The sequence below is a fragment of the Bradyrhizobium sp. WSM1253 genome (assembly GCF_000244935.1).
GTDB lineage: Bacteria > Pseudomonadota > Alphaproteobacteria > Rhizobiales > Xanthobacteraceae > Bradyrhizobium > Bradyrhizobium canariense.
This window is the reverse complement of sequence record NZ_JH600073.1, coordinates 7,703,146-7,747,981: the sequence shown is the minus strand read 5'-3', so window position 1 is coordinate 7,747,981 and position 44,836 is coordinate 7,703,146. Positions and strand designations below refer to the sequence as shown.

At 64.4% G+C, this 44,836-nt stretch carries 52 protein-coding genes, 2 tRNA genes and 1 pseudogene (1 of these 55 cut by a window edge); 14 read left to right on the top strand and 41 right to left on the bottom strand.

The features are described from left to right. The first annotated feature begins 1,881 nt into the window (after positions 1-1,881). Positions 1,882-2,610 (top strand): site-specific integrase, encoded by a 729-nt coding sequence (locus tag BRA1253DRAFT_RS37475; RefSeq protein WP_035994696.1) that lies wholly within the window; start codon positions 1,882-1,884, stop codon positions 2,608-2,610. 73 nt (positions 2,611-2,683) lie between these two features. Here the strand turns inward: BRA1253DRAFT_RS37475 and BRA1253DRAFT_RS37470 are convergent. After that, positions 2,684-2,759: transfer RNA gene (locus tag BRA1253DRAFT_RS37470), tRNA-Trp, on the bottom strand. Between the two features lie 150 nt (positions 2,760-2,909). On the opposite strand from BRA1253DRAFT_RS37470, the pseudogene BRA1253DRAFT_RS37465 reads away from it, so the two are divergent. Then, positions 2,910-4,161 (top strand): annotated as a pseudogene (locus tag BRA1253DRAFT_RS37465) (serine hydrolase domain-containing protein). A gap of 164 nt (positions 4,162-4,325) precedes the next feature. Here BRA1253DRAFT_RS37465 and BRA1253DRAFT_RS37460 read toward each other — a convergent pair. Both BRA1253DRAFT_RS37460 and BRA1253DRAFT_RS37455 read right to left on the bottom strand, forming a co-directional pair. Then, positions 4,326-5,093, bottom strand: a complete 768-nt coding sequence (locus BRA1253DRAFT_RS37460) for an SDR family NAD(P)-dependent oxidoreductase (RefSeq protein ID WP_007602936.1) — start codon at positions 5,091-5,093, stop codon at positions 4,326-4,328. Between the two features lie 75 nt (positions 5,094-5,168). After that, positions 5,169-5,867, bottom strand: a complete 699-nt coding sequence (locus BRA1253DRAFT_RS37455) for a histidine phosphatase family protein (RefSeq protein ID WP_007602935.1) — start codon at positions 5,865-5,867, stop codon at positions 5,169-5,171. A gap of 134 nt (positions 5,868-6,001) precedes the next feature. On the opposite strand from BRA1253DRAFT_RS37455, the gene BRA1253DRAFT_RS37450 reads away from it, so the two are divergent. Both BRA1253DRAFT_RS37450 and argE read left to right on the top strand, forming a co-directional pair. Then, positions 6,002-6,787 (top strand): SDR family NAD(P)-dependent oxidoreductase, encoded by a 786-nt coding sequence (locus BRA1253DRAFT_RS37450; RefSeq protein WP_007602934.1) that lies wholly within the window; start codon positions 6,002-6,004, stop codon positions 6,785-6,787. 377 nt (positions 6,788-7,164) lie between these two features. Then, a complete protein-coding gene (gene argE / locus BRA1253DRAFT_RS37445) occupies positions 7,165-8,337 on the top strand; it encodes an acetylornithine deacetylase (RefSeq protein WP_007602933.1) in 1,173 nt (390 codons plus the stop codon). 140 nt (positions 8,338-8,477) lie between these two features. Here the strand turns inward: argE and BRA1253DRAFT_RS37440 are convergent, their stop codons facing one another. The 3 genes from BRA1253DRAFT_RS37440 to BRA1253DRAFT_RS37430 all read right to left on the bottom strand — a co-directional run bounded on the left by BRA1253DRAFT_RS37440 (position 8,478) and on the right by BRA1253DRAFT_RS37430 (position 11,623). Then, a complete protein-coding gene (locus BRA1253DRAFT_RS37440; RefSeq protein WP_007602932.1) occupies positions 8,478-9,104 on the bottom strand; it encodes a LysE family translocator in 627 nt (208 codons plus the stop codon). Positions 9,105-9,196: 92 nt separating this feature from the next. After that, a complete protein-coding gene (locus BRA1253DRAFT_RS37435; RefSeq protein WP_007602931.1) occupies positions 9,197-10,255 on the bottom strand; it encodes a phosphotransferase family protein in 1,059 nt (352 codons plus the stop codon). 132 nt (positions 10,256-10,387) lie between these two features. Next, the gene (locus BRA1253DRAFT_RS37430; protein WP_007602930.1) at positions 10,388-11,623 is read right to left on the bottom strand and encodes an acyl-CoA dehydrogenase family protein; all 1,236 of its coding nucleotides are present in this window, start codon (positions 11,621-11,623) and stop codon (positions 10,388-10,390) included. A 223-nt stretch (positions 11,624-11,846) separates the two neighbouring features. Between BRA1253DRAFT_RS37430 and BRA1253DRAFT_RS37425 the strand changes: the two genes are divergently transcribed. Next, positions 11,847-12,509, top strand: coding sequence for a TetR/AcrR family transcriptional regulator (locus BRA1253DRAFT_RS37425; protein WP_007602929.1), 663 nt, complete (start codon positions 11,847-11,849; stop codon positions 12,507-12,509). A gap of 175 nt (positions 12,510-12,684) precedes the next feature. Here BRA1253DRAFT_RS37425 and BRA1253DRAFT_RS37420 read toward each other — a convergent pair whose 3' ends face one another. The 6 genes from BRA1253DRAFT_RS37420 to BRA1253DRAFT_RS37395 form a co-directional block, all read right to left on the bottom strand. Further along, positions 12,685-13,089, bottom strand: a complete 405-nt coding sequence (locus BRA1253DRAFT_RS37420) for a RidA family protein (RefSeq protein WP_007602926.1) — start codon at positions 13,087-13,089, stop codon at positions 12,685-12,687. Positions 13,090-13,185: 96 nt separating this feature from the next. Continuing rightward, positions 13,186-13,401 carry a hypothetical protein gene (locus BRA1253DRAFT_RS37415; RefSeq protein ID WP_007602925.1) on the bottom strand — a complete coding sequence of 72 codons (216 nt, stop codon included), beginning with the start codon at positions 13,399-13,401 and terminating at the stop codon, positions 13,186-13,188. A gap of 190 nt (positions 13,402-13,591) precedes the next feature. Continuing rightward, positions 13,592-14,821 carry a CaiB/BaiF CoA-transferase family protein gene (locus tag BRA1253DRAFT_RS37410; protein ID WP_007602924.1) on the bottom strand — a complete coding sequence of 410 codons (1,230 nt, stop codon included), beginning with the start codon at positions 14,819-14,821 and terminating at the stop codon, positions 13,592-13,594. 170 nt (positions 14,822-14,991) lie between these two features. Then, on the bottom strand, positions 14,992-16,197 hold the full coding sequence (locus tag BRA1253DRAFT_RS37405) for an MFS transporter (RefSeq protein ID WP_035994692.1): 1,206 nt from the start codon (positions 16,195-16,197) through the stop codon (positions 14,992-14,994). A 114-nt stretch (positions 16,198-16,311) separates the two neighbouring features. Beyond that, positions 16,312-17,160, bottom strand: coding sequence for a 3-keto-5-aminohexanoate cleavage protein (locus BRA1253DRAFT_RS37400; protein ID WP_007602922.1), 849 nt, complete (start codon positions 17,158-17,160; stop codon positions 16,312-16,314). Between the two features lie 122 nt (positions 17,161-17,282). Continuing rightward, a complete protein-coding gene (locus BRA1253DRAFT_RS37395) occupies positions 17,283-18,674 on the bottom strand; it encodes an MFS transporter (RefSeq protein WP_007602916.1) in 1,392 nt (463 codons plus the stop codon). A 368-nt stretch (positions 18,675-19,042) separates the two neighbouring features. Between BRA1253DRAFT_RS37395 and BRA1253DRAFT_RS37390 the strand changes: the two genes are divergently transcribed. Together BRA1253DRAFT_RS37390 and BRA1253DRAFT_RS37385 are read left to right on the top strand one after the other, a co-directional pair. Next, positions 19,043-19,300, top strand: coding sequence for a type II toxin-antitoxin system Phd/YefM family antitoxin (locus tag BRA1253DRAFT_RS37390; RefSeq protein ID WP_007602915.1), 258 nt, complete (start codon positions 19,043-19,045; stop codon positions 19,298-19,300). Further along, a complete protein-coding gene (locus BRA1253DRAFT_RS37385; RefSeq protein WP_007602914.1) occupies positions 19,297-19,680 on the top strand; it encodes a type II toxin-antitoxin system VapC family toxin in 384 nt (127 codons plus the stop codon). The genes BRA1253DRAFT_RS37390 and BRA1253DRAFT_RS37385 overlap by 4 nt, the downstream gene beginning before the upstream one ends. A 58-nt stretch (positions 19,681-19,738) precedes the next feature. On the opposite strand, the gene BRA1253DRAFT_RS44820 is transcribed toward BRA1253DRAFT_RS37385, so the two are convergent. The 6 genes from BRA1253DRAFT_RS44820 to BRA1253DRAFT_RS37360 all read right to left on the bottom strand — a co-directional run bounded on the left by BRA1253DRAFT_RS44820 (position 19,739) and on the right by BRA1253DRAFT_RS37360 (position 25,161). Next, a complete protein-coding gene (locus BRA1253DRAFT_RS44820) occupies positions 19,739-19,909 on the bottom strand; it encodes a hypothetical protein (RefSeq protein WP_007602913.1) in 171 nt (56 codons plus the stop codon). A gap of 36 nt (positions 19,910-19,945) precedes the next feature. Continuing rightward, on the bottom strand, positions 19,946-20,149 hold the full coding sequence (locus BRA1253DRAFT_RS37380; protein ID WP_007602912.1) for a hypothetical protein: 204 nt from the start codon (positions 20,147-20,149) through the stop codon (positions 19,946-19,948). An 18-nt stretch (positions 20,150-20,167) separates the two neighbouring features. Further along, positions 20,168-21,502 carry a sorbosone dehydrogenase family protein gene (locus BRA1253DRAFT_RS37375; protein WP_007602911.1) on the bottom strand — a complete coding sequence of 445 codons (1,335 nt, stop codon included), beginning with the start codon at positions 21,500-21,502 and terminating at the stop codon, positions 20,168-20,170. Beyond that, positions 21,499-21,951, bottom strand: a complete 453-nt coding sequence (locus BRA1253DRAFT_RS37370) for a DUF2231 domain-containing protein (RefSeq protein WP_007602910.1) — start codon at positions 21,949-21,951, stop codon at positions 21,499-21,501. The genes BRA1253DRAFT_RS37375 and BRA1253DRAFT_RS37370 overlap by 4 nt, the downstream gene beginning before the upstream one ends. 364 nt (positions 21,952-22,315) lie before the next feature. Beyond that, positions 22,316-22,389: transfer RNA gene (locus tag BRA1253DRAFT_RS37365), tRNA-Gly, on the bottom strand. Between the two features lie 354 nt (positions 22,390-22,743). Continuing rightward, a complete protein-coding gene (locus tag BRA1253DRAFT_RS37360; RefSeq protein WP_007602909.1) occupies positions 22,744-25,161 on the bottom strand; it encodes an ATP-binding protein in 2,418 nt (805 codons plus the stop codon). A gap of 381 nt (positions 25,162-25,542) precedes the next feature. On the opposite strand from BRA1253DRAFT_RS37360, the gene BRA1253DRAFT_RS37350 reads away from it, so the two are divergent. Next, the gene (locus BRA1253DRAFT_RS37350) at positions 25,543-26,253 is read left to right on the top strand and encodes an ABC transporter substrate-binding protein (RefSeq protein WP_007602908.1); all 711 of its coding nucleotides are present in this window, start codon (positions 25,543-25,545) and stop codon (positions 26,251-26,253) included. A 47-nt stretch (positions 26,254-26,300) separates the two neighbouring features. Here BRA1253DRAFT_RS37350 and BRA1253DRAFT_RS37345 read toward each other — a convergent pair whose 3' ends face one another. Beyond that, positions 26,301-26,492: a hypothetical protein gene (locus BRA1253DRAFT_RS37345; protein ID WP_007602907.1), complete on the bottom strand. Its 192-nt coding sequence runs from the start codon at positions 26,490-26,492 to the stop codon at positions 26,301-26,303. A 198-nt stretch (positions 26,493-26,690) separates the two neighbouring features. Between BRA1253DRAFT_RS37345 and BRA1253DRAFT_RS37340 the strand changes: the two genes are divergently transcribed. After that, positions 26,691-27,071 carry a YciI family protein gene (locus tag BRA1253DRAFT_RS37340; protein WP_007602906.1) on the top strand — a complete coding sequence of 127 codons (381 nt, stop codon included), beginning with the start codon at positions 26,691-26,693 and terminating at the stop codon, positions 27,069-27,071. A 9-nt stretch (positions 27,072-27,080) separates the two neighbouring features. Here the strand turns inward: BRA1253DRAFT_RS37340 and BRA1253DRAFT_RS37335 are convergent, their stop codons facing one another. Next, the gene (locus tag BRA1253DRAFT_RS37335) at positions 27,081-27,671 is read right to left on the bottom strand and encodes a TMEM175 family protein (protein ID WP_007602905.1); all 591 of its coding nucleotides are present in this window, start codon (positions 27,669-27,671) and stop codon (positions 27,081-27,083) included. Between the two features lie 127 nt (positions 27,672-27,798). On the opposite strand from BRA1253DRAFT_RS37335, the gene BRA1253DRAFT_RS37330 reads away from it, so the two are divergent. Continuing rightward, the gene (locus tag BRA1253DRAFT_RS37330) at positions 27,799-29,856 is read left to right on the top strand and encodes an ATP-dependent helicase (RefSeq protein ID WP_007602902.1); all 2,058 of its coding nucleotides are present in this window, start codon (positions 27,799-27,801) and stop codon (positions 29,854-29,856) included. A 6-nt stretch (positions 29,857-29,862) separates the two neighbouring features. On the opposite strand, the gene BRA1253DRAFT_RS37325 is transcribed toward BRA1253DRAFT_RS37330, so the two are convergent. From BRA1253DRAFT_RS37325 to BRA1253DRAFT_RS37315, 3 genes are read right to left on the bottom strand one after another with little or no spacing between them, the layout of a single operon-like run. Next, positions 29,863-31,110, bottom strand: a complete 1,248-nt coding sequence (locus tag BRA1253DRAFT_RS37325) for an amidohydrolase family protein (protein ID WP_007602901.1) — start codon at positions 31,108-31,110, stop codon at positions 29,863-29,865. Between the two features lie 17 nt (positions 31,111-31,127). Continuing rightward, positions 31,128-31,625, bottom strand: coding sequence for a GAF domain-containing protein (locus BRA1253DRAFT_RS37320; protein ID WP_007602900.1), 498 nt, complete (start codon positions 31,623-31,625; stop codon positions 31,128-31,130). Continuing rightward, positions 31,622-32,980, bottom strand: a complete 1,359-nt coding sequence (locus BRA1253DRAFT_RS37315) for an MFS transporter (protein ID WP_007602899.1) — start codon at positions 32,978-32,980, stop codon at positions 31,622-31,624. The genes BRA1253DRAFT_RS37320 and BRA1253DRAFT_RS37315 overlap by 4 nt, the downstream gene beginning before the upstream one ends. Before the next feature lie 105 nt (positions 32,981-33,085). Between BRA1253DRAFT_RS37315 and BRA1253DRAFT_RS37310 the strand changes: the two genes are divergently transcribed. The 3 genes from BRA1253DRAFT_RS37310 to BRA1253DRAFT_RS44815 all read left to right on the top strand — a co-directional run bounded on the left by BRA1253DRAFT_RS37310 (position 33,086) and on the right by BRA1253DRAFT_RS44815 (position 37,054). Next, a complete protein-coding gene (locus BRA1253DRAFT_RS37310) occupies positions 33,086-34,015 on the top strand; it encodes a LysR family transcriptional regulator (RefSeq protein WP_007602898.1) in 930 nt (309 codons plus the stop codon). A 152-nt stretch (positions 34,016-34,167) separates the two neighbouring features. After that, positions 34,168-35,199, top strand: a complete 1,032-nt coding sequence (locus BRA1253DRAFT_RS37305; RefSeq protein ID WP_007602897.1) for an LLM class flavin-dependent oxidoreductase — start codon at positions 34,168-34,170, stop codon at positions 35,197-35,199. Positions 35,200-35,500: 301 nt separating this feature from the next. After that, a complete protein-coding gene (locus BRA1253DRAFT_RS44815) occupies positions 35,501-37,054 on the top strand; it encodes an integrase arm-type DNA-binding domain-containing protein (RefSeq protein ID WP_245286051.1) in 1,554 nt (517 codons plus the stop codon). A 30-nt stretch (positions 37,055-37,084) separates the two neighbouring features. On the opposite strand, the gene BRA1253DRAFT_RS37295 is transcribed toward BRA1253DRAFT_RS44815, so the two are convergent. The 9 genes from BRA1253DRAFT_RS37295 to BRA1253DRAFT_RS37260 form a co-directional block, all read right to left on the bottom strand. Next, positions 37,085-37,372: a hypothetical protein gene (locus tag BRA1253DRAFT_RS37295; protein ID WP_007602894.1), complete on the bottom strand. Its 288-nt coding sequence runs from the start codon at positions 37,370-37,372 to the stop codon at positions 37,085-37,087. 5 nt (positions 37,373-37,377) lie between these two features. Continuing rightward, on the bottom strand, positions 37,378-37,635 hold the full coding sequence (locus BRA1253DRAFT_RS37290) for a hypothetical protein (protein WP_051058500.1): 258 nt from the start codon (positions 37,633-37,635) through the stop codon (positions 37,378-37,380). After that, the gene (locus BRA1253DRAFT_RS44095; protein ID WP_007602889.1) at positions 37,632-37,787 is read right to left on the bottom strand and encodes a hypothetical protein; all 156 of its coding nucleotides are present in this window, start codon (positions 37,785-37,787) and stop codon (positions 37,632-37,634) included. Before BRA1253DRAFT_RS44095 ends, BRA1253DRAFT_RS37290 begins: the two co-directional genes overlap by 4 nt. A gap of 73 nt (positions 37,788-37,860) precedes the next feature. Next, entirely contained in the window at positions 37,861-38,103 is a 243-nt protein-coding gene (locus BRA1253DRAFT_RS37285; RefSeq protein ID WP_007602888.1) for a hypothetical protein, read from the bottom strand. Positions 38,104-38,199: 96 nt separating this feature from the next. Next, positions 38,200-38,403 carry a hypothetical protein gene (locus BRA1253DRAFT_RS37280; protein WP_007602887.1) on the bottom strand — a complete coding sequence of 68 codons (204 nt, stop codon included), beginning with the start codon at positions 38,401-38,403 and terminating at the stop codon, positions 38,200-38,202. Between the two features lie 96 nt (positions 38,404-38,499). Further along, positions 38,500-38,715, bottom strand: coding sequence for a hypothetical protein (locus BRA1253DRAFT_RS37275; protein WP_007602886.1), 216 nt, complete (start codon positions 38,713-38,715; stop codon positions 38,500-38,502). Positions 38,716-38,923: 208 nt separating this feature from the next. After that, positions 38,924-39,784 carry a TIR domain-containing protein gene (locus BRA1253DRAFT_RS37270; RefSeq protein WP_007602885.1) on the bottom strand — a complete coding sequence of 287 codons (861 nt, stop codon included), beginning with the start codon at positions 39,782-39,784 and terminating at the stop codon, positions 38,924-38,926. 1 nt (position 39,785) lies between these two features. Further along, on the bottom strand, positions 39,786-40,025 hold the full coding sequence (locus BRA1253DRAFT_RS37265) for a hypothetical protein (protein ID WP_007602884.1): 240 nt from the start codon (positions 40,023-40,025) through the stop codon (positions 39,786-39,788). Beyond that, positions 39,985-40,260: a hypothetical protein gene (locus tag BRA1253DRAFT_RS37260; protein ID WP_007602883.1), complete on the bottom strand. Its 276-nt coding sequence runs from the start codon at positions 40,258-40,260 to the stop codon at positions 39,985-39,987. The genes BRA1253DRAFT_RS37265 and BRA1253DRAFT_RS37260 overlap by 41 nt, the downstream gene beginning before the upstream one ends. 144 nt (positions 40,261-40,404) lie before the next feature. On the opposite strand from BRA1253DRAFT_RS37260, the gene ligD reads away from it, so the two are divergent. Then, positions 40,405-41,349, top strand: coding sequence for a non-homologous end-joining DNA ligase (gene ligD, locus BRA1253DRAFT_RS37255; protein ID WP_007602882.1), 945 nt, complete (start codon positions 40,405-40,407; stop codon positions 41,347-41,349). Here the strand turns inward: ligD and BRA1253DRAFT_RS42485 are convergent. From BRA1253DRAFT_RS42485 to BRA1253DRAFT_RS37215, 9 genes are all read right to left on the bottom strand, one after another. Further along, entirely contained in the window at positions 41,346-42,308 is a 963-nt protein-coding gene (locus tag BRA1253DRAFT_RS42485) for a DNA cytosine methyltransferase (protein WP_245286050.1), read from the bottom strand. The two genes, ligD and BRA1253DRAFT_RS42485, sit on opposite strands and share 4 nt — an antisense overlap. A gap of 22 nt (positions 42,309-42,330) precedes the next feature. Further along, positions 42,331-42,711 carry a hypothetical protein gene (locus BRA1253DRAFT_RS37240; RefSeq protein WP_245286118.1) on the bottom strand — a complete coding sequence of 127 codons (381 nt, stop codon included), beginning with the start codon at positions 42,709-42,711 and terminating at the stop codon, positions 42,331-42,333. Continuing rightward, positions 42,711-43,385 (bottom strand): hypothetical protein, encoded by a 675-nt coding sequence (locus tag BRA1253DRAFT_RS37235; protein ID WP_007602879.1) that lies wholly within the window; start codon positions 43,383-43,385, stop codon positions 42,711-42,713. Before BRA1253DRAFT_RS37235 ends, BRA1253DRAFT_RS37240 begins: the two co-directional genes overlap by 1 nt. After that, complete coding sequence (locus tag BRA1253DRAFT_RS37230) at positions 43,386-43,697, bottom strand: hypothetical protein (RefSeq protein ID WP_007602878.1); 312 nt, start codon at positions 43,695-43,697, stop codon at positions 43,386-43,388. It abuts the gene before it with no gap. Then, positions 43,697-43,918 carry a hypothetical protein gene (locus tag BRA1253DRAFT_RS37225; RefSeq protein ID WP_007602876.1) on the bottom strand — a complete coding sequence of 74 codons (222 nt, stop codon included), beginning with the start codon at positions 43,916-43,918 and terminating at the stop codon, positions 43,697-43,699. The genes BRA1253DRAFT_RS37230 and BRA1253DRAFT_RS37225 overlap by 1 nt, the downstream gene beginning before the upstream one ends. A gap of 189 nt (positions 43,919-44,107) precedes the next feature. Beyond that, entirely contained in the window at positions 44,108-44,317 is a 210-nt protein-coding gene (locus BRA1253DRAFT_RS44090) for a hypothetical protein (protein WP_007602872.1), read from the bottom strand. Continuing rightward, on the bottom strand, positions 44,314-44,580 hold the full coding sequence (locus BRA1253DRAFT_RS37220) for a hypothetical protein (RefSeq protein WP_007602871.1): 267 nt from the start codon (positions 44,578-44,580) through the stop codon (positions 44,314-44,316). Before BRA1253DRAFT_RS37220 ends, BRA1253DRAFT_RS44090 begins: the two co-directional genes overlap by 4 nt. Further along, a complete protein-coding gene (locus BRA1253DRAFT_RS44085; RefSeq protein WP_007602870.1) occupies positions 44,580-44,750 on the bottom strand; it encodes a hypothetical protein in 171 nt (56 codons plus the stop codon). The genes BRA1253DRAFT_RS37220 and BRA1253DRAFT_RS44085 overlap by 1 nt, the downstream gene beginning before the upstream one ends. After that, on the bottom strand, positions 44,747-44,836 hold the final stretch of the coding sequence (locus BRA1253DRAFT_RS37215) for a hypothetical protein (RefSeq protein WP_007602869.1). The gene runs 696 nt beyond the window's last position; only the last 90 of its 786 coding nucleotides appear in the window; the start codon falls outside the window, past its right edge — the gene reads right to left on this strand; it ends in the stop codon at positions 44,747-44,749. Before BRA1253DRAFT_RS37215 ends, BRA1253DRAFT_RS44085 begins: the two co-directional genes overlap by 4 nt.

Here is a 44,836-nt window from a genome sequence, read left to right as displayed (position 1 = left end):
TCGCCGGCGGACCAGCCGGTGTGATATCTCTCGTCATGGCGTTGCTCTCCTTTGTGGAATCAGCACCCCGAGCCTACCGGCTCAAGGCGGGCAACGCCGACCTCTTCAGAAATTCAACAGGACCCGGGACATCCACCGGGTTCGATTGTTAATGCGTTACAGCCCTTTGTTATGCTTGCTCCTGACTGCCTGCTCTTCAATTTGGGCCGATACGTCGGGGCCCGTGCCAGAGTTACAGCCGGTGCAAGCACCCAACCAAGAAACGATAGAAAAGGGCGTTCAGATTGCCGCCAAAGCAGCAAAGCTAGCTATGCCGCTTGAGGTCTCAGCCCTACGGAAGGCTGACCACGGGCCAGGAGATTACTTTGTCTGCCTGCGAGAGGCGAACCCGTTGCCCGACAAGCCACGCCCAACGTATTCCGTGTTCTTCGATGAGGGTTACAAGGACTTGCGATTGTCCGTCATTCTGGAAAACTGCGAGCAACAGCAGTATTCGAGCGCGAACTTGGGCGAGTTTAAATTGCACTACCCAGGAAGATAGAGCGCAACGAATAGCGCTAGGCCGGCAAGTAGGGACGTTCCTGTTTAGCTGAAGTCGAGTTGAACGATGGCTTACTTAGTGTGGCTTCGCGGTTTGCGCGGTCCGACTGCTGAGATCTGGCGAGACCACAGCGAAATTTACCGCAAACGATCAGAGGATCGAGCCCTCGCAGTCCGCGAGCTCACTGATACTGAGGCACACAAGCCTCTTAATCGCTTGGCCAGGAAATATCCGCTCGACCAGCCAGTCGATTGACGCAAATTGGCGTTGATCTGACCATGCCGCCAACTGAGGCGGCTTCTGGGTGTTCCGCTTATAAATACACGCGGTGGGAACAAACGAAGGTTTATTATTATCACGATCTGTTCTCGCCCGGAGAACAGCGGGGCCGCCAGGTGAACCGGCCGGCCACTTACGCTGGCATTTTAGCTAGCGAGAAGCTTTCACACGCGCAGCATCTAGATCGGCCTTTATCTGCGGCATTGCCGCACCAGCGGGTTCTCTACTTGGCGGCGGCTCGTTGAGGTCTCGCGCCCATGGTGCCCCAGCGCGAATAGCTGACGGCGAGTTGGAATCAGTTGAATGCGCGCAAGCTGAGATGAGGAGACCGCAGAGGGTCAACGAACCTGCCCACATAAGGACATGGATGCACATTGACTCATCCAACCGATTGCCGAAGAATCGATCCTCACATTATAGCACTAGTTCGCCCTGGGAGAGAGGCCCGCCAGCGAACCGGCGGGCCGTACGGCTTACTGCGGAGGCTTCTTCGTCGCGGTTGGCGGTTTCGCTGTGCCGCTCTTCGGGGTACCATAATTCGCTGTGGTACGAGAGCCATAGCCCCCAGGCTTACCATCCATTTTGTTAGCCGATGCCGGCGATGTCATGAACCCGGCGGCGATCACGGCGCCTCCGAATGCAAGAATTACGAACAGGGCAAAAGCTCTCATAATCGACATTTGCTGCTCCCAATATACGTTGTTCAAAATTCGCCACGCGAAATGCGCGTAGCTCGAGCAACGTATTCCAGAGCAAATGGATCGGCGAGTCTTTCCTGTAGGCATCCGAACGAACCGGCCGCCTCCAACGAGAGACAAGGGCGTTGCCCCGGCACAGGTAGCAAGTGAGTGCGGCGCTAACTCATTCCGAACAGAAAAACCCGCCGGCTCCGGTAGCCGACGGGTTCTCAATGCCCATGCGTACCGCGGTACTCGTCACCAATCCGCGATGGTACATCGTAAAGCGGTACCCATTGACGTCAGGTTACCGCTTCAACCGCCGACGGTGCGTCATCAGCCGCTGCCGGTCTCGCTTTCGGTGGATCCTGCGCCGGCGCTTCATTGTGCCCCCCGCTTTCCGTACTTCGCAATCTCACGAAGCGACAAGCGAACGGTCTGGAGGAGATCCTCAAATCGCTGGTGAGCGGCTTCAAGCCGTCGGCGACGATGTATGTCCCGATCGCGGTCGACGCCTCTACGGGTGTCCGGCGCAACGAATTGCTCGCCTTTCGTTGGACGGACTTTGACGCCCAGGCGAAGACGCTCAGGGTCGAGCGTGCGCTGGAGGTGACCAAGAAGTTCGGGGTTCGGTATAAGGTGCCCAAGACATGGCGGGGCAAGCGCACGATCGCCCTGGACGATGGAACGGCCGCGCTGCTTACGGCGGAGCGGGAGAAGCACCAGCGCGTGTTGGCGGGCATCCCTGACGGCGCCGTCGTCGACCTGAGCCTCGTCCGGCTGCCGGATGACGCTCTGATCTTCCCGGGTGCGCCGGGCCCCGGCGAGAGCTTCGACTTCGCCAAGCCACGGGATCCAAGTGCGTTCTCGAAGTCGTTTCGCCGCGGTGCAGACGCGCTCGGCTTCGTCGGGTTCGAGTTTCACCACCTGCGCGGCACACACGCTACCTTGCTCCTGGACAAGGGCATGCCGGTGCACACCGTGGCCGAGCGCATCGGCGACGATCCGGCGGTCCTCCTCAGGAACTATGCGAAGCGCAAGCGCAAGCAGACGGCCGACACCTCGGTCGCGACAGTCATCAACGCCATCTCTGCCGGAATTCTTGGGTCCTAAGCCGCTTGGGTCCAGCTTGGGTCCAGTTCAGCGTCTGTTCGAGGCAAACAACCGCTTAAGCCATTGAAATATCTGGCAGGAGTGGCAGGGCTCGAACCTGCGACCCCCGGTTTTGGAGACCGGTGCTCTACCAATTGAGCTACACTCCTACGGACCCTGCGTTGCCGCCCGGATCAGGCCGCTTTGAAGCACAGGGGGCGGCCGGATTGCAAGGGTGAAGCGCGCTGGCCTCGCTTGTTTGTGCCGCGCCTTCTGGGCCACAGTCCGCTCCGAACAATAATAAGTAACTGGGAGTGCCCATGACTGCCCAAGCCTTTGCGACCGCCCAAGCGTCCCCGACAGCCGCCCACCGCCCCTCGACCTCGCCGAAGACCCCGCCTCTGCCGGAATCCCGCCCTGAGACGCTGGGGCTGTCGCGCACCCGCCTCCAGGCCATGTCGGACGCCTTCAAGCGCGAGATCGACAATGGAACCGTGCCGGGCGTCACCGTGCTGGTGGCACGGCACGGCCAGGTCGGCTGGTTCGAGGCGCTCGGCCGGCAGAGCCCGACGGGCTCGGGGCCGATGGCGCATGATTCGATCTTCCGCATATTCTCGATGACCAAGCCGATCGTGTCGGTCGGCATCATGACGCTGGTCGAGGACGGCCACCTGATTCTTGCCGACCCCGTCGCGAAATTCATTCCGGAGTTCGCCGATCAAAAGGTCGGCGTGGTCAGCGGCGGCAAGCTGGAACTGGTTCCGCCGAAACGCCCGATGTCGGTGCAGGATCTTCTCCGCCACACCTCTGGCCTGACCTACGAGCACCAGGGCGACGGCCCCGTGCACAAGATCTACCAGGAGTCGCGGGTGCGCAGCCGCAAGATCACCAATGCCGAGCACGCCACCCTGGTGGCGAGCTTCCCGCTGGTCTGCCATCCCGGCGACGAGTTCAACTACATGCTCCACCGACATCCTCGGTCGCATCATCGAAATCGTCAGCGGCAAGTCGCTCGGCACCTACCTCTCCGAGCGCATTCTCGCGCCCTTGCAGATGGCCGAGACCGGTTTTGCGACAGCGGAGGCCAATGTCGGCCGGCTCGCCGAGCCGTTCGCGGCCGATCCCTGGACCGGCGACAAGGTCGCGCTGTTCAACATGCTCGAGCAGCCAATCATGGAGTCCGGCGGCGGCGGCCTCGTCTCCACCACCATGGACTATGCCCGTTTCGCGCTGATGCTGCGCAATGGTGGCACGCTCGACGGCAACAGGATCATCGGCCGCAAGACGCTGGAGCTGATGGCCTCCGATCATCTCGGGCCTCACGTCGTGACCAACGGCACTCTGCTGTCGCCCGGCCACGGCTTCGGCCTCGGCTTCGCGGTGCGCCGCGAAGCCGGCATCGCGCCCTTCCCCGGCAGCGTCGGCCAGTTTTTCTGGAGCGGAATTGCGGGGACGTTCTTCTGGATCGATCCGAAGGAGGATCTGTTCGTCGTGTTCATGAGCCAAGGCCCGGGACAGCGCGATTTTACGCGGACGCTGGTGCGGTATCTGGTGTACGCGGCGGTGGATTGAGGGCTTCGCCTGATCGCAGCGTCGCACCTCCACACTCTCTGTCATGCCCCGCGAAGGCGGGGCATCCGGTACTCCGTGTCGGATGTGGTGAGAGCGAGCTCTCCAACGCAGGCCGCGGAGTGCTGGATCGCCCGCCTTCGCGCGCGATGACACCTACTGGGGCCTCAGCTGATCGTCGCGCCGCCGTCGATCACCATGGTCTGGCCGGTCATGAAGTCGCCGGCCTTCGAGCCCAGGAACACCGCAGCGCCCGCGATCTCGTCGGGGATGCCGATGCGCAGCAGCGGCGAACGCGCGGTCGAGGCTTTCAGATTCTCCGGATTGTCCCACAACGCTTTCGCGAAATCGGTCTTGATCAAGCCGGGCGCGATGCAGTTCACGCGGATGTTGTGCGGGCCGTATTCGCAAGCCAAATTGCGCGCGAGCTGCATGTCGGCGGCTTTCGAGATCGCGTAGGCGCCGAGGATGGTCGAGCCTTTCAGGCCGCCGATCGAGGAGACGATGATGATCGAGCCATCTTTCCGCTCGATCATCTGCGGCACCACCATCGAGATCAGCCAGTTGTTGGCGACGATGTTGTTGTCCAGAATCTTCCTGAACTGATCGTCGGAGATGCCGGCGAGCGGGCCGTAATACGGGTTCGACGCGGCGTTGCAGACCAGCACGTCGATCTTGCCGAAGGCGCGGTTGCTCTCGTCGATGAGGTTTTGCAGGTTTTCCTTCGACGAGATGTTGGCGGCGATCGCCACTCCCGTGCCCTTGCCGAACTTGTCGTTGATGCCCTTCGCGACCTGGTCGCAGACGTCAGCCTTGCGCGAGGAGATCACCACCTTGGCGCCGTGCTCGGCCATACGCTCGGCGATCGCAAGCCCGATGCCGCGCGTCGAGCCGGTGATGACGGCGACTTTCCCCTTCATGTCGAACAAGGTCATGTTTCTCTCCCAGATTGATCTTCATGTTCATTGTCATTCCGGGGCGGCGAAGCCGAACCCGGAATGACTGCTCAGTCAGGCGAGCTTCTTGACTTCCGGTCCCGCGGGTTGATGCATCGCTGCGTGCGCGTCGTCCGCGATCCACGGCTGCTGGTTCACCATCGGCAGCCGCCAGACACTGCGTTCAGGGCTTGCGAAATAGTCGAGCCGCGTCACCGAGCAATTGTCGATATCGAATGCGAGTCCCCGCTCGGGCTGATTGTCGAGCGCCAGCCCCAACGCCGCCTTGATGGTGCCGCCATGTGCGACGGCGATCACGTCCTGCCCGGCTGCCTCGAGATTGATCCGATCGATGACGCGGCGGGCCCGGTTGTAGAGATCCATGAAGCTCTCACCGCCGGGCGCGGGCTCGTTGATGTCGGCAAACCAGCTCGATCCAACGGGACGGCTGGCGATGAACTCGGCGCGATTCATGCCCTGCCATCGCCCGAGATTTTGTTCGGCGAGGTCCGCTTCCCATGTCATCGCCGCAGGCCTCGGGAAGCCGGCCGCCCAGATGGCTTCGGCGGTCTGATGCGTGCGCATCAGATTGCTCGAATACCAGACCGCCTTGCGTGGCAGCACCTTGGCAACAGCATTGAAGACGTAGGTATCGCTGGTGTCGCAGGCGAGATCAGACTGACCGTAGATGTTGCCGCCGTCATTGCGCACGGGCGCGTGACGGACCCACCACCAGCGTGTCGTCACCACTTTGGGCTTGTCTGCACCTGCCATCGAAACCCTTCCATCCCGTTTGATGTCGCTGTACGTCAGTAGCGAACGTGTCTCAAGACACTTTACCGTTTGAAATCTTGTTTGAAATTCTGTCGCGCGGCAAGCGTCGCGTGCGAACCAAAGGGAGAAACCGCATGGGCCGTCTGCAAGGCAAATCCGTCATCATCACCGGTGCCGGCAGCGGCATCGGCCGCGCGGCCGCGCTGCTGTTCACCAGAGAAGGCGCCAAGCTGATCGCGGTCGATCGCACCGAGGCGGTGAAGGAGACCGTCGACGAGGTGAAGATGGCCGGCGGTGTCGCGGAAGCGATGATCGCGGATGCAGGTTCCGAACAGGACGTCATGGCCGTGATCGACAAGGCGGTGAAGACGCACGGCCGGCTCGACGTGATCTGGGCCAATGCCGGCGTCTCCGGCGGACTCGTCCCGCTCGGCGAGCAGACCGTCGAGCAATGGCAGGAGGTCTTGCGCATCAATCTGATCGGGCCGTTTCTCGCGGTGAAGCATGCGATGCCGCATATGGTAAAGCAGCAGTCCGGCGCGATCGTGCTGACCGCGTCCGTCGCGGGCCTCAAGGCCGGCGCCAGCGGACATCCCTATGCCGCGAGCAAGGCCGGCGTCATCTCCCTGGTGCAGACCACCGCCTATTCGCTCACCGGCACCGGTGTGCGCATCAACGCGGTGTGCCCCGGACTGATCGAGACCGGCATGACCAAGCCGATCTTCGATCGCGCCAAGGAGCGCGGCACCGCCGACAAAATCGGCCAGCTCAATCCGCTCAAGCGTCCCGGCCAGCCGCACGAGCTCGCCGCGATGGGATTGTTTCTGGCCAGCGACGAGGCGTCGTATGTCAATGGCCAGGCCTTCCCGGTGGACGGCGGACTGACGGCGTCGATGCCCTATACGGGAAAGCCGGTTTAGTTCACGCGCTCTCGCGTCGCGGACGCGCCGCAACGTTCTTGGCGTTGCGCAGCGTCCGCGGCACGAGACAGGAGTTTTGTCGCGCAACTGCTTCAGCACCGTCATTGCGAGCGCAGCGGCGCAGCGAAGCAATCCAGAGTCTTTCCGCGGCCGCCCAGCGTTGACCGACAATTAGGGAGTTTTGCCCGACGGGCAATACAACGTCTCGTAGCCCGGATGAGCGAAGCGACATCCGGGATTCCGACCACGAGCTGTCGCGGGTATCGCTTCGCTCACCCGGGCTACGGGACCGACATGTTGATTTGCTCACAGGAGCACGACGTTGGTATGGTTCGTGCAAGCATCTCAGCTTCCATCCCCCTGACAAGAACGTGAAAATGCCGAGCTCAAGACCCGACCGTATTCGCAAGCTGCTCGCCGACCTCGTCGGCTTCGACACGATCAGCGATCGCTCCAACCTGCCCCTGATCGCGCATATTGAAAGCTATCTCGCCGCGCATGGCGTCAAGGGTGAGCGCATCGTCGACGAGACCGGACAGAAAGCCTCGCTATGGGTCACCATTGGACCCGAGGACCGCCCCGGCCTGGTGCTGTCGGGCCATACCGACGTGGTGCCCGTGATCGGCCAGGACTGGAGCCACGATCCGTTCAAGCTGGTCGAGCGCGACGGCAGGCTCTATGGCCGCGGCACCACCGACATGAAGGGATTCGTCGCGGTGTGCCTTGCCATGGTGCCCGAGATGCTGGAGGCAAAGCTTGCGACGCCGATTCATCTCGCCATTTCCTATGACGAGGAGATCGGCTGCGTCGGCGTGCGGCCGATGCTGCGCGAGGTCGCAAAAAAACGGATCAAACCGCTCGGCGCCTTCATCGGCGAGCCGACCGAGATGAAGGTCATCATCGGCCACAAGGGCAAGCACGGCGTGCGCGCGACCTTCAAGGGCCTCGCCCGCCACTCCTCGATCGCGCCTGAGGGCGTGAATGCGATTGAATATGCGGCCGAGCTGATCGTCGAAATCCGCCGCCGCGCGCTGCAACTCGCAAGCACGAAAGCAACGAACAGCCTCTACGACGTTCCGCACTCGACGCTGCTCACCAGCATCGTCCATGGCGGCGCCGCGCTGAACATCGTGCCGGATAGCTGCACGGTGGATTTTGAATGCCGCGGCATCGGCATCGCCGAGTCGCGGGAGGTCACGGATGCGATCGTCGCCTGGGCCAAGGCGGAGATAGAGCCGGCGATGAAAAAGCAGAATCCGGAGTGCGGCATCGATTTCGAGGAGATCCTCGACTACCCCGCGCTCGACACGGCGGCCGATGCGACCATCGTCACGCTGGCCAAGAGCCTTGCGGGGCGCAACGACCACGCCAAGGTCGCGTTCGGCACGGAGGCAAGCCTGTTCGCCAGCATGGCCGATATCCCGTCCGTCGTGATCGGTCCCGGTTCGATCGCACAGGCTCATACACCGGACGAGTTCGTGGAAATCGCGGAGCTGGAGAAATGCGCAGGCTTCGTGGAGAAGCTGATCGCGCATTGCGCGAAGGGGTAAAGCTTCTCCTCGTCATTGCGAGCGAAGCGAAGCAATCCAGAATGGTTCCGCGGGGGCAGTCTGGATTTGCTTCGTCGCAAGAGCTCCTCGCAATGACGGGAGTATGTGGGGCAGCGCGTATCCCACGTGAGCGGTGCGCCTCATCGCTCCTGCAACGCCAGCCGCACGCCAATCGCGCAGTAGATGGTCCCGACCACCTTGCCCTGCCACTTAACCACGGCTGGATGGCGGCGTAGCAAATTGCCGAGGCGGCCGGCGCCGACGGCGAACACCACCGTGCTGACGAGGCCAAGCAACACGAACACAGCGCCGAGCAGCGCTAGCTGCAGCGTCGTCGAACCATGTTCGGGACGAACGAACTGTGGCAGGAACGCAAGGAAGAACAACGCGGTCTTCGGATTGAGCACCTCGGTCAGCACGGCCTGCCGGAATGCCCGCGCCGCGCTAATCGCGGGCGCGCCGCCATTCACCTCGAGCGGCGTCTTGTCGAGCATGGCGCGAATGCCGAGGTAGATCAGAAAGCCTGCGCCCGCGTATTTGACGACGCTGAACAGGAGCGCTGACGTTGCGAAGATCGCAGAGAGGCCGACGATTGCCATGGTGGTGTGGACCACGTCACCGGCCGCAATTCCCGCGCCCGTCGCGATGCCGACCCTGGTGCCCGAGCTCGCGGCACGCGCCATGGTGAGGAGTGTCGCCGGTCCGGGAATGAAGACGAAGCCGAGGACGATGAGGATGTAGGTGATGAGGGTGGCGTGATCAATCATGCGGGCAGCTCTCTCGTCATTCTGTCCCGTGTCCCGGACACGAGAGGAACGCAAGCAAAGGCGCGGCCATCAGCCGCGCCCCTTCGGATTCCTTAAACTGCGCCCGCCTTCTGCGCGTATTCCCATGACGACTTCGACAGCGGCACGGTGCGCTTGGCTGACTCCAGCGCCTTGGCGTTCGCGGCGGTGCCGTCGCGGACCCGGCCGGCGATTCCTTGCGTGATGCCGGCGAGGCGGAACAGGTTGTAAGCAAAATACCAGTTGAGATCAGGCACCGTCATCTTGGTGACGTTGCAATAGATCTGCGCGGCCTCATCCACGCTCGGAATGTTGAGCGCCTTGAGGTCGGCGCCGTCCAGGCCGGGCATGACCCACTGCATCAGCAGATAGGTGAAGTCGGCCATGGGATCGCCGAGGGTCGACAATTCCCAATCGAGCACGGCCTGCACGCGCGGTTCCGTCGCATGGAAAATCATGTTGTCGAGGCGATAGTCGCCGTGGACGATGGAGACACGGGCCTGCTCCGGCACGGTCTTCGGCAACCATTCGGCGACCTTCTCGAACTCCGGGATGGTCTGGGTCTCGGACGCGCGATACTGCTTGGTCCAGCGATCGATCTGGCGCGCGAAATAATTGCCGGGCTTGCCGAAGTCGCCAAGACCGATTGCGACGGGATCGAACATATGGAGCTTGGCCAGCGTCTCGATCTTGCTGGCAAAGATTTTTCGACGATCTTCCGGCGTCTGGCTCGGCAGCGTCGGATCCCAGAACACCCGGCCGTCTTCCATCGACATGATGTAGAAGGCCGAACCGATGATGCTGTCGTCCTGGCACAGCGCATAGGCCTTCGCGACCGGAAAGCCCTGCTTTCCCAGCGCCGCGATCACCCGATATTCGCGATCGACCGCATGCGCCGACGGCAACAATTTGCCGAACGGTTTTCTGCGCATCACATAGGAGCGGTTCGGCGTGTCGAGCCGGTAGGTCGGGTTGGACTGGCCACCCCTAAACTGGAGGACGACCAGCGGTCCCTCATAGCCTTCGACGTTGTCGCGCATCCAGGCTTCGAGCCGCATCTCGTCGATACGATGACGCTCCTCGACGGGCTTGGTACCCGAGAATTCTTCGTCTTTCCTGACGCCGTCAGCCACGATGACGCTCCCTCTTCAGTCCGGACATGATCCTAATCGGTAACCCCCAGCGCACTTGCGTCAAGCGGTCATCCGATCACGGATCATGCCCTGTCGTTTCTTCAAATCGGGAGCGCCAGCATGCTCTCCCGCTTAATGACTGGAAGAGTTTGCATACTTCCGAACCTCGAGCCTGGCAATGGCGCGATTGTGCACCTCGTCCGGGCCGTCGGCGAGACGGAGCGTGCGGATGTGGGCGTAGTCCTTGGCAAGGCCGGCTTCGTCCGAGACGCCTGCACCGCCAAAGGCCTGGATCGCCTCGTCGATGATCTTCAGCGCCATGTTGGGGGCTGCGACCTTGATCATGGCGATCTCGGCCTGCGCGGTCTTGTTGCCGACCTTGTCCATCATGTCGGCGGCCTTGAGGCACAACAGCCGCGTCATCTCGATATTGGTGCGGGCCTCGCCGATGCGCTGCTCCCACACCGAATGGTCGACGATCCGCTTGCCGAAAGCGGTGCGCGAGGTGAGCCGCTTCACCATCTTCTCCAGCGCCTCCTCGGCCTTGCCGATGGTGCGCATGCAGTGATGGATGCGGCCGGGACCGAGGCGGCCCTGTGCGATCTCGAAGCCGCGGCCCTCGCCGAGCAGGATGTTCTCCTTCGGCACCCGCACGTTCTCGAGCAGCACCTGGGCGTGGCCATGCGGCGCGTCGTCGAAGCCGAACACGGGCAGCATCTTCTCGACCTTGATGCCGGGGGTGTCGAGCGGAACCAGAATTTGCGACTGCTGCTGGTGCTTGGCCGCCTTGAAATCGGTCTTGCCCATCAGGATCGCGATCTTGCAGCGGGGATCGCCGACGCCGGACGACCACCATTTGCGGCCGTTGATGACGTAGTGGTCGCCGTCGCGCGCGATGCTGGTCTCGATGTTGGTGGCGTCAGACGAGGCCACGGCCGGCTCCGTCATCAGGAAGGCGGAGCGGATTTCGCCGTCCATCAGCGGACGCAGCCATTTGCGCTTCTGCTCCTTGGAGCCGTAGCGCATGAACACTTCCATGTTGCCGGTGTCGGGCGCGGAACAGTTGAAGACTTCCGAAGCCCAGGAGATGTGGCCCATCTGCTCCGAGAGCAGCGCGTATTCAAGATTGGTCAGTCCCGCGCCGCGGAATTCGTCGTCCTCATGCTCGTTCGGCGGCATGAACATGTTCCAGAGGCCTTCGGCCTTCGCCTTCTTCTTGAGATCCTCGAGAACCGGGATCACCTTCCAGCGTTCGCCCGTGCGATCCTGCTCATCATAGACCGGCACCGCCGGGCGCACGTGCTTGGTCATAAAAGACCGCACGCGGTCGAGCCATTCCTTCTGCTTCGGCGACAGATCGAAATCCATGGGACGCTCCTCGTCTTTGCCAACTTGTTTTGGCGAACTTGTTTTGCGCCGGACTGTCCACCCGCATTGTGCGACCCGCAAGTGCGAATGCGCGGCTTGCGGATGCTCCGGAACCCACTCGCGCATTTGCGAACGAGTCCCGATTGCGGATTGACTTTGCCCGCCTTCAAACGATAGTTTCATACAACTGTTTGAATTGCAACTCCCTCCCCGAGGGGCTCCCATGGCCAGCGATCATACCCGGACTGCCATCCTCGCCGCCGCCGAACGGCTCTATGCCGACCGCGGGTTCGGCGACGTGACGCTGCGCGACATCGTCGCGGAGGCCAACGTCAACCTCGCGGCGGTGAATTATCATTTCGGCTCGAAGGACGAGTTGATCGCGGAGCTGTTCGTGACACGCTCGATCGCCACCAACCGCGAGCGCCTGCGCGAATTGAAGGCGGCGGAAGAACAAGGCGGCGGCCGCGCGCCGATCGAGGTGATCCTGCATGCCCTGGTCGGCCCGACGCTGCGCGGCTGCCTTGGCCCCGAGAACCAGCGCTCGACCGCGGCGCGCTTCATGATCCGCGCCTCGATCGAATCCGTGCCGCCGATCCGCCGCATCAAGAACCGCGAGATCGACCATTTGCGCAAGTTCGCCGGCGCGATGCGAAGGTCCCTGCCCGACCGCAGCGACATCGATATCTACTGGGGTCTGAATTTCGCGCTCGCCATGGCGCACCACACCATCCGCGAGGGCGAGCGGCTAACGAAATTATCGGAAGGCAAATGCGATCTCGACGACGTCGAGGACGTGGTCGCGCGCGTGGTCAGCGTGGCGACGATGGCGCTGACGGCGGGACGGACAGAGGCGAAGGCGCCGCCAAAGGTGGCGGCGCGCTAGCACAACTCGTTGCCGCACTAACGGTGCGCTCCCTCGCCCCGTTCTTACGGGGAGAGGGTTGGGGTGAGGGGCCTCTCTCCGCGCATGAGATCGTCGAGGGACCTGCACCCCCTCACCCGGATCGCTGACGCGATCCGACCTCTCCCCGCGAGCGGGGCGAGGTAAGTAAGCGCGGTCACATCATCGCGATGCAGTCGATCTCGACGTCGAAGGGGCCGAACCATTCCGGCGTGCAGACGAAGATCCGCGCCGGCGGATCGCGCGGGAAATAGCGCGCATAGACGGCGTTGAACGCGGCGAAGTGTTTGGTCGAGGTGCAGTAGACGTTGCACTTCATGACATTGTCGAGGCTCGCGCCCGCCGTCTGAAGGCACAGCTTCATCTGCTCCATGATCAGTTCGCTCTGCCGCTCGATCGGCACGTCCGCGATCTCGCCCGTCTCGGGGTCGAATGGCGGCAGGCCGGCGACGAAGATCATGTTGCCGGCGCGCGTGACCGGCGAGACCGGGGCTTTCCAGCGGTCGAGGAACGTCGAGATCGGGTCGACGCGGAGCGCTTCGCGTTTAATTTCGAGATTCATGGGCGGTCACCTTCGGTGCAAGCGAGATGACGGCTTGCTACATCATCATGCAGCCGTCATGCTTCGCTTCTGATCGAAGTTTGCCCGCCGAGCCGCCTAGGCGTGCTGCGGCATCTCCTCGGCCTCTTCCTTGGCGAGCAGCAGCAGCATCTCGATGCCCATGTCGCCTTCCTGCGGCGAGCGGATGAACTTTATTTCGTCGGCGCTTTGCCGCAATGCGGCAACGATCGCGACGGCTTGGTTGGCCGTTGCCGCCTCGGTCGCCAGAATTGCCTTCTGGTTCTTGGCCTGAAACCCGATCGTGTAGGACATGCGTTCCCTCCCGGACTGAGTGGACCGATCGAATCTGAGTCGCGCGCCAAGCGGAAGCCTGTGTGAGTACGGACCGGGATTATCTAGGGATTGCGCGCAAGGCTCGCACAAGGCCGCAGGCGCGTCATGCTGACGTCACTTTTTTATCCAATGGCGATCAGGCCAAACTGCGAGGGCCGCTTCGCCGAAGCTAGATAATGCCCTGCTGCTTCAGTGCCTCGATCTTGCCGGCATCGTAGCCGAGCTTGCCGGCGAGCACCTCCTGGGTGTGCTCACCCAGCAGCGGCGGGGCGCGGTAATCCTTGATCGGGGTTTCCGAGAGCGTCAGGGCGTTGCGGATCAGCGAGAGATCGGGCTGGAAGGGATGGTCGACCTTCACCCGCATGCCGCGCGACTGGACGTGCGGATCCGAAAACACCTGCTCGAAATTGTTGATCGGGCCCGAGGGCACGCCGGCCTCCTCCAGCTTCTCCAGCCAGTAGGCGACCGGCTGCTTCAGGAACAGGCCGGCGAAGATCGCCATGATCTCCTTGCCGTGAACGACACGGTCGTTGTTCTTGAGGAAGCGCTTGTCGTTGGCGAGCTCGGGCTCGCCGAGCACGGCGCAGGTGCGCTGGAACTGGCCGTCATTGCCGACCACCAGCATCAGCTCGCCGTCGGTGCAGCGGAACACGCCGGCCGGCATGCCGCCATTGCCCCAGGTACCGCGGCGCGGCGGCGTCTTGCCGTTGACGAGGTAGATCTGCAGCCAGTGCGACAACGATGCGATGACGGTGTCGAACAGGCAGACGTCGATATGCTGTCCCACGCCGTCATTGGCGTCGCGATGATAGAGCGCCGAGAGAATCCCGATCGAGGTGTTCATGCCGGTCATGTAGTCGACGATCGAGGGGCCGACCTTCATCGGGCCCTCGCCGGGCTCGCCGTCGATATGGCCGGTGACGCTCATCAGGCCGCCCATCGCCTGCAGGATGGCGTCGTAGCCGGCGCGCGGCGCATAGGGGCCGGTCTGGCCGAAGCCGGTCACCGAGCAATAGATAATGCCGGGATTGATCGCCTTGATGGTCTCGTAGTCGAGGCCGTAGCGCTTGAGATCGCCGACCTTGTAGTTCTCCATGAAGACGTCGACGTCCTTGGCGAGCTCACGGATGATCGCCTGCCCCTCGGGCTTGGCGATGTTGACCGTGACCGACTTCTTGTTGCGGTTGGCGCAGAGGTAAAACGAGTTGTTGTTGTTGGCTCCGCCATCAGGGTCGGTCAGATAGGGCGGGCCGAAGGCGCGCGCGTCGTCGCCGGTGCCCGGCCGCTCGATCTTGATCACCTCCGCGCCCAAATCGCCCAGCATCTGGGCCGACAAAGGCCCGGCAAGCACGCGGGTGAGGTCAAGGATCTTGATGCCTGAGAGCGGCAGGGCCGACATGTCGAATTCCTCCGGGAACTGGATCTTGGCGCGGCCGCGAGATCGCGGGCCGCGCTCCCTGCGGATACACCATTTTGGCGGCCCGAGCACTGCACTGTGGGCATACGGCCATCCGCCCGCCCGCCCGGCGCAGGTCATCCGCCCGGTGAATTTCCGCCGCGCGAATATTCTCAGGTCACGGCCGCTGCGGCCACCTGCGGCCGTCGGCGGCCGAGCAGGACCAGGATCAGCACCGTGGCGCAGGAGCAGACCAAGGTGAGACCGAGCGCGCCGCGGCTGCCGAACTGGGTGAGCAGGCCGACAAGGAGCGGCGGCGAGACCGCGGAGGCGAGATTGAGCGGCAGCGCGATCATCGACATCGCCTTGGCGAATTCGGTCTGATCGTAGAACACGAGCGGGATCGTCGCCCGCGCCACCGCCATTGCACCGCTGCCGGCGCCATAGAGCAGGATGAAGGCCGCAACCGCCCAAGTCGCGCCCTCGCTCGTCATCAGCAGCAGCATGGCGACCGGGAGCGCCGTACCGGCAACGAGCCCCGTCGTGATTCCATCCCATCGCCCTCCGCCGAGAAAATCGAGCCCGCGGGCGCTGACCTGGATCACGCCCAGCATCGAGCCGAACGCAAGCGCCTGCGCCGGGGGAAGCCCCTCCGCCCGGAGCAACTCGATCATGATGGCGCCGATGCCGAAATTGACGAAGGCGTTCAGTGTGATCGCGGCGGCGACGAGGCTGAAGGTGCTCCTGGGAATCGCAGGCGGCGGCGAGGATTTCACCGGCTCACCGCCATGATCACCGGCGATTTTCCGGCGCGGTGCAAAGAATGCATAGAGCGGAAGGTTGATGACGATCATCATCACCGCGTAGACGAGGCACGTGCCGCGCCAGCCGAGCAGACCGCTGAGGAACGACGTCGTCGGCCAGAAGATGCTGCTCGACAGGCCCGTCACCAGCATGAGCGCGCCGATCGCGTTCTTGGCCTGCCGCCCGGCGACCTCGTTCAGCATGATATAGGCACCGGTCGAAAGCGTGGCGCTGCCGGCGATGCCAAGGACGATCCAGGCCGCGAAATACAGCATCGGCTCGCGCGCGAGGGACAGCAGGATGAAGCCCGGCACGGTGAGGACCGTACCTGAGATCATCACCTTTCGTGCGCCGTGCCGCGCAAACGACTTGGCGAGCCAGGGCGCGCATAGCCCCATCGACACATAAAGAACGGACGTCCCGGCGAACACCGCCGGCAGGCTCATGCCGAGATCGGCCGCGAGATCGCGTCCGACAATGGCGGGAAGGCCGATCGTCCCCCACCCGACAAGCTGGGAGACCGCGAGCACCAGCAGGACCCGCATGAGCCTGCTGTCAGATTTCAGAAACCGCATTCCAATTGTCGCCTGCCCGGCAGGCGCAGATCACGCCTGTGACGGCAGTCTTACCCGGAGACTCAGCGCACGGAAACGCCGGCCGACGAATGGCAGCAGGCGGCCGGGAGCATGTCAGGAGGCGGCAGGAGCTCCCTGCCCCGCGAGCCCGAGCAGGGATCGCGCCTCGGCCGCAGTCGCCACGCGCCTGCCGTGGCGCGCGACAGCCTCACCGGCGATGGCCACGAGCTCCGCGTTGCTGGCCGCAAGGCGTGCCTTGTCGATCCTGATATTGTCCTCGAGTCCGGTGCGAACCGCATCGGCGCCCCGCGCGAGCGCCCAGCCCATGACCTCGGCCTGGTGGCGTCCGATCCCGGCTGCCGTCCACGTCGCCTTCGGGATCAGCCGCCTGAGTTCTCCCAGCAGGATGTCGAGGACATGCTCGTCCGCGGGCATGGCGTTCTTGACGCCCATGACGAACTGCACGTGCGGACTGGAATCGATCAACCCCGCCTCGATCAGGCGGCGGGCGCCATGCAGATGCGACAAATCGAAGATCTCGATTTCCGGCCGGATGCCATTCGCCTTCATCCCGGTGGCGAGAGTCTCGACCAGCGCGGCACTGTTCTCGTAGACGATGGTCGGAAAGTTCACCGATCCCGTGGACAGCGAGGCCATGTCCGGCTTCAGGTAGAGCGACGATCCGCGCGCCGAGGGATCGCGGCCCCGCCCGCCGGTCGAGAACTGAACGATCATCCCAGGACAGTGCTTTTTGATCCCCGCCTGCACCAGGGCGAAACGCTCGGGATCGGAGGACGGCGTCTCGTCATCGTTGCGAACATGGATATGGGCGAGCGTGGCACCGGCTTCGAACGCCTGGTGCGTCGACTCGATCTGCTCGGACGGCAGGATCGGGACGGCGGGATTGTCCTTCTTGCGCGGAACGGAGCCGGTGATTGCGACGGCAATGACAGCAGGGTTCATCTTGCAACCTCATATTGATTGCGCTCACGCGCACAAATTCGGATCGGCAGCCTGACTATGCAGTGAGGCCCTGCCGCCGCGAACATCATCGATCGCGGCGGCAGTTGCCTCTATCATACGCGTCAGGTCCGAACCGTGGCAGCCCCGCTCACCGCATCGCCGGCGCGCTGACGGTCATAATCTGCCCGCGGCATCGGAACCGCATTGGGATTGCCGAGATCGTCGATCCTGATCCGATAGGTTTCCCGCGCGGTCAGGGCCGCCAGCGCGGCGATGATCGTGATAGCGAAGGCAATCGCCCCCACCGTCAACGGAATGTTGGTCGAGCCGGGAGGCGCGACGGTCGCAAACAGGGCGGGAAGCAATGCAGTGATTGTCGTGCCGATGTTCTGCGAGATCGCCATGGCCGACACGCGGGTGCGGGTCGGAAACAGTTCGGGGTAGAAGCTCGGGAAAATCGCGTTGTAGCCCTGATAGACGACGCCCCACATCAGCAGCGACACCAATATTGCGAGCGGCACATTCCTGATGCTGATGGCATAGAGATAACAAAAGGCGAGCAAACCGGAGAGAAGCGCGCCTACGATGATCGGAGGCTTGCGGCCGACCTTGTCGGAGAGATTGCCGACGAAGGGAATGACGAACACGGCCAGCATGTTTCCGAGGACCGGGATCCAAAGATAGACGTCCTTGGCAAAACCGATCCCGTAGGCCGGCTGCACCGCATAGGCCGCGCCGAAGATGGTCGCAACGACAGGAATGACATTCATCAGCGCCATGCAGATGACCCTGAGCATGTCGCGCCAGCTCAGCTTGATGGCCTGGACGATGGGCACGCGCGGAGCTTCTCCCCGCTCGCCCTCGCGGGCAAAAGCAGGGGTCTCGTCGACTTCACGACGAATGATGTAGCCCGCGACGATGACGAAGAAGCTGAGCAGAAAGGGAATCCGCCAGCCCCAGCTGTTGAAGGCCTCGGTCGGCATATAGGCCGCCAACGGCAGGAAGATTGCTGCGGCGAGGATCTGTCCAGCCTGCACCCCCTGGAGGGCGAAGCTGGCATAGAAGCCCCGCCGACCGAACGGCGCGTGCTCCAAGATCATCGAGCTTGCGCCTGAGATTTCGCCGGCAACGGCAAATCCCTGCACGAGGCGCAGAATGACGAGCAGAATTGGCGCCAGGATGCCAACCTGCTGGTAGGTCGGCAAGATACCCACGGCCATCGTCGAGATGCCCATCAGGAACATGCAGATGATGAGAACCGTCTTGCGGCCATGGGTGTCGCCCCAATGTCCGAGCACGAAGGCGCCAATCGGCCGAGCCACGTACCCGACGCCATAGGTCGCCAGCGAGGCGACGATCGCGACAGTCGGATTCTCCGACGGGAAGAAGATTTGCGGGAAGATCAGCGACGCGGCGGTCGCGTAGATGAAGAAGTCATAATATTCGAGAGCCGACCCGATCCAGCCGCTGGCAGCGGCTTTCCTGGACTGACTCATCTGATGGATCGCGGTCATCTCAAGATTCCTCCCTTGGGTTTTTACTGACGTCCCGTTGACGGGCTTCGCTCAAAATTGGGCAGCACTCTCCGGCCGCTCTGCGGAGTTTCGCGAGCGCTTGTCATGGCCGATGGGTGTCTGCTTGGTGGCGACGATAGGCTTTCGCCGGGCTAACACAATTACCCAGTTATGCGACAAACCTAACGTGATGTTATTTGCGCGCCAGGCGCAGATCACGCCTCTAAGGTCCTCTTAGCTGCAAATCGCAGAATAGAGGAATGTCGGTTCCGAATGGTGTGGAGCGCCCTTCGCAGAACAGCGGGTGAGGCGGTTGACATTGGACCATTGCATGGTCCATTTTATGAAACGTGAGGAAGGACAATGAGATGCGGGTCTCCGTCACCGACGCAAAAGGACAATTGACCGATCTTGTCCGCCGCGCAGAGGCCGGCGACGAGGTGATCCTGACGCGGCATGGACATCCCGCGGTGCGGCTCGTCCCGGTCAGGCTTCCGCCGGACCGCGCCGCCCGCCGGACCGTGCTCGAGGCGGCGCGAAGGACCGGCGGGGCCAAAGCTATCCCCGGACCGAGCGCCGCGCGCAGTCAGGACTTTCTTTTCGGCGATGACGGACTGCCGGAATGATCGCGCTCGATACCTCCGCGCTGATGGCGATCGTGCTCGACGAACCGCAGGCCGATGCTTGCATCACCGCGCTGGAAACCGCCGACGAAATCCTGATCTCGGCGGCCTCCATTGCAGAAAGCCTGATCGTCGCGGCACGGCGGGGCGTCGACGAAGAAATGAACAAGCTGATCAACGATCTCGGTTTGAACGTGATCTCGGTGACCCAAGCATCGGCCGAACGCGTGGCGCAGATCTACTCGCGTTGGGGCAAAGGCATTCGTCCTGCCGGTCTCAACTTTGGTGACTGCTTCGCCTACGATGTCGCCAAGGAGCATGGCTGCGCACTTCTTTACGTCGGCGACGACTTTGCCAAGACGGATATCGTTGCAGCGGCGTAAGTCGACGACTGCCGGGGCGGCGACTTACCGGCCGAACAGAAAAGCCGCGGGGCACCCGTCAGGCTGTATGGCCGGGATCGACGTGCTTCGGCGTTTTCTTGTCGCGTTGGGGCGTCATCCTGGCCGGATCCGGCGCATCCGGCACGCCACGCGGCCCGAGCTGGTCGCGCTGAATGTCGTCTTCGGAGCGGGAGGGTTCAATGCCGTTCGGCTCACGGGGCTTGGTCATCGCAGCCTCCTGAAGTGTTCTGCTCGGAGTGTCCCGTCAAATTCCCAGCGCGTTCTCGCCGGCTTCGCGGCCGGGCACGCTGACATGGACTTCGTGTCCCTCGCGAAGCGCCAACGATGCTGCGGCAACCGCCGACTCGAAGGCCGCCTCCTTGGTGGAATATCTGTTCCTGACATCGCCGTCGTGCAGCACGCCCCATTCGTCCTGCACCGGCACGATCGTGTATTGAGCAAGGCCCATGGTGTAACTCCTCGAGATCTATCGCTGCGTGAGCTGCGGGTGCGCCGCCGTCACCCGCCACACCGTGTTGCCGCTGTCGTCGGCGACCAGCAGCGCGCCGGTCTTGTCGATGGCGACGCCGACGGGCCGCCCGCGCGCGTAATTGTCGCTGTTGAGGAAGCCGGTGACGACATCCTGCGGCGGGCCGCTCGGCTTGCCGTCCGTGAACGGCACGAACACCACCTTGTAGCCGTTCAAGATCTGCCTGTTCCAACTGCCGTGCTCGCCGACGAAGGCGCCGCCGCGATAGGCGGGCGGCAAACTCGCGCTTGTGTTGAAGGCCATTCCAAGCGGCGCGACATGCGAGCTCAGCGCGTAGTCAGGCACGATCGCCTTGGCGACGAGGTCGGGCCGCTCCGGCTTGACGCGAGGATCGACGTGCTGGCCGTAATAGCTGTAGGGCCAGCCATAAAAGCCGCCGTCCTTCACCGACGTCATGTAGTCCGGAACGAGATCGGGACCGAGTTCGTCGCGCTCGTTCACCACCGTCCACAGCGCCCCCGTCTGCGGCTCGAAGCTGAGGCCGTTGGGATTGCGCAAGCCGCTTGCGAAGATGCGCCAGCGGCCGCTGGCACGATCGACCTCGAGGATCGCGGCGCGATTGTGCTCGGCCTCCATGCCGTTCTCGGTAATGTTGCTGTTGGAGCCGACGCCGGCATACAACTTTGAACCGTCGGGGCTCGCGACCAGGCTCTTGGTCCAGTGATGGTCGATCGGTCCGCCCGGCAGCGGCGTCAGTACCGTGCCCGGCGCGGTGATCTTGGTATCGCCTTCGGTGTAGGGATATCTGACGATCGCATCGGTGTTGGCGACATAGAGATCGTTGCCGACCAGCGCGACGCCGAACGGCGAGTTGAGATGGTCGAGGAAGACGCTTTGCGTGTCCGGGACGCCGTCGCCGTTGCTGTCGCGCAGCAGCGTGATGCGGTTGCTCTCGCCGGTGTCGCCGCCTGATGTCGCCCAGGACTCGACATATCCCATCACGATTTCCTTGGGCCGCTTGATCGGAGCACCCTTCGGCGCCTTGGATTCCACCACCAGCACGTCGCCGTTGGGAAGCACGTAGAGAAATCGGGGGTGCTGCAAGCCGGTCGCGAAGGCCTTGGCCTGCAAGCCCTGCGCAACGGCCGGGGTCTCGTCCTTCTTCCAGCCGACGATGCGGGCGATGTGCATCGGGGGCAGCCAATATTGCTGGATGTCGGGCAGCGTCGGGTTGGCGCCGGTTTGCGCCTTGGGATCGCCGCTGCCGTCATTGCAGCCGGCGAGACACAGCAGCGACGCGCACAACAGCGCCCTAGCGATTGCGGAGTTCATCGCGCAACTCCTACACCGTGGCGATACACCATGGCCCAGCCGAGCCAGCCGGTGACCGGCAGGATCAATACGGTGATGGCTGACAGAACGAGGCCGGTCGGCCACACCGAGGTCCAGGCATCGCGCGTGTGGATCAACGCATTGATGGTCGCCAGGACCAGCGCCAGCGCGTTGCCGATCAGATGCGGCCAGGCTGGCGCCTGTGCCCGCACCAGGCGGTTGCCGAGGAAATCGGTCAGGCCGGCGATGGCGGCCAGCACGCCGAAGATGACGCCGACGACCAGAAGCCAGGCCGAAAAATCCGCCCACATGATCTCGGCACTGACGACATAGGCGATGTCGGTCAGCAGCGCCCCGATGAAGCACGCGATCGGGATCGGCACCAGCATCGGATGAATCGGATGGCCTGCGATTTGCGCGGTCGAGCGCACACGCAAATTGTCTTGCACGATTGACCTCGTGTGACTTTCGCCCCGCCCGACGGCCAACTCATGCTGGCGGTGAAGGTTCCTACGCTTGCGCAGTCACCGGCGCGCCGCCTGATACGCCGCGGATGCATGCTTCCCCGGGCTAACCGACGATTTGCATCAGATGCACGCAGGCATCCGCCATGTCGTCGCGAGCTCGTGCCCTCGAAAAACGCAACGCAATTTGAACTCAGTGATCCCCGATCCCCGCAACGCCGATACCGGTTATCGCAATGCCGCCCACACCGTCACCGGCCGTCCTGTCGAAATGCCAAGCTCCAGCCGACATTTGGACTGACCTGCCCCCGGAGAGGGTCGGTCCATCGAGATGCAACAATTGTTGGGATGGAGCGGGTGAAGGGAATCGAACCCTCGTATTCAGCTTGGAAGGCTGCTGCTCTACCATTGAGCTACACCCGCGACAGGGGCTCCCTAACACGGCCGGGCGGCGGTCTCAACTGCCCAGGATCAACGGCCCAACACAAGATCAACTGCCCAAGAGTCGGCTTTCCAGCGCCTTCCCGGCCCTGCGAACAGCCGCTGGTTCCTCCCGACCCGCCTCCCCTTAACAACACCGGAATTGCTGCCTATATTGAAATCTTCCGCAACCAACGAAAGGAGGTGATCCAGTGTCTCTTACCAAGCGCTGTCACCTCGCTGGGATCGCCCGCTAAGCTTTGAATAAAGGCTTGGCATCGGGGCGCTCTCAGCCCTGGACCAGCGAGCAAGAAATCGGGCGCGACGGGGGCCTCCCCGCCGCGCCTTTTTCGTAGGTCACGCGCCTGCTGCTCCGGCGGGCGGCTCGCCGGCGAGCACCTCGCGGACCCTCAGTGACAGGTCCGCCTTCCGGTACGGCTTCCTCAGCAACGCAACGCCGGAACCGAGATGACCCTCGTGGTCGAGGGCGTTGTCGGTATAGCCGGACGTATAGAGCACCCTCATCCCCGGGCGGAGGCGCCGCACGGCCTCGGCCAATTCCTGCCCGTTCATGCCGCCGGGCATGATGATGTCGGTGAACAGCAGATCGAATTGGGCGCCCTGCTGCACCAGCGCAAGCGCGGTTGCGCCGTCGCCGGCTGCGAGGGTGCGATAGCCGAGGCTGCCGAGCTGGGCGATGACATAGCCCTGCACCAGCGGATCGTCCTCGACGACGAGAATCGTCTCGTGCCCGCGTGCCGCCGCGGGCGCCTGCAGTGGCCCGGTCCTGGTCTGCGCTCCGCCCGCAGATCGCGGCAGAAACAGCCGAATCACGGTGCCTCGGCCTTCCTCACTCTCGATCGCAACGCTGCCGCCGCTCTGCTTGGCGAAGCCGTAGACCATGCTGAGGCCGAGCCCGGTGCCGCGACCGACCCCTTTGGTGGTAAAGAACGGCTCGAACACGCGGTCGCGGAGGTCGGCGGGGATGCCATGACCGGTGTCGGCCACCGCGACCATGACGAAGGCGCCGCACGTAGCTTCGCCGTCACCAGCACCATCCAATTCGCGGTTTGCCGTCTCGAGCGTCAGCGTGCCGCCGCCAGCCATCGCATCGCGCGCATTGACGGCGAGATTGATGATCGCCGACGACAGCTGCGACGGATCGGCCATCGCCGCCCAGGCGTCGTCCGCGAGGCGGGTGACGATTTCGACGTTTCCGCCCAGGATCGGCTTCAACAGCTTCGCCGTCTCGAGCACGAGGCCGTTGACGTCAATCTCGCGCGGCTCCAGCGGCTGGCGACGCGCAAAGGTCAGGAGCTGTGAGGTGATCTCCGCGCCTCGCGCCGCCGCATCGTCGATGAGCTGGGCGATCGCGGCGAGGTCGGGCTTGTCCGCCAGCCCCTCACGGATGATCTCGATGGTGCCGGTGATGACAGTGAGCACGTTGTTGAAGTCATGCGCGACGCCGCCGGTGAGCTGGCCGATCGCATCCATCTTCTGCGACTGGCGAAGCCGCTCCTCGGTCTCGTGCTGCTCGGTCAGATCGGTGGCCGAACCACGATACCCCATGAAGCGTCCGTCGGCGCTGAACACCGGCCGGCCGTTGACGCTGAAATGGCGCGCGCGGCCAGCCGCATCGCGGCCGCGATATTCGAACTTCCGGAACGGCTCGTGGCGATCCAGCGTCGCCAAGTGAGCGCGCCATTTCTGGGGCTCGGCATCGCGGTCGAAGGCGGCGTCTGAACGGCGCCTCCCGATCAGCGCCTTGTGGTCCATGCCGAAAGCATCGGCCCGATCTGAAATGTAGGTGAACACGTGATCCGGGCCGGTCTCCCAGAACCAGTCGGATGCGGTCTCGGCATAATCACGGAAGCGCTGCTCGCTCGCGCGGGCGTTCTCCTCGGCGCGCTGCCGGATCTTCAGGTCGCGCTCGAGATTCCCATTGGCCTCGCGCAGCTCGCCATAGGCATGTTCGAGGTTGGCGCACATGGCGTTGAAAGCAACGACCACCTTGTCCAGCTCGTCGGCCTCGTAAGGCGACCGGCGCTCCAGGCGCAACGGTGGCGGCGGCCGTCCGAGGCTGTATTTGCCGACGTACTCGGCGATGGCGACGAGATGCCGGGTCACCAGCAGATGAAACATGTAGATGATGAACAACGAGACGAGGAACGTCTTTGCCGCCTGGCTGGCCAGAATGACGAGGGCCCTGTTCAGCAATTGCTGATAGACGTCGGTCAGCGTCGCCTCGACCCGCAGCGTGCCGATGGCGCGCGAGGTCCCCTGCACCATGGTGCTCAGCGGAAATTCCCGGGTCATGATCGAACGGGTGTTTCGCTCGCCGACTTCGACACGGATCGGATTGGGCCGATCGACGATCTCGCGGACCTCCGCCGCACGGATGTCAGGCAGCCGCAGAATGCCATCGAGCTGGAGCTTGAGCTGGTTCTGGTCGAGATTCCATAGGCTCTCTCCGAGGCTGCCCGTGGTGCTGCGGCCGATCTCGTCCAGCCGCGTCTCGATCAGTCCGACCTCACGATTGTAATCCAGATAGAGCTGGAGCGCAGTCAGGGTCAGCGTCACGACCGATGAGAACAGCAGCACGGCGGCAAGCAGCCGGGGCCCGACGCCGCTGCGCGACCAGTTGAAGATCCGCGACACGAGCACCGCGAACATCGGAGGCGCGAGCGCGGCGCCGATGCCGGTCAAATCCTGCTTCGCAGCCACCGGCGCAATGGCGCGGCGGCGCTTGGTATCATCGTCACCTGCGTTGCCCATGCACCACGTCCCCGAAAATGGCGGCACCTGCTCAGCCTGCCGACCGCAACCGCGAGCAAAGTGAACGGTTGAGGCCCTGCCTCAGCACGCGGTGCGCGTGGCGATCCTGTCGGCCGATGATCCTATCGGCCCTTGATCCTGTCGGCCCTTGGGCGGCCTGAGTTCGACGGGGTCATATCTTGCGCCCAGCAGCAGGATTCCCGGGCAAAGTACCACCTCGCGTGCTAGAATGACATCGGTGAAAGCCCGGAGCCGCCCGCACAGCGCGAACGTGCTGTCAACGTTGCGGACCGGCGCAGCTGCCATCTCCGGTAGATCGCGCGGCCCCGGAATCCGATGTTAGCAGGGCACGCCCAAAAGGCATGGCCAGGGAGATGCGTCATGAGGCGGATAGTCGTGGTCTGCCTGTTGCTGCTCGCGGCAGGCCCGTCGCAGGCGCAAGAAGTCATCCGGCTCGCACGCATCGCCGATATTCCCGATCAATATGTCGGCGGCGAGATGCTCCGCGCGGTCTATGCCAGGCTGAACATCAAGCTCGAATTCGAGGATGTCCCCGGCAAGCGCGCGCTCGCGCTGTCGAGCACCGGCCAGGTCGACGGCGAGGTCCAGCGGATCGGAACTCTCTCTCGCGACTACCCGACGCTGATCCAGGTGACACCTGCGATCAATTACATCGAGCCCGCTGTCTTCACCACGAAACTGCAGTTCGACGTCGCCGGCTGGAATTCAATCAGGGACTACAGCATCGGCATCGTACGCGGCGTCGGCTCGTCGGAAGCCGGTACGCGCGGCATGACCCGGGTCACGGCGACGACAAGCCTCGACAACATGGTCAAGATGCTCGATGCCGACCGCTTCGACGTGATGGTCACCGACCTCTTCAGCGGGTTGGCCGCGGTGAGGAAGCTCAATCTCCAGGCCATCCATCCGCTCTCACCGCCTCTCGAGCGCATCAGCATCTACCACCATCTGCATGAACGGCATCGCGATCTCGTGCCGAAGGTCGGAAGGATGATCGAGCAGATGGAGGCGACCGGCGAACTCGCCCGGTTGCGTGAAACCCTGATCAAGCAGGTGCTGAGCGGGATGTGACGCGGTCAGTTCGAGCGAGGCCGCCCCCTCACCGCTACCGCGGCGGCTTAGAAGCCGCAAACGCTCATTGCGCGCGGGCGCTTGCCGCGCCGGCTTTCGACGATGCGCTCGCCGCCGCTCTCGGCCGAGCTGCCGTAACAGCGGTGGTGGCCGCTCTGGTCGTGCAGATCCGCAGCGTCCGACTTTCCTGCCCGACGCGCGTCGCAGATGATCTTGCAGATGATCTTGATGGTCGACATGGCCGCCTCCGAAGTGTTCTTAGTGGCCATCAGTCGCGCCGATTTCGAGCGGCGTTCACACCTTTCGGCCGCAATCGGGTTTCGGGAAGGTTTCGTCGCCGCACCCCGCGACGCAATATTTTCCGCAGCCCCCATTGTCGGCTGCGACGGTGGTGATACGTCCTTCGGACGCGCGCAGCGAAAATCAACGAGGTGACGATGCTTTACGCCATCCTGGCCTATCACGTGGAAGACGAGATCTTGTCCTGGACGCCCGAGAAGGACGCCGCGGTCGTGGCCAAAGTCATCGAGGTTCAGGCACCGCTGCGGGCAAGCGGGCATTTTGGCCCGGCCGCCCGCCTGGATGAGACCCGAAAGGCCCGCACCTTGCGTGGCCCCGGCGCGGGCGTCGTGCTGGACGGCCCATTTGCCGAAACCAAGGAGCAGCTTCTGGGCTTCCACCTCGTCGAATACGACACGGACGAGGAGGCGATCGCGGCCGCGCGGACGCTGCGTCAGGTCAATCCGTCAGCGGTCTACGAAATTCGCCCGGTCAAGCTTTACGTGCCGGCCGACGGGTTCGGCACGACGCAAGGCTGAGCCGCGGCCCTACGCGTCCGTCCCGGTCGGCCCGACATAGAAGCGCTGGATCAGCAGGCCGCCGAAGGCGATGAACCACACGAACGGCGCGACCTGCGGCGCGAACGCCGCAACGACCGTGCCCGGAATAAACACCAGCAGCGGAAACAGCGAGGCCATGATCTCGTGGCGCCAGCCGCCCAGGATCCTCCACCACAGCCAGGCATTGAGGCCGGCGATGGTGGTCAGGTGCAGGCCGTAGAGCACGGCGACCGCACTGCTCGTGGGGTAGTTGGTGTAGAGGCCGTTGGTCACCGGCAGCAGCACGATCGACAGCAGGAAAAACAGATTGAGGATCACCGCGCCGCGGCTGCCGACGGGCTGGCGCGCCAGCCGGCGGTGATGGCTGATCCAGAACACGCCGGCGATGATGAAGCTGAGCGCAAGACCCGCGAGCTTGCCGGAATAGACCCGGGCCAGATCGTTCCAGTCGGGCGCGCTTGTGAAGACCGCGGCCCTGGGCAGATCGTAGGCGAGCAGCGTCATGGCAACGCCAAAAATGGTGTTGCTGAGCGATTCCAGCCGTCGCATCTCGAACTGGTCGGATTTGAGCTCGGTCATGCCGGGTGGCGCTTTTCGGAATGGAACCTTGGGCCGTCTTGTCCCTAGGTCTTAACATCGGTCCCGTCCAGACGCATTGCGATTCGCAGCGGGATCGCCGAGTCTGGCTGTTTCACCGGGGCGATTCGTGGCGACATATCTGGACACGCTCAATGCGGAGCAGCGCCGCGCCGTGGAGCATGGTGTGGCCGATGGTGCGACCGTGGGCGCGCCCCTGCTCGTCATCGCCGGTGCAGGCTCCGGCAAAACCAACACGCTGGCCCATCGCGTCGCGCACCTGACCGTCGCGGGCAGCGATCCGCGCCGCATCCTCCTGATGACGTTCTCGCGGCGCGCCGCGGCCGAGATGGCCGGCCGGGTCGAGCGCATCGCCCGGAAAGTGCTCGGCGAGAACAATGCCGCGATCATGCGCGACGCGCTCAGCTGGGCCGGCACGTTCCACGGCATCGGTGCACGGTTGCTGCGCGAATATGCCGAGCGGATCGGCGTCGATCCTGCCTTCACCATCCACGACCGCGAGGATTCCGCCGACCTGATGAATCTGGTCCGGCACGAGCGCGGATTGTCGAAGACGGAGAGCCGCTTTCCCGCCAAAGGCACCTGCCTGTCGATCTACTCGCGCTGCGTCAATGCCGAGATGGAGATCGAGAAGGTGTTGGGGGCGCACTATCCCTGGTGCGCAGGCTGGGCGGCCGAGCTGAAGGGCCTGTTCGCGGCCTATGTCGAGGCCAAGCAGGCCCAGCACGTGCTCGATTACGACGACCTCCTGCTCTACTGGTCGCAGATGATGAGCGATGCGACGATCGCGGAAGAAATCGGCGGCCGCTTCGATCACGTCTTGGTCGACGAATATCAGGACACCAACCGCCTGCAATCCTCGATCCTGCTGGCGCTGAAGCCGGACGGGCGCGGCCTCACCGTCGTCGGCGACGACGCGCAGTCGATCTATTCGTTCCGCGCCGCCACTGTCCGCAACATCCTGGATTTTCCGCAGAGCTTCTCGCCGCGCGCCGAGATGATCACGCTCGACCGCAATTACCGCTCGACGCAACCCGTGCTGGCAGCGGCCAACGGCGTCATTGGCCTGGCGCGCGAGCGCTTTACAAAGAACCTCTGGACCGACCGCGCCGGCACGCAAAAACCACAGCTCGTCACCGTGCACGACGAGGCCGACCAGGCCCGCTACATCGTCGAGCAAGTGCTGGCCACTCGCGAGCAAGGCGCGCTGTTGAAGCACCAGGCGGTGCTGTTCCGAACGTCCTCGCATTCGGGCCCGCTGGAGATCGAGCTCACCCGCCGCAACATTCCCTTCGTCAAGTTCGGAGGGCTCAAGTTTCTCGATGCCGCGCATGTCAAGGACGTGCTGGCACTGCTGCGCTTCGCTGAGAATCCGCGCGACCGCGTCGCCGGCTTTCGCATCCTGCATCTGTTGCCGGGCATCGGACCTGCGACGGCGCAGCGTGTGCTCGACCAGATGGCGGAGAGCTCCGATCCGCTCGCCGCGCTCGGCCAGCTCCCGGTGCCGCCGCGCACCGGCGCGGACTGGACCGGCTTCGTCCGCACCATCGAAAATTTGCGCTATTCGGAATGGCCGGCTGACCTCGAACGCGTGCGGCTCTGGTACGAACCGCATCTCGATCGCCTGCACGAGGATTCCGAGACGCGCCGCGCCGATCTGATGCAGCTCGAGCAGATCGCGAGCGGCTATGCCTCGCGCGAGAAATTCCTGACGGAGCTCACGCTCGATCCACCGGATGCGACCAGCGACAAATCCGGGCCACCCTTGCGCGACGAGGATTATCTGATCCTCTCCACCATCCACTCCGCCAAGGGCCAGGAGTGGAAATCGGTGTTCGTGCTCAACGTCGTCGACGGCTGCATGCCGTCGGATCTCGGCGCCGGCACCAGCGCCGAGCTCGAGGAGGAACGCCGCCTGCTCTATGTCGCGATGACGCGTGCCAAGGACGATCTGCACCTTGTGGTGCCGCAGCGCTTCTTCACCCACGGCCAGGCCGCCAAGGGCGACCGCCATGTCTACGCCTCGCGCACCCGCTTCATCCCGGAGCAGCTGGTCTATCTGTTCGAGCGCACTGCCTGGCCGAAGGCCGGGGCAAGCGCAGCGCGCACCGCCGCGCAAGGCCCGAAGGTCGACATCGGCGCTCGAATGCGCGGAATGTGGCGGTAACGCCGGCTACGCGCCCAGCCGGTCGAACTGGACCTTGCCTGCCTTCATCACCATCGGGATGTGCTCGCCCTGGCCGAGCAGGCAGGCAACATCGCGCAGCGGATTGCCGTCGACCACCAGCAGGTCCGCAATGGCTTCGGGCATGATGCGCCCGAGCTTGCCTTCCATGCCGAGCACCTCGGCGCCGACCAATGTCGCGCTGGCGATGACGGCGCGCGGACCGAGAATCTCGGCGCGGATGCGGAATTCGTCGCTCTGCAGACGCTGCGACGGTCCGAGCAGGTCGCTGCCGAACCCCATCTTCACGCCGGCATCGCGATAGATCGTGAGCGAACGCAGGCCGGCGTCGCGGACATCGGCGATCTTGGCCACGCTTTCGGGCGGCAGGCCGTATTGGGCGCCCTCGTTGGCCAGCGCCTCGTAGGTGACGAGCGTCGGCACCACATAGGCGCCCTTCTCGGCCATCAGTTGCGCGGTCGGAGCATCGACCAGATTGCCGTGCTCGATGGTGCGCACGCCGCAGCGAATGGCGCGTTCGATCGCAGCAGCGGTGTAGGCGTGGGCGAGCACATAGGTCTGACGCCCGCGCGCCTCCTCGACGATGGCGCGGATCTCGTCCTCGGAGTAGCCGAAGGCGCCGACCGGGTCGGTCGGTGAGGCGACGCCGCCCGAGGCCATGATCTTGATCTGGTCGGCGCCCATCTGGAGCTCCTCGCGCGCCGCCCTGCGCACGCCATCGACACCATCGGCAACGCGCGCCAGTGCGCCGACACGCACGCAGCACGGGCACGGTGCGTCGCTGGCGAGGTAGTCCGAGCGGGCCCGCATGTCGCCGTGGCCGCCGGTCTGGCTGAGCGCACGTCCCGAGACGAACAGCCGCGGACCGTCGGTGAGACCGGTCTCGATCGCCTGCTTCAGCGCATGGCCGGCACCGCCGGCATCGCGCACGGTGGTGAAGCCCCGCCGCAGCATGCCGCGCAGCAGCAGTGTCGAACGCAGCGTCACCAGCACGTTCGGCATGTGCACCTGCTGCGCCAGATTGAGCTCGACGGCGATCGCATGCACATGCAGGTCGATCAGGCCGGGCATTAGCGTCTTGCCCTTCAGATCGACGGTGCGGTCGGCTTCCACCTGGAGCGGCCGATCGGAGACCTCCTTGATCAGACTGTCCTCGACCAGCACATGATGATCCTCCAGGAGGTCCGGCTGAAGCGGATCGAGCAGAGCGGCGTTCTTGAAGAGCACACGGGACATGACGACTTCCTGTCTTATCAGGACTGGATGAGCAGCGCGGGCAGAGCGAGCTGGGCGAATGGAAGACACGCAGAGACATCGTCCTCGCCGTACCAGGCTGCCTCATGGAGCAGATTGAGCGAGCCGAGCGTGCGCCCGCGCCAGCGCACGGGCATGTTGAGCACGCTCGCGCAGCCGAGCGAAGCAATCAGCTCGTGATCGGAAAACACCTCGCGCAGATCGTCGCCGGTGCGGCCAATATAGGCCTCGCCGCGGTCGAGCACGGCCTCGGTCCACGGCCCCGCCGCCAGGCGTTTACGTCCGCCCGCGGGGTAAGGTCCGGGAAGATTGGAATACACCCGCGCTGCTTCGTTTGTGTCGTCGTCGTAGGTCAGGATCGTGAACAGCTTGTGGCCGATCGCCGATTTCAAGGCGTCGTCCAGCGCCGAGTACAGGGCATCCGGCTGATCCGCCCTGCCCTGCGCGGCCGCCACGGCGCAGAGCAGCGGATCGGACCGGCGTTTTGTTTCCCTCATGCGACTTCACCCGCCGCAATCTCTTCCAGCGAACGGCCGCGCGTCGGCACCCCCATCAGCACCACGGTGAGCGCGCCTAACAGCAGCACGCTTGTGGTGAGGCCGAAGACGCCGGCGAAGCCGAAATTGGGATAGAGATAGCCGACCAGGATCGGCGAGACGATCGCACCGATGCGGCCGATCGCGGAAGCGAGCCCGGCGCCGGTGGTTCTGACCGCCGTCGGAAATACCTCGGCGGTATAGGCATAGACGCCCGCATAGGTGCCGTTCATGAAGAAGGACAGTAGAATTCCCGCCACCATGATGTGCTGGTCGCTCTGCGCGAAGGCGAGGCCGAGCGCGCTTGCGCCGCCAAGCACCATGTAGGAGGCGATGGTCGCCTGCCGGCCGATGCGCTCGTTGAAATACGCGGCACTGAAATAGCCGGGAATCTGCGCGCAATAGATCGCGATCGAATAGGCGAAGCTCTTGGTGATGCTCATGCCGTTCTGGACCAGAAGGCCGGGGATCCAGACGAAGAAGGAATAGTAGCTGAACGTGATCGCAAGCCACATGATCCAGGTCATGATGGTGATGCGCGCCTGGCGGCCGGCGAGGAGCGCGGCGAAATTGGCAAGCAGCGTCCCACCAGTCACGGCAGGCGCCGCGGCTTCGACGACCGGTTGCGGCAGGACATGGCCTTGGCTCGCAAAGCCGGCCTCAATCCTGTCGAGCACGGCTGCGGCTTCCTTCTCACGGCCCCGGCTTTCCAGCCAGCGCGGCGATTCCGGCAGCGCCCTGCGCCACCACAGCAGCATGACGACCGGCACCGCGGTGATCACCAGAACGATGCGCCATCCGTTCTCATAGGCGGGCACGATGAAATAGCCGAGGAAGGCGGCCGCGACGAAACCGAAGGAGAAGAATCCGGCCAGCGCGCCCGTGAAACTGCCGCGGTAGCGGCGCGCCACGAACTCTGCGAGATAAGGTGCGATGATCGCGCTCTCCGCGCCGGTGCCCATGCCCGCGACGACCCGGGCGGCGAAGAAGGACGACCAGTCGTTCACCGCCGCGCTGACGATGGATGCGACGCAATAGAGCGCCAGCGCCGACATCATCACAGCACGACGGCCGATCAGGTCACCCAGCGTGCCCGCCAGCAGCGCGCCGAACAGGAAGCCGATATAGGTGCTGCTGCCGAGCACGCCGATCTGCACGCTCGACAGATTCCAGGTCGTGCGCAACACCGGCAGGATGAACGCCAGCACCGCTGCATCCATCGCGTCGAACGCGTAGCCGAGCCCGCCCATCAGCAGCAGATGTGTGTGGAAGCGCGCGAATGGAAGGCGCTCGATGCGCGCCGAAATCATCGACATGAAAGTCCCCTCTGTCTGGCGGCCCGGCACTCCGCTCATCCCTGGGGAACCATAGACAAGGAGATATTATCGTCATAATTTATAATCATGATCTAGTACATCACTGTGGTGAATGTTCTGTCGTTCCGAACGCTCGACCTCAACCTGCTGAAAGTCTTCGAGGCCCTGATGACCGAGGGCAGCGTCACGCGCGCCGCCAACGCGCTTCTGATGACGCAGCCGGCGGTCAGCAACGCGCTCGCACGCCTGCGGGACGCGCTCGGCGATCCCCTGTTCGTCAGGTCCGGCACCGGCATCCGTCCGACCCAGCGCGCCGTGGTGCTGTGGGAGCCGATCGGCGAAGCGCTCGAAACCGTCCGCGGCGCGCTCGACGAGCAGGTGTTCGACCCGCACCGTGCGCAGACAGAGTTCAGCCTGTCGATGTCGGATTACGTCGCCTCGCTGGTGATGCCGAACCTGCTGAACCATTTCGGCAAGGTCGCGCCCAAGGCGCGAATCCACACCGTTCCCAACACCGTCGTGGAGATCGCCGACCAGCTCGAAGACAATCGCGTTGATTGCGTGCTCAGCGTCTATGTCAACGAGGCGCAGCAGCCGGCCGCCATCCGCTCGCGCTCGCTGTGGACCGTCGACTACGCCTGTTTCATGCGGCGCGGCCATCCGCTCGCGGCGATGAAGCGGCTGAGCACGCGCAGCTTCCTCAACGCGGGGCATGTCGATGTGAGCCTCGCCGGCAAGACCTTGCCGTCCTACGACCTCTTCCTCGCCTCGCGCGGGCTATCGCGCAACCTGGTCGCGACCGTCAATCACTACAGCGCCGCCTACGAGGTGGTGCGCCAGTCCGACCTGATTGCGGTGCTGCCGAGCGATTTGCGCTCGCAATCCCGGCACGCGCCGTTCCTGCACGCCATGCCGCTTCCGCTCAAGGCGCCGCCGCGCATCGTCAGCCTGTTCTGGCACCAGCGCAACGACACCGTGCCGGCGCAGCGCTGGCTGCGCGAGACCCTGGTCGAGATGTTCGCCAGGTCCGACTGAAGCCGCGGCCCCCCCCCCGACACCAAGAAGAAAGGGAAACAATGGGTTTCTCGAAGCAGCATTGCGCATCAGACCCGGCTGCTTAGCTCCAACCAAACCAATCCCCTCCCCCAGTGACAGGCGCGCAAGCCGCGCCCGCAGAGACCTCATCAATGACCGCACCGCTTGAATTCGGACTGGACACCTTTGGCGACGTCACCACAGATACCTCCGGCGCGATGCTTCCGCACGCGCAGGTGATCCGCAACGTCGTCGACGAAGCGGTGCTGGCCGACGAGCTCGGCCTCGACTTCATCGGCCTCGGCGAACATCACCGCGCCGACTTCGCGATCTCCTCCCCTGAGACCGTGCTGGCCGCCATCGCGTCGCGGACCAGGCGCATCCATCTCGGTTCGGCCGTGACGGTGCTGAGCTCGGATGATCCGATCCGCGTCTTCCAGCGCTTTGCCACGCTGGACGCGCTCTCGAACGGGCGCGCCGAGGTGATCCTCGGCCGCGGCTCATTCACCGAATCCTTTCCGCTGTTCGGTTTCGACCTGCGGGCTTACGAAGCGCTGTTCGAAGAGAAGCTCGATCTGTTCGCAGCGCTGCTGTCGCAGAAGCCGGTGACCTGGGAAGGCAAGCTGCGTCCGCCGCTCAAGGGACAGCTGGTCTATCCCCCGGTCGCGAACGGCACGCTCAGGACCTGGATCGGCGTCGGCGGCAGTCCGCAATCGGTGGTGCGCGCCGCGCATTACGACCTGCCCTTGATGCTCGCGATCATCGGCGGCGATCCCGCGCGCTTCGCGCCCTTCGTCGATCTCTTTCACCGCGCGTTCAGGGAGTTCGGCCGCCCGGCCCAGCCGATCGGCGTGCATTCGCCCGGCTATGTCGCCGAGACCGACGAACAGGCGCGCGAGGAGCTGTGGCCCGACTACAAGGCGATGCGCGACCGCATCGGCAAGGAACGCGGCTGGCCACCGATGGGCCGCGACGAGTTCGTCAATGAGGCCGAGCACGGTTCGCTCTATGTCGGCTCGCCGGAGACGGTCGCGCGCAAGATCGCCAAGACCGCCAAGGCACTCGGCATTTCGCGGTTTCAGCTGAAGTATTCAGCGGGCCCGCTGCCGCATGGGAAGCTGATGAAGAGCATTGAGCTCTACGGCCGGAAGGTGGTGCCGATGGTGCGCGAGATGATGGGGTAAGGCGATCGGATCCGCTCAGTCCGTCTTCGCCCTACGGGCTTCGCCGGACACCACGCTCCGTCCTTCGCGCATCACGTTGGCTGCGCCACGCGAAGCCCGAAGGGCGAAGCGTGGTGGGGGAGGCAGGACTCGAACCTGCGAAGCCATAAGGCGGCTGATTTACAGTCAACGAGGGTTTGAAAGATCAGCTACCTTTGGAAGGATTAGTGGGAAGCTAAGGCGTCAGGAATGCATTCGCGATCCCAGCGGGTTAACCCTGAATCGCGCAGTTGTTGAAGCCAGGAGCGGGTCCGTTGACTCCTTGCCCCGATCGGGCATTTTGCCCCCTGTCTGCCCCCGGTTTTCGGGCGGGGGCAAGGGGGGGGGTCGGGTGGCGGAATACATCACGCAGAAGACGATCGAACAGGCGCTCAAGGACCGGCGCAAGCGGTCCTACGACGTCTCGGATGGCCGCGTAGCCGGCCTGGAGCTGCGCGTGCGGCCCTTAGGGGTCAACTGGTCGATGCGGACGATGCTGCACGGCAAGCGCACACGGTTCGACCTCGGGCCCGCCGTCGCCGGCCAGGACGACGTAGGCGGCCTCTCCCTCGACACCGCCCGCGCCCGCGCCGGCCAGGTCCGGCAGATGGCGCGCAACAACATCAACCCGGAGCACTACCTCGCGGCGCTCGCGACCGGCGTGTCGATCGAGACGCATCTCAAGATCGCAGCCGAGAGGGCCGAGGCGGCCAAGCCGGAGCCGCCGAAGCCGCCGTCGTGGACCTGGGAGGTCGCGAAGACGAACTTCCTGGCGGAGGTGCTGCGGACGCGCCGCGAAGACACGCACCGGGACTACCGTGGGAAATTGCAGCCGACCGAGCTGGACCGCTTCAGCGGGCGCCTGGTCAGCGAGATCACGCGCAACGAGATGGCCAAGGCGATCTCCGCCGTCCATGCGCGCGGCGCCGAGACGATGGCCAAGGGCATGGTCCGCGTCGTCAAGCGCATGTGGAATTGGCTTTCGGAGCCCGTGCGGCAGGACGACACCTCGGTCCCCGACGGCGTCATGGTGAGGCTCTCCGCCCAGGACGCCACCCGGGTCGAGGTCGGCGAGCCGAAGCGGGCCAGGCCGGAGGCCAAGCCCCCCGAGCAGAAAGCGAAGAACACCGCCCCGCCGCCCCCGGTCGAGATCGGCCGCGCGCTCGCCATCGCCCGCTGCGGCTGCCTGCCGGAGCGCATCGGACTGGGGCTGGAGCTGCTGATCGGAACCGCGCAGCGCCGGCGCACGGTGACAGGCGCGAGCGCCGACGACTTGGAAGCTGTCGGCGACGAGGCGATGTGGCTTGTGCCGCCATACTTCAGAAAATCCGGGACCAAAAGAGGAAGCCGCGCGCACCTGGTGCCCTGCATAGGATTCACCGCGACGGCCGTCGCTCGGCTCGAACAGCTTGCGAAAGCCGACGACACGAACTGGCTGTTCCCCGCGGGCAAGACGAACCGCTCCGATCGGCCGCATGCCGAGGCCGGTCTGTTCAACGACTACCTCGACGCGATGCCCGGCGTTAATTGGTCGCCGCACGGCGTGCGATATGCGTTTGCTACGTTCGGCGAAGCAAAGCTTGGTTTCGCGGCCGGTGAAGCCGGCATCATCCTGGATCACCTTGAGGGCACCGAGCCCGACAACGTCACCAGTCAATTCTACAGCAGCGACCCGCAGATCGCCCGCAAGCGCGAGATGATGAATTTGTGGATCAAGTGGTGCGAGGAGCGGACCGCCGAAGCCATCAAGGAGGACCGCACCCTCCTCGACCGCGATCTGATGGCCGCCGAGATCAGGCGCCGCCGCTACGCCACCAAAGAAAAAGCCCCGGAGTGATCCGGGGCTTCGGCGTCCCTGCCGTGTGGCTCACATGCTCGGAGCGGAATCCTTGGCCTTGCGCAATCGATCGACCATCTTCTCGAGCCGGGCGTGAAATTCCTCCGCCGTGAGTACGGTCAGGCGCCCGCGAGCGTCCACGCCGAACGACATCCACTCGGTCTCGGGATCGTCGGCTGAGCGCACGCTCACGAACAGCGATCGTCCGCCTTCGCTCTGATCGATCTTGTAGACGACCTCGCCCAGCTCGCTGTCACGCCCGAAACCGGCGTCGTCGATGGCCCCGATCGCGTCGGTGAGCAGCATCTTCTCAGTCATGGTCCCTACTCCTTCAGTTCGGCGACCATCGCGGACGCCATTGCTTCGATCTTTCCGGCCGCCTTCGTCATGCGGCCAGCTTCCGTGCGCAGTGCGTCGGCGACGCGGCTGTAGACATCGTCGGTGACATCGCGGTCGCCGGCGACGATGAACGCCATCAACTGCTTCGAGACCCCCGCCGCAGCCGCCATCTTCGTCAGGCCGCGCGGGCCGAACGCCAGCTCGGACGCTGCCTTGATGCGGTCCGCCCTCGTCTGCTTCACCACTTCTTCCTGCCCTCCTTGTGTTCGCGGTCGTAGTGCCGCAGCGCGGCGTAGTCGGCGACGAGGTTCGAGAACTCGAACGCCATGACCGAAACCGAGATCAAGGCGAGCAATCCCGCCAGCATTCCCAGGCAAATCTGAATCGCGTCCATGACCGTTCTCCTCTACGGCCCCGAGCCCGGTGGGCCGTCGCCGGCCGCCGGGCGTGAGGTCGATGCTGGTTGCCTACTCGGACGCAGGAACGAAGTCCGCCCGGCAGCGCGCGAACACCTTCTGGAGCCACTTGAAGTCGTCGAACTCGCGGTTGAATTCGGCGACCGCCACCGCCCTGATGCGATCGCGAATTCCGGCACTCAGCTCTGCGTCCAGGATCTTGGCGACTGGTTCGGTCGCAACGCCGAAAACCGTGTCCACGACGGCCTCCATGCTTTCATGGGAGATATCGTCGCCGCGCTTGCGATGGTTCATGTCTGCTCTCCTGCTCGGCGCCGCGACGGCGGCGCTCCTGACGCCCCGAGCCCGGTAGCCTTTCGGCGCCGGGCGTGAGGTCGATGTGGATGGCTGTCAGACGGCCTTGGGCCACGTCTCGACCACGTCGCCCTTGATCGTCACAGACCCGGTCACCTGCCCGTCGTCGAGGGCGTCGTACATGTCGCCGACCGTGATCCCGAGGCGTTCGCAGACGACGTTCAGGTCGGCCGGGGTGCCGTCGACGAGGACCTCGCCGGTTTCGACGTTCGTCAGATTGTAGTGAACCCGAGAAGCCATACTGTTTCCTCCTCTCGCGCCACGCCGGCGGCGCTTCTACGGCCGCGAGCCCGGTGGGCCGCTAGGCCGCCGGGCGCGAGGTCGATGTGAGTAGCGTTATGCGCGGCGTTCGTATCGGCTCGCCGTGCGCGCGTCCTCGCGCAGGTGCAGTTCAGCCAGCTTTGCGACCGCTTCGTCGCTCAGCAGCGACAGACCGCCATGCTCCTCGAACAGTTCGATCAAGAGGCGCTCCCCATTATCTGTGCTGTAGTTAGCCCCGGGGCAGCCATAGAGGTTCTCGATGTTGTTGATGGACTGGTCGCGATCGGCCATGGGTCTGATCTCCTCTCGACGTCGCGACATCGCTCCGTCTCATGTAGTCATTCTGCCTACAGATTGGAGAAAGGCGCAAGCGGCATTTGATTCACGTCAGCGTGAATCACGCGCGCGAAGAAAAGTTAGCTTCCCTTAGATGGTTAATTTGCCTGCTATACCCTGCAAAATCCGATCGAACGACGGGATTGCAGGATATGCCCTGCAATCAGCGCTTCGATTTTTTTGCGGGCTTACGCTCGGTGGGCGCGAACGTGCCGACCTCGAGCCAATCGCGGCGGCCCTCGACCTCGAGATCGCAGCGGAGCATCCGCAAGCGTCCGATGAGATCGTGCCGGCTGGCGGCGGAGCCGTTGAAGCGCAACATGTGCCGTCCGCCGATGTCGGAAAATTGCTTCACGTGCCCGACCTGCACGAGCACCGTCTTCTCTGCGTGCGCTCCCATCGCTAGGCCGGCCTCGAACAGAACGTTTGGTCTCGCCTGCCCCTGCAGCTTGCCCTCGGTGTTGCGTTCGTGCCGGTCGACGAAGACGTCGCGCAGCTGCACCATGTCGTCCGGAGAGAACATCACCAAGACCGCTTGCGCCTGATCCATGACGCGCTCGATCAGATCGCCGACGAACGGATTGGCGCCACGGCGGGCGCGCCGCACGGCCTCCTCCCACTCAATCGGCTCCAGGCCGGCGGCGCGGAGGAAGCCGAACATGGAGTCGCGCAGCGCCTGGTCGCGGCCGTGCACCACGAAGATCGTCTTGCCCCGGGTGGGCCGCTGCTTGGACTTCTTCGCCGGCGCCGCCGCACGTCGTGCCGGCTCGGCCGGTCGCGGCTCTTCCGGATCCCGGCGCCGGTGGCCGCCGCCGAGCCAGCCGCTCACCGCCGCGCGCTCGTCGGCCGTCGACAGCCGGGTCACGTTGATGTCCTTGTTGCGCATCGCCAGCAGCAGGGCGGCCAGGTGCCGCTCCAGACCGGTCTCGTTCACGACGCCCTGGACATGCCGGTAGACGGCCTTAGGCGTGATTCCTAGCCTGGTGGCGAGGCGCTCGATCAGCTGCGGGTTGATGCGTGCCACGCTATTTGTTCTTCTTGCGGTGGCGGGCGACGTTGACGTAGTTCGGGCCGACGTCGAGCAGGCCGGAGATCTCGCGCGCGGAGAACCCGCAGGCCACGAGCTTCAGCGCCGCCGTATCCGTGTCCAGCTCCTTGGTCGCGATCAGCGCCAGCAGCCCCGCGATCTTGTCGAGCGCCGGCGACGACTTGTCTTCCGCGCCCTCAGCGGCTGGCGCGCGCTTTCTTGCTGCCTTTTTTGCCATTCTTCGCCTTCTTGTCGCGGTTGAACTTCAGGACGCGGACGGAGCCCGGGGTGGATCCGGCTGCCTTCGATGCGTCTTCGTGCGAGAGACCGAGCGCTTCCAGGAAGTCCACTCTGGGCAGCGTCTCCTTGAAGCGGTCGGGGTCGTGCTTGATGGCGTCGGCCATGCACAGATACGCCAGGCTCTTCCCGATCACGGGGAGCCAGCTCGCGAAATCCGGATCATCGGCGGCCATGCGGTACCTTGGGTTGCGAATCAGCTACCCGGCAGGATGACGATCGCGGTTCCGCCCGGCAAGGATTCGGCCCAAGGATTTCCCCCAGTTATCAGTCGAAAACGACTCGGATTCAGTGGGTTAGAGTCCTATATCGGGACTCCGATGGTGAAGCGTAGGCGTTCCCCGACAGTCCCGGTATTGCGTAAAGTCGAGGGCGCCGCGCCGTCGGCCATGCCTGGATTCATCCCGCCCCAGCTCGCCACGTTGAAGCCGAAGCCGCCCACGGGCGCCGCCTGGCTCCACGAGATCAAGTTAGACGGCTACCGCGCCCAGGCCCACGTTTCCGCCGACGGCACCCGCATCTTCACGCGGTCCGGCCTGGACTGGACGAAGCGCTTCCCGACCGTCGCCGCCGAGCTGGCCGGCGCCGGCATCGACCAGGCCGTGATCGACGGCGAGATCGTGGTCGTGGTCGGCGAAAGGACCGATTTCGGCGCGCTGCAGGCCGACCTGGCCGCCGGCCGGCACGACCGCATGGTCTACTACGCGTTCGACCTGCTGCACCTCGACGGCCACGACCTGCGCGGCGTCGCGCTGCGGGAGCGCAAGCGGCTGCTGCGGGAGCTGATCGAGCGGCCCGGTCTCGGGCCGCCGATCCTGTTCAGCGATCACATGGACGACGGCGCCGCGATGTTCGAAGGGGCCGCGAAGCTGAACTGGGAAGGCATCGTGTCGAAGCGGGCGGATGCGCCGTACCGCAGCGGCGACCGCAGCGACAGCTGGCAGAAGATCAAGACGTCGAAGAAGGAAGCCTTCCCGATCGTCGGCTACGTGCCGGCCATGGGCGGCATCGCGGCCCTGCACGTCGCCCGCCGCGAGGGCAAGAAGCTGACCTACGTCGGCAAGGTCGGCACCGGATTTTCGATGAAGGTATCGGCCGACCTGCGCCGGCGCCTGGACGCGCTGCCGCCGCCGAAGGCGAAGCTGTTCGCCAAGAGGCACATCCGCGCCGTCGAGCCGACGCTCGTCGCCCACGTCGAGTATCGCGACATCACCGCCGACGGGTACCTGCGGCACCCGAGCTTCAAGGGGCTGGCGGAGGACTAGCCGATGCCTGGGGAGCTCGCGATGGCGATGGCCGCGGCGATAGCCCCCATGCCAATCAGGCCGAAGAGCGGTATCAAAAAGTCCATGCAGCTTGCAACGAACGCACGGGCCGCGCGCTGGTCGAGCGCGTTGCCGAATCCTTTGATCGCGGCGACGCGAGAGATCAGCGTTTTGCCTTCGGGGCCGTCCACAGCCACGCGTCCGGATACATCAGGAGCCAGGCCGCGAATTCCGGGTGGAGCGCGCCGCACTTTGCCGTGCCGGTCTGCGACCCATCGAAGGCCGTCACCAGCACTTGGTCCTCCAGGCGCGAGCGATCCTTCGTGCTCGCCGTGCTCCTGCCCGCCGATGCCCGCGGCGTGCCCCAAAACGAGGCCTTTACCGCTCCAACGGTGTTCGTCCCATGCCCGTTCAGGCGCACGCTTTTGCTGTTGTTGTTCGGACCGCCTCTGCTCGTCGTCGGCGTCGGCCACAAAGTAATATCGCGGCCGTCCGTGCTCCGCGCCCGCGCAACTGGCTTCGAGAGGGATTGCCCCCACGGCGTATTCCACGGCTTCCAGGTCACTTCGCACAAGTCGGAGCCACGCAGGATAGTCCGTAGACTGCTCTCCAAAGAGGACTGCAGGGCGGCACTCCTCGACGAGCGGGGCGAACTTAGGCCACAGATGTCGCGGATCTTCAAAGCCGAGACGCTTTCCGGCACGGGAGAATCCTTGACAGGGTACGGACGCGGTCCAAACAGGTCGATCGTCGCGCCATCCGACGCTCCGCAGCGCGAGCGGCCAGCCCCCGATGCCGGCGAAGAAATGCGCTGATACGTATCCTTTGAGATCGTCCGGACGGACTTCCTGGACGTCTCGCCGGTCGACGTCGCCGGCAGGCAGAGCTCCAGCTGCGATAAGCCGCTCGAGCCAGCCCGCTGCGTCTTCGTCGTGCTCATTGTAGTAGACCCCGCTCACGCAACTCTCCCCGTGGAGACGGCTAGGTATGTGCCGGCGCGCCGGCGTCCACCGGTTCTCCACGTTTTGCACAGGCCCCATGATGGTTAACGTCATCGAGCCGCGCGAACGCCTTATGCGCCGCCGTTCTGATGCCGGCCTCGGCGAGCGCCAGATCCGCGACGCCCCACACAAGCCCGCGAATGACGACGTAGCGCAGGCCATGGTCGTCGACTGCCCACACAGGATTTCCCTCGATCTCGGCGACGCGCTCGACGTACGGCCAGTCGGACTCATCGACGTCGACATGCGAAAAATCGGCGTCGTATCGCATGTTGGCGATAGCCTCGCACAGGCCAACGTCCGACAGCATCTCCCTCGTCGCCGTCGGCGTGACGCGTGGATCGAACATCTGGAGCTGCATCACTGCACCCGCCTCCAGCGGCCCTTCTCGTCCCTCTTCACCGGCCGCCTTTCCTTGTGCTTCGCGAGCATGCGCATCGTCGAGGCATCGATGGTCAGGGCCGGCTCGCGCAGCAGGACGGCGAGCGCGGCGGTCAGGTGGCGCTGCAGCTCGATAGCCGGCATCAGGGTAACCCCGTGCTTTTTGGCGGCCGCAAGCGCGTCTTCGCTACTTGCTTGCAGCTGCAGCCTCAGCGAAGAGATTTCAGAGTCGCTGTAGCACTCGCCCACCTGCTCGTCGTCCGAGCGCCCGGGTAGCCTGCTTTCGGTGCGTCCGTCCTCATGGACAATCAGACCGGTGCCTTCGACGGGCGACCACCGTGTAGCCAGCGCCTCCTCGATCGACTTAGGAATCTCGAGTGCGGGAAGCCGACACCACTCTGCGATCCGCTCATCGTACTCTCGCTCGAACGCCTGCCAGTCCCTCCGCTTCCGCCGCCAGTCGACGACCAGCGCGACGCCGAGCATGAGCAGCGCCGCCGAGAGCAGTAGCCCGATGGCGGACTGGGCCTCGACCTTCGTGAGCAGATGCCGGACCGGGTAGACGCGCGCCGGCACGAACGCGGCGACGGCGAGGGAGAGGAGCGCGCAGACCAGCATGGCCAGGCGCTCGGGGACGGTGTGGGTGGGGGTCATCTAGTTCTCCTCTTCAGGGCACGGCGCCTTCGGCTCTGCCTTGGCGTACCAGCGCCCGTGCTCGTCGACGCCATGCTCGGTGATCAGCATCGGGTCGCGCCGTCCAATCACCAGGGCGGCGAGCTCGTTCGTCGCCATTTTCACGGAAACGTCGTCACCGGGCCGGAAGCTTTGTGCGATCTTCTTTCCGCCGAAGTCGAAGGTGGTGGTCATCAGCACGTCTTTCGGATCGCACGATCCGAGGCTGACCAGTTCCTCCGAGTCAGCCGGCTGGAAAAACAGCTCGCAGTTCCGAAGCTTGAACTCGCTCATTACTGCCTCTTCCTGATCTCGCGCTTGCCGAGGGCGACCAGTCCGATACCGGCGACGACGCTGATGCAGAGAAGCGGCAGCGGGCCGTAAGCTTCGTGGATAGCCTGCGCCGCCATACCCACGACCCCAACGACGCCGACCGCAATCAGAATGAGGCCGCCCAAGAGCAACGACATGATCCCGGTCGCGTCGTCGTAGCTATTCTTTGCCTGATCGCTCACTGCACCCTCCCCTTGTCCTCGAACCACATCGCCTTTGCGACCTCGAGATCGACGGGGTTCACGACGATCTGCACGTCGTCGTCGCCCTCGCCGGGCTCGTAGATAAGCGCCGAGATGCGGCAGATGAATCCTTCCCGTCCTGGGCGATCATGACCCGGCCCGCCGGGATGTCGGGGTTCGTTAGCAGCTTCACAGGCCTGCCCTCCTCTTTGCGTCGGCGATGATCCACCGGCGCACGTGCGGCATCGTGTCGGGATGCGCGCGCAGTTCGTGGCCGACGACGACGGCGCGCGAGACGATCGCGAGCGCCTGGACCGTCGGCGCCAGGGCGATGACGGTCTGGTCCTTGCTGATCACGACGCGGCCGCGATCCAGGCTGGGGTCTAGGAGGAACCTCACGACACACCCTCCCAGTCGTCCCCGAGAATGTAGGGGCCCTCGCTGATGAGCCTGAACTTGGCGTCCTCATCCATCAGGCGAACGGCCGCTGCGTGGTCATGGGCGCCGAGGAGGCAAAGCCGGTCTGCCAGTTCGTCGCGAGACAGCACCGGCGGTGCAGCGCAGAGGCCTCCGAGTTGCTCCAGCTTTTCCATGCCTTCGATGCGGCCGGGACCAAGGCTGCCCGTGAGCTGCGCGGTCAGGAAGAACTTCTGATCGGTCATCACTTCGAATCCTTCTTGTCCGCCGGCGGGCCGAACGCCTTCTCGTAGTCGCGCCATGCGGCGGCCTGCTCCGCCGGCGTCATCTCCGACCACCGCACGATGACGTCGCGCGCGCCGTTCTCGTCGATGCGCGTGACCCCGTAGAGCGGATCGTGCGGGCTGCCGGTCATGCGGCGATCCTGTGGTCGTTCGACTTGCACGAGTTGCAGCGGCGATTGTGGATGCCTTCCGACGCGAACGGCTTCTGGCACGTCAT

Bases quoted from the DNA above. Each gene is read 5' to 3' on its own strand.
- BRA1253DRAFT_RS37325 (WP_007602901.1), bottom strand. From the start codon at position 31,110: ATGTCCCGTGTGCTCTTCAAGAACGCCGCTCTGCTCGATCCGCTTCAG.
- BRA1253DRAFT_RS37345 (WP_007602907.1), bottom strand. From the start codon at position 26,492: ATGTCGACCATCAAGATCATCTGCAAGATCATCTGCGACGCGCGTCGG.
- BRA1253DRAFT_RS37265 (WP_007602884.1), bottom strand. From the start codon at position 40,025: ATGGCAAAAAAGGCAGCAAGAAAGCGCGCGCCAGCCGCTGAGGGCGCG.
- BRA1253DRAFT_RS37405 (WP_035994692.1), bottom strand. From the start codon at position 16,197: ATGCGGTTTCTGAAATCTGACAGCAGGCTCATGCGGGTCCTGCTGGTG.
- BRA1253DRAFT_RS37375 (WP_007602911.1), bottom strand. From the start codon at position 21,502: ATGAACTCCGCAATCGCTAGGGCGCTGTTGTGCGCGTCGCTGCTGTGT.
- BRA1253DRAFT_RS37335 (WP_007602905.1), bottom strand. From the start codon at position 27,671: ATGACCGAGCTCAAATCCGACCAGTTCGAGATGCGACGGCTGGAATCG.
- BRA1253DRAFT_RS37340 (WP_007602906.1), top strand. From the start codon at position 26,691: ATGCTTTACGCCATCCTGGCCTATCACGTGGAAGACGAGATCTTGTCC.
- BRA1253DRAFT_RS44820 (WP_007602913.1), bottom strand. From the start codon at position 19,909: ATGACCAAGCCCCGTGAGCCGAACGGCATTGAACCCTCCCGCTCCGAA.
- BRA1253DRAFT_RS37240 (WP_245286118.1), bottom strand. From the start codon at position 42,711: ATGCAGCTCCAGATGTTCGATCCACGCGTCACGCCGACGGCGACGAGG.
- BRA1253DRAFT_RS37350 (WP_007602908.1), top strand. From the start codon at position 25,543: ATGAGGCGGATAGTCGTGGTCTGCCTGTTGCTGCTCGCGGCAGGCCCG.
- BRA1253DRAFT_RS37315 (WP_007602899.1), bottom strand. From the start codon at position 32,980: ATGTCGATGATTTCGGCGCGCATCGAGCGCCTTCCATTCGCGCGCTTC.
- BRA1253DRAFT_RS37280 (WP_007602887.1), bottom strand. From the start codon at position 38,403: ATGGCTTCTCGGGTTCACTACAATCTGACGAACGTCGAAACCGGCGAG.
- BRA1253DRAFT_RS37455 (WP_007602935.1), bottom strand. From the start codon at position 5,867: ATGGCAGGTGCAGACAAGCCCAAAGTGGTGACGACACGCTGGTGGTGG.
- BRA1253DRAFT_RS37295 (WP_007602894.1), bottom strand. From the start codon at position 37,372: ATGACTGAGAAGATGCTGCTCACCGACGCGATCGGGGCCATCGACGAC.
- BRA1253DRAFT_RS37285 (WP_007602888.1), bottom strand. From the start codon at position 38,103: ATGAACCATCGCAAGCGCGGCGACGATATCTCCCATGAAAGCATGGAG.
- BRA1253DRAFT_RS37380 (WP_007602912.1), bottom strand. From the start codon at position 20,149: ATGGGCCTTGCTCAATACACGATCGTGCCGGTGCAGGACGAATGGGGC.
- BRA1253DRAFT_RS44095 (WP_007602889.1), bottom strand. From the start codon at position 37,787: ATGGACGCGATTCAGATTTGCCTGGGAATGCTGGCGGGATTGCTCGCC.
- BRA1253DRAFT_RS37440 (WP_007602932.1), bottom strand. From the start codon at position 9,104: ATGATTGATCACGCCACCCTCATCACCTACATCCTCATCGTCCTCGGC.
- BRA1253DRAFT_RS37320 (WP_007602900.1), bottom strand. From the start codon at position 31,625: ATGAGGGAAACAAAACGCCGGTCCGATCCGCTGCTCTGCGCCGTGGCG.
- BRA1253DRAFT_RS37260 (WP_007602883.1), bottom strand. From the start codon at position 40,260: ATGGCCGCCGATGATCCGGATTTCGCGAGCTGGCTCCCCGTGATCGGG.
- BRA1253DRAFT_RS37460 (WP_007602936.1), bottom strand. From the start codon at position 5,093: ATGACCTTGTTCGACATGAAGGGGAAAGTCGCCGTCATCACCGGCTCG.
- argE (WP_007602933.1), top strand. From the start codon at position 7,165: ATGCCGAGCTCAAGACCCGACCGTATTCGCAAGCTGCTCGCCGACCTC.
- BRA1253DRAFT_RS37450 (WP_007602934.1), top strand. From the start codon at position 6,002: ATGGGCCGTCTGCAAGGCAAATCCGTCATCATCACCGGTGCCGGCAGC.
- BRA1253DRAFT_RS37415 (WP_007602925.1), bottom strand. From the start codon at position 13,401: ATGTCCTACACGATCGGGTTTCAGGCCAAGAACCAGAAGGCAATTCTG.
- BRA1253DRAFT_RS37235 (WP_007602879.1), bottom strand. From the start codon at position 43,385: ATGACCCCCACCCACACCGTCCCCGAGCGCCTGGCCATGCTGGTCTGC.
- BRA1253DRAFT_RS37425 (WP_007602929.1), top strand. From the start codon at position 11,847: ATGGCCAGCGATCATACCCGGACTGCCATCCTCGCCGCCGCCGAACGG.
- BRA1253DRAFT_RS37360 (WP_007602909.1), bottom strand. From the start codon at position 25,161: ATGGGCAACGCAGGTGACGATGATACCAAGCGCCGCCGCGCCATTGCG.
- ligD (WP_007602882.1), top strand. From the start codon at position 40,405: ATGGTGAAGCGTAGGCGTTCCCCGACAGTCCCGGTATTGCGTAAAGTC.
- BRA1253DRAFT_RS37410 (WP_007602924.1), bottom strand. From the start codon at position 14,821: ATGTCGGCCCTGCCGCTCTCAGGCATCAAGATCCTTGACCTCACCCGC.
- BRA1253DRAFT_RS37220 (WP_007602871.1), bottom strand. From the start codon at position 44,580: ATGACCGATCAGAAGTTCTTCCTGACCGCGCAGCTCACGGGCAGCCTT.
- BRA1253DRAFT_RS37230 (WP_007602878.1), bottom strand. From the start codon at position 43,697: ATGAGCGAGTTCAAGCTTCGGAACTGCGAGCTGTTTTTCCAGCCGGCT.
- BRA1253DRAFT_RS37305 (WP_007602897.1), top strand. From the start codon at position 34,168: ATGACCGCACCGCTTGAATTCGGACTGGACACCTTTGGCGACGTCACC.
- BRA1253DRAFT_RS37275 (WP_007602886.1), bottom strand. From the start codon at position 38,715: ATGGCCGATCGCGACCAGTCCATCAACAACATCGAGAACCTCTATGGC.
- BRA1253DRAFT_RS37430 (WP_007602930.1), bottom strand. From the start codon at position 11,623: ATGGATTTCGATCTGTCGCCGAAGCAGAAGGAATGGCTCGACCGCGTG.
- BRA1253DRAFT_RS37420 (WP_007602926.1), bottom strand. From the start codon at position 13,089: ATGAATCTCGAAATTAAACGCGAAGCGCTCCGCGTCGACCCGATCTCG.
- BRA1253DRAFT_RS37395 (WP_007602916.1), bottom strand. From the start codon at position 18,674: ATGACCGCGATCCATCAGATGAGTCAGTCCAGGAAAGCCGCTGCCAGC.
- BRA1253DRAFT_RS37385 (WP_007602914.1), top strand. From the start codon at position 19,297: ATGATCGCGCTCGATACCTCCGCGCTGATGGCGATCGTGCTCGACGAA.
- BRA1253DRAFT_RS44085 (WP_007602870.1), bottom strand. From the start codon at position 44,750: ATGACCGGCAGCCCGCACGATCCGCTCTACGGGGTCACGCGCATCGAC.
- BRA1253DRAFT_RS37400 (WP_007602922.1), bottom strand. From the start codon at position 17,160: ATGAACCCTGCTGTCATTGCCGTCGCAATCACCGGCTCCGTTCCGCGC.
- BRA1253DRAFT_RS37390 (WP_007602915.1), top strand. From the start codon at position 19,043: ATGCGGGTCTCCGTCACCGACGCAAAAGGACAATTGACCGATCTTGTC.